Source organism: Actibacterium sp. D185-2, assembly GCF_054954595.1.
In genome coordinates this window covers 164,324-219,045 of sequence record NZ_JBPWNX010000005.1, presented here as the reverse complement: position 1 = coordinate 219,045, position 54,722 = coordinate 164,324, and the positions used below count along the sequence as shown (strand labels likewise).

The window sequence follows — 54,722 nt, the reverse complement described above, 5'->3', positions numbered from 1 at the left end:
AATGTAATGAGCGGGGTCTTCGTCGTCGGCATCATCCTGTCGCTGGCCGGGCTTCTGGTACCGATCCCGCTGATGGCGCTCGATCTGCTGACCGGCGCCGTTCAGGCCTATATCTTCGCGATCCTCGCCCTTGTGTTCATCGCCTCTGCGGTCGAGGACGACACCCCATCCCCCGAAAAGGAGCCCCGCCCATGAACTATGTCGACATTGTCAGTATCATCTCCGCCGCGCTGGCGGTCTCGTTCGGGGCCATCGGCCCGGCCCTGGCCGAAGGGCGCGCCGTCGCCGCCGCCATGGACGCGATCGCCCGCCAGCCCGAGGCCGCCGGAACCGTGTCGCGCACGTTGTTCGTCGGGCTCGCGATGATCGAAACGATGGCGATCTACTGCCTGGTGATCGCGCTGCTGCTGCTGTTCGCCAACCCGTTCGTTCAATAGGCCGATGACGTTCGATTGGGTCACCTTCGGGCTACAGCTCGTCAACGTTCTGGTGCTGCTGGCGATCTTGCGGCATTTCCTGTTCCGCCCGGTGGCCGGGATCATCGCCAAACGCCAGGCGGCGACCCGCGCGGCACTGGCGGACGCCGAAGCCGCGAAGGCACAGGCCAAGACCGCCACCGCCGCCGCACAAACCGCGATCGCCGCGACCGAGGCCGCGCGCCACAAGGTCCTGACCGACGCACAGGCCGAGGCCGAGGCGCAGCGCAAGGATCTGCTGGATGCCGCCCGCGCCGAGGCAGCCCGGATCGTGGCCGATGCCCGCGCCGAGGCCGCCCAGGCCACGCAGGCGGCCGAGGCCGCAACACTGGCGCGGGCCCGCGATCTGGCCGGGGCAATCGCACAGCGCGCGCTGTCGGCCCTGCCCGCACCGCCCACCGTGGCGGGCTTTGCCGACCGGCTGGCCGCAGCCCTTGCCGCCCTACCCGAGGACGGCCGCCACGCGCTGATCACCGGCGGGGGCCTGCGGCTGGTCGCGCCGCACCCGCTGTCGCCCGATGATCTGGACACTGCCCGCCGCGCGCTGGCCCCGTTCGGCATCGACGCCGCCCCGGCCGAAACCGACCCCGCGCTGATTGCGGGGCTGGAGCTGCGCTCGGAATCGGGCGTCGTGCACAATTCGCTCGCTCATGACCTCAACCGCATCGCGAAGGCGCTTAACGATGACGACGGATCCCGGCCTTGACGCCCTGAAAGCCCGCGTCGCGGCGGCGGCCCTTGGCCCCGAGGCCGAGGAAACCGGCCTCGTGACCGAAATCGCCGACGGGCTGGCCCATGTTTCGGGGCTGCCCGGCGCGCGGCTGGGCGAGATCCTCAAATTCGCCACCGGCGCGCGCGGTTTTGTGCTGAACCTGGATGAAACCCTGCTTCAGGCCGCCTTTCTGGATCCCATGACCGGGATCGACGCGGGCAGCGGGGTGACCCGGACCGGGCAGCTTTTGTCGGTGCCGGTCGGCGCGGCGCTGTTCGGCCGCGTGGTCGATCCACTGGGCCGGCCGCTGGACGATCTGGGGCCGATCGACACCCCCGACACCGCCGAAACCGAGCGCCCCGCCCCCGAGATCATCGAGCGTGACTTCGTGCAGCAGCCGGTCGAAACTGGTCTGCTGGTCGTCGATGCGCTGTTCGCGATCGGACGCGGCCAGCGCGAGTTGATCATCGGCGAACGCGGCACCGGCAAGACCTCGATCGCGGTCGACGCGATCCTGAATCAGGCCGCCAGCGATATCGTGTGTGTCTATGTCGCGATCGGTCAGCGCACCACCGCCGTGCGCCGGGTGATCGAGGCGGTGCGCGCCAAGGGCGCGTTCGAGCGCTGCATCTTCGTCGTCGCCCCCGCCACCGCCGAGCCGGGGTTGCGCTGGCTTGCGCCCTTTGCCGCAACCTCGATGGCCGAATGGGTCCGCGACCGGGGCGGCCACGCGCTGATCGTCTATGACGACCTGACCAAACACGCGGCGGTGCACCGCGAACTGGCGCTGCTGTCGCGCCAGCCGCCGGGGCGCGAGGCCTATCCGGGCGATATCTTCTATCTGCACGCGCGGCTTCTGGAACGCTCGGCCAAGCTGTCAGTGGCGAAAGGTGGCGGATCCCTGACCGCGCTGCCGATCGCCGAGATCGAGGCCGGGAACCTGTCGGCCTATATCCCGACCAACCTGATCTCGATCGCCGATGGGCAGATCGTCACCTCGGCCGCGCTGTTTGCCGGCAATCAGCGCCCGGCGGTGGATATCGGCCTGTCGGTCAGCCGGGTCGGCGGCAAGGCGCAGTCGGGCGCGCTGAAGGCGGTCGCGGGGCGGGTCCGGCTCGATTACACCCAATATCTGGAAATGAAGGTCTTCTCGCGCTTCGGCGGGTTCAGCGATGCGGCGATGACGGCCCGTCTGGCGCATGGCGAACGGATCGGCGCGCTGCTGGCGCAGGGCCGCTATGCCCCGCTGACCCTGCCGGTGCAGGTGGCCCTGCTTGCGGCACTGGCCGAGGGGGCGCTTGATGCGGTGCCGGCCGCGGCCTTTCCCGATCTCAAGGCCGCCCTTGGCCCGCTGATCGCCGCCGAACCGAAGCTGACCGCGTTCCGTGCCGCCCCCGACAGTCTGGACGACGCCACACGCGCCGCCCTGATCGGTTGCGTCCGCTCCGCCGCCGCGCGCATCGCCCCGTCCCCGGCGGATCCCGCGCCATGAACCGCCCCGAAGAGATCAAAGGCCGGATCGACAATATCCGCCAGATCGAAAGCATCGTCTCGACGTTGCGGGCGCTGGCCGCTGCACATCAAATCGAGGCGCGCGCGCATCTCGATGCGATCCGCAGCCATGAGGCCACCGTGGCCGGGGCGCTGTCGGTCGCGCTGTCGCTGCTTGTCACCCCGCCTGCCCGTCCGGCAGACAGGGCGGGCGACCTGGTCCTTGTCGTCGGCGCGGCACAGGGATTTTCCGGCAGCTACGCCGACCGGCTGGCCGAAGCGGCGCTGCGCGAAACCGATGCGGGCGCCGCACTGATGGTGGTTGGCGCCCGAACCCTAGGCGCACTGGATCAGCGTCCGCAGTCGCCGGTCTGGTCCGCCGACATGGTCGCCCATGCGCCCGAGGTGCCGGCCCTTGCGGGCCGCATGGCCGACGCCCTGTTCGCCCGGCTGGCCGACACCCCCGAACGCGCGGTGCGGCTGATCTTTGCGGATCCGGCAACGCCCGGCCAATCGCTGATCAGGCGCACCTTGTTTCCCTTCGATTTCAGCCGCTTCCCGCCCTCATCCGGGGCAAGCCCGCTGGTGACGCTGCCCGCGGGCGATCTGGTCGCGGCATTGGTCGAGGAATATGTCTTTACCGAACTGTGCGAGGCGCTGATGCTGGGCTTTGCCGCCGAGAATGCCGCGCGGGCCGATGCCATGGCCCGCGCGCAATCGAACGTCCGGCGCATCGCGGGCGATCTGAAGGGCGAATTTCAGCGCGCGCGGCAGGATCAGATGACCACCGAAATCATCGAGTTGTCGTCAGGATCGGAACGGCCCGCGCCATCGCGGCATTAGCGTCAAGGCTCAATTCATTCCATGAACCTGCTGTTCAGGGAAGACCAGGCAGCGTGAACCGCGCCCGAAAAGAATTGGAGCCGACCTTGCAGGGCATCTAATGGCCTGCATCAATATGGCGGCACTCCCCCCGTCAGGGGTATTTACCATGCAAACTTGCGGAAACTGCCATATATTCGCGATGCCATGCGCAAATTTATCATGCGTTTTCAATGCGATAGAATGGTGGGTGATGAGAGGCTCGAACTCCCGACATCTTCGGTGTAAACGAAGCGCTCTACCAACTGAGCTAATCACCCGTTCCGGCGCGCCTTTTAACGCAGCCTGCCTGTCCGCTGCAAGCCCCGATTTTCCAAAAACCCCGATTGCCCGCCTCAACCCGCGCCCGTCCCGCGCGGCTGGCTGATCCGTCCGCCCCCCACCGCCGCCGCCACGCCCGTCGTGCCGGGGCATGAGGTCGGCAAGCCGCGTGCCACCCGCACCGCCAGATAGGCAAAAGCCTGCGCTTCCAGCATGTCACCGTCCAGCCCGACCTCTTCGACCTGCACGGCGGGCACACCGCAGCGTTCGATCAGCATTTCCATCATCAGCGGGTTCTTGCGCCCGCCCCCGGTGACCAGCAGCCGCGCCGGCGGTTCGGGGCAATGTTCCAGCCCGCGCGCCACGCAGGCCGCCGCAATCGCCGTCAACGTGGCCGCCGCGTCGGCATCGGACAGATCCGCCACCCGGCCCGGCAGATCGGGAAAAGCGTCGCGATCCAGCGATTTCGGCGGCATCTTCAAAAACCACGGATGCGCCAGAAAGGACTGCACCACATCCTCGGCCACCATGCCCTGGGCGGCCAGCGCGGCGTCCTCGTCGAACTCCAGCCCCCGGCGCGCGCGCATCAGATCGTTCAGCGGCGCGTTTGCGGGGCCGGTGTCAAACGCCAGAAGCGCGCCCATGGCCTCTGGCGCGGGCAGCGACGGGTCCACCCATGTCAGGTTGCCGACCCCGCCCAGATTGACGAAAACCAGCGGCGCGCGCGCGCCGATCCACCGTGCGCAGGCGAAATGGAAAAATGGCGCCAGCGGCGCGCCCTCGCCGCCCATTTCCACATCGGTGCTGCGGAAATCCCAGACCACGGGCCAGCCCAGCACCTCGGCCAGAACGCCGCCATCGCCCACCTGATGGGTCCCGCGCCCGCGCGGCTCATGCGCCAGGGTCTGGCCGTGAAACCCCACCAGGTCGATCCCGTCGAACCCGGCCAGCAGCGCCGCATGGGCGGTTTCCACCACCTCGGCCGCCGCCGCGACCCCGGCGTCGTCAGGCCAGCGGCCCAGCGCAGCGGCAATCGCCGCGCGCTCGGGCGCCGTGTACGGGCGATAGGCCCTTTCGCCAAAGCCGGAAATCGTCTTTCCGTCGGTTTCCACCACCGCCGCGTCGACCCCGTCAAGCGACGTGCCCGACATTGCGCCCAGCGCCCGCATCGTCCCCGGTTTCAACATGGCCTTCCCCTTCATACCCCACACCGATATATGAGTGACCGAAACCGCCCTGATGGACAAGTGAGCCGATGACCTACACCCCCAAATCAGACTTCCTGCGCGTGATGATCGAGCGTGGCTTTTTGGCCGACTGCACCGATTATCAGGGGCTGGACGAGGCCCTGATCGCCGGTGTGGTTCCCGCCTATATCGGCTTCGACGCAACCGCGAAATCGCTGCATGTGGGCAGCCTGATCCAGATCATGATGCTGCGCTGGCTGCAAAAGACCGGGCACAAGCCCATCGCGCTGATGGGCGGCGGCACCACCAAGGTGGGCGATCCGTCGTTCCGGGCCGATGAACGCCCGCTGCTGACGCCCGAACAGATCGACGCCAATATCGCTGGCATCAAGCAGGTCTTCACCAAATACATCACCTTTGGCGATGCGCCCACGGATGCGATCATGCCCAACAACGCCGAATGGCTGGACGGGCTGAACTATCTCGACTTCCTGCGCGACATCGGGCGGCATTTCAGCGTCAACCGGATGCTGTCGTTCGAATCCGTCAAATCGCGGCTGGACCGCGAGCAATCGCTATCCTTCCTCGAATTCAACTACATGATCCTTCAGGCCTATGATTTTCTGGAACTGAACCGCCGCTACGGCTGTCTTCTGCAAATGGGCGGCTCGGACCAGTGGGGCAATATCGTCAACGGCATCGACCTGACACGCCGGGTGCTGGATCACGCGGTCTATGGCCTGACCTCGCCGTTGCTGACCACCTCGGATGGCAAGAAGATGGGCAAGTCGCAGTCGGGCGCGATCTGGCTGAACGAGGATATGCTGTCGAGCTATGAGTTCTGGCAGTTCTGGCGCAACACCACCGACGCCGATGTGGGCCGGTTCCTGAAGCTTTACACCGAGCTTCCGGTTTCCGAATGCGACCGTCTGGGCGCGCTGGAGGGATCGCAGATCAACGAGGCCAAGATCGTTCTGGCCAATGCGGTCACGACCCTGTGCCACGGCGCAGACGCCGCCGAAGCCGCCGAAGCCACCGCGCGCGCCGTGTTCGAGCAGGGCGGAACCGGCGACGACCTGCCGACGCTGGAACTGACGGCGCAGGAAATCGGCGCCGGCATCTCGATCGTACAGTTGATCACCCGTGCGGGACTGGCCAAATCGGGCAAAGAGGCCAAGCGCCTGATCGCCGAACACGGGGCCCGGCTGAATGACGCGGAGCTGACCGATACCGGGCTGATGATCGGCGCCGCCGATCTGGCCAACCCGATCAAGCTGAGCGCGGGCAAGAAGCGCCACGCGCTGGTGGTGCTGGCGGGCTGATCCGACCGCACCGGCAAATCAAAGGCCCTTTGCCACCCCCGGCAAAGGGCCTTTTCAGTCAAAGCGCCTGATCAGCGGCGACGACGGCCCAAAGCGCCCAGTCCGGCAAGCCCGCCCAGCAGCAGCAGCCCGGCGGCGGGCAGCGGCACGGCGGCCAGCGCCGCAACCTCGGCAAAGCTGTAGGTTCCGTCGGCGAAGGTGAAAGCCTCCCAGTTGGTCAGCCACAGATCGGCGGTTCCGTCGCCAGAGGCAAGCGACAGCGACAGCGTGCTGTCGGCCGGATCCAGCACGACCGAGGCAATGTCGCCGAACAGATAGTCGGTCAGCGACAGCGTGTCATAATCGTCGCCCCCATCCAGCAGCGCGCCGCCCGCAACCAGACCGAAATCGGCGCCATTCAGAACCAGCGCATCATCACCGCTGCCCAGGTCGATCCCTCCGGTCAGGCTGGAACCCAGATACAGCGCGACCAGATCGTCGCCCGCCCCCAAATCCAGCGCCATGCCCGAGGTGCCGGCAATGCTGCCGCCGGCATAGTTGACCACCGTCTGACCCGACTGGTTTGACGGGTCGACCAGCACGCCGATCGTGCCAGAGATCGTCCCCCAGTTCTGTACCGTGCCGGTGCCGGTCTCGCCTGCGTCGAAATCGATCGCCGCATCCAGGGTCGAAATGACCTCGCCACCGGCATGGTTGAAGATCTCGCCGGAATCGATGTCGATCGCGTCTTGCGGATCGGAAAGGTCGGTGCCGACATTCTCGATCAGACCGTAATTGTGGATGGTGGCGTCGTTGGCGATCTGGATCGCATCGTCTGCGGCCTCGATCACGCCACCCGCATTATTGGTGATCGTCACACCGTCATCGCCGGTAATCCCCTCATCGCGGGCCGAGATGGTGCCGCTGTTCAACACGGTCAGGTTGGCGCCGCCCTGCACGCCGTCATCATCAGCGATGATGCTGCCGAAGTTGGTGATCGTCGCATCGTCATCGGCGTTGATCCCGTCCTTGGCGGTGCTTTCGATGGTGCCGTTATTGGTAACGGTCAGGCGCTTGTCGGCCTGAATCGCGTCGTCACCGGTGCTGAGGATCGTGCCGTTGTTGATGACGGTCAGATCATCGTCGGCCTTCACCGCTTCGCCGCTGTTCTGAACGCTGGCGGCACCGTCGACACTGATGGTGATGTCGTCCAGCGCGTCAAAATCGAACCCGTCGGTATCGGTGCCGACGCAAATGACCGTGGCGCCGTCGCCAGGATTGTCCGGCGCGCAGTCGGCATAGGCCGGAATGGCAACCAGCGGCAGAATGCCGGCGACGCTGAGCAGCAAAAATCGTTTCATGAAAACCCCCGATAAAACATGACAGCCGTCTTATCGGGGGTAATTGACAGTTTCTTGACAGTCCGAAAGGGCGGATCAGTCGGTGACGGTGACCTTGGTCATCACGTCGGGCTGGCCGACGACCTCGCCATTGCGACCCGCGCCTTTCTTGATCGCGTCCAGCACATCCAGACCGCCGGTCACGGTGCCGACCACGGTATATTGGCCGTTCAGATGCGGCGCCGGGGCGAACATGATGAAGAACTGGCTGTTGGCCGAATCCGGGCTGGCCGAACGCGCCATGCCGACCACACCGCGCTCGAACGGCAGATCGGAAAACTCGGCCGGCAGGTCGGGCAGCGCCGAACCGCCCCGCCCCGCCATGCGCATGTCGCCGCCCAGCTTGCCGAATTCGACATCGCCGGTCTGCGCCATGAAGCCGGGGATGACCCGGTGAAACACCACGTTGTCATAGGCGCCATCATTGGCCAGCGCCACGATGCGTTCCACATGGCCCGGCGCCGCATCTTCGAACAGGTCGATGGTGATGACCCCGTTCGCCGCGCCCGCGACCTCGACTTCCAGGCCGGTGGCGGCGGCGGGGCCGGCCGCCAGCAGCCCCAGTGCCAGCGCGAGATTACGCATCCGCGGCCACCTTGACGCTGATCATGCGGTCGGGCTCCGCGGGCGGTTCGCCCCGGGCGATCGCGTCCACGTGCTCCATCCCCGAAATCACCCGGCCGTAGACGGTGTATTGGCCGTTCAGGAAATTGTTGTCGGAAAAGTTGATGAAGAACTGCGAATTGGCCGAGTTCGGGTTGGCCGAGCGCGCAGCCCCCAGCGTGCCCCGATCATGCGGCAGCTTGGAAAATTCGGCCGGCAGATCGGGCAGATCGGACCCGCCGGTGCCTGCACGGCGCGGGTTATAGTCCTTTTCGGCATTGCCGTTGGCCACATCGCCGGTCTGGGCCATGAAACCCTCGATCACCCGGTGGAAGACCACATTGTCATAGGCGCCGGCGCGGGCCAGCTCTTTCATCCGCTCAACGTGCTTGGGGGCCACGTCGGCCAGCAGCTCGATCGTCACGGTGCCGTCTTTCAGCTCCATCAGAATGGTGTTTTCGGGGTCCTTGATCGCGGCCATCTGCCGGTCCTCCTGTCATGTTTGCGCAAAACCTAGTGTGGTGGCGCGGCAAAGGGAAGACCCCGGTGGCAACCATGTTGACGCCCGCACGCGGATCGGCGTCTATGGGGCAACCGATTGCTAGCTGAGGATGCAGCCATGGCCTGGAAAACCCTTGATGATCTGGATATGGCCGGAAAGGTCGTGCTGGTGCGCGTGGATATCAACGTGCCGGTGGAAAACGGCCACGTCACCGACGCCACCCGGATCGAGCGGATCGTGCCCACCATTTCCGATATTCTGGCCAAGGGCGGCAAGCCGGTCCTGATGGCGCATTTCGGTCGCCCCAAGGGCCAGGTCGTCCCCGAGATGAGCCTGAAGGTCACCCTGCCCGCGCTGGAAGAGGCACTGGGCCGCGACGTGCTGTTCGCCGAGAACTGCATCGGCCTGCCCGCCAAGCAGGCGGTCTCCGCGCTGACCGAAGGCGACGTTCTGCTGCTGGAAAACACCCGCTTTCACGCGGGCGAGGAAAAGAACGACCCGCTGATGGCGGCCTCGCTGGCGGCGCTTGGCGACATCTATGTGAACGACGCATTTTCGGCGGCGCACCGGGCCCATGCCTCGACCGAAGGCATCGCGCGGCTGCTGCCCTGTGCTGCAGGCCGGCTGATGGAGGCCGAACTGAAGGCGCTGGAAGGCGCGCTGTCCAAGCCCGAGCGCCCGGTGGTGGCCGTGGTCGGCGGCGCCAAGGTTTCCTCCAAGCTGGAACTGTTGGGCAATCTGGTGACCAAGGTCGATTATCTGGTGATCGGCGGCGGCATGGCCAACACCTTCCTGGCCGCGCAGGGCATCAACGTGGGCAAATCCCTGGCCGAGCATGACATGACCGGCACCGCCACCGAAATCATGGAAAAGGCCAAGGCCGCGGGCTGCGAGATCGTGTTGCCAACCGACGTGGTCGTGGCTTGGGAATTCGCAGCCAATGCCGAGCACGAGGTCATGCTGGCCACCACCTGCCCCGAGGATGCGATGATCCTGGATGCCGGCCCCGATACCGTGGCCCGCATCGAAGAGGTGTTCGAGAAATGCCGCACCCTGATCTGGAACGGCCCGCTCGGCGCATTCGAAATCCCGCCATTCGATACGGCCACCAACGCGGCGGCGCAAAAGGCAGCCGAACTGACCGAGGCCGACCGGCTGGTCACCGTGGCCGGCGGCGGCGACACCGTGGCCGCGCTGAACATCTCGGGGGCTGCCGACAAGTTCAGCTATATCTCCACCGCCGGGGGCGCGTTCCTGGAATGGATGGAGGGCAAGACCCTGCCCGGCGTCGCGGCGCTGCAACAGGGCTGATCCCGGCCCATCTGCACAGCCAACAGCGCGGCGTCTTTTTGCGGAAAGGCGCCGCTTTTGCTGTCTGCGACCGCCAAAGTGCCTTTCAGGGCGCAAAAACCGATTACCGCGGATCTGTTAGCGCGAACCCCATTGCACCAATGCCGGGGGCCTTCTAAGCCCTATGGAAATGACTTTTTTTGCCGAAAGGAACAGCGCAATGAAGGCGACCCGGACCGTTCAGAAAATCCTGTCGAACTACGAAGGCGAAACCCCCGGCGTCAAGGCCAACCTGTGCCGGATGCTGATGCAGGGCAAGCTGGGCGGTACCGGCAAGATGATCATCCTGCCGGTCGATCAGGGGTTCGAACACGGCCCCGCCCGCAGCTTTGCCCCGAACCCCGCGGGCTATGATCCGCATTACCACTATCAGATGGCGATCGACGCGGGGCTGAATGCCTATGCCGCGCCGCTGGGTCCGCTTGAGGCCGGCGCCGACACCTTCGCCGGTCAGATCCCCACCATCCTGAAGGTGAACTCGGCCAATTCGCTGATGTCCGACACCGCCGGCAAGAATCAGGCCGTCACCGCCTCGGTCGATGACGCGCTGCGGCTGGGCTGCGCCGCGATCGGCTTTACCATCTATCCGGGTTCCGACTGCGCGCTGGACATGTTCGAAGAGATCGTCGAGATGCGCAAAGAGGCCGCCGCCAAGGGCGTGGCCACCGTGATCTGGTCCTATCCGCGCGGCGAGGCCGTGACCAAGGACGGCGAAACCGCCATCGATGTCGCCGCCTATGCCGGTCATATCGCGGCCCTTCTGGGCGCCCATATCATCAAGATCAAACTCAGCACCGACCACCTGATGCTGCCCGAGGCCAAGAAGGTCTACGAAGAACAGGGCATCGACGTGTCGACCCAGGCCGCCCGCGTCGCCCATTGTGTGCAGTCGGCCTTCGACGGCCGCCGCATCATCGTGTTCTCGGGCGGGGCCAAGAAGGGCGCCGACAGCGTCTATGACGACGCCCGCGCGATCCGCGACGGCGGCGGCAACGGCTCGATCATCGGGCGCAACAGCTTTCAGCGCTCGCGCGAGGATGCGCTGGATATGCTGGGCAAGCTGGTCGACATCTACAAGGGCAAGGCCTGATCCGCGCCGCGCCGATCCATCCCCTGCGGGCGGGTTTCGCCGGCCCGCAGGGGACCTTCGCCCAAATTCCGAAGGGGCGGCCGTTTCGCCCTTTCCCCGGCCCGCGCGCGGGTCTAAGCCTGTCACGTATTTTCCCACGAGGCAGGCCCATGGACAATCTTCGCGGCATTTTCCTGATGACCGCCGCGATGGCGGGTTTCGCGCTTGAGGACATGTTCATCAAGAAACTGTCCGACAGCCTGCCCGTGGGTCAGATCCTGATCCTGCTGGGCGGCGGCGGCACGATCGCCTTTTCGCTGATGGCGATGCGGCGCGGCCAGCGCATCCTGTCGCGCGACCTGCTGCGTCCGCCGGTGATGCTGCGCAATCTGGCCGAGTTGGGCACCGCGATCTGCTTCATCTCGGCGCTGTCGCTGATCCCGATCTCGACCGCGTCGGCGGTGATCCAGGCCACGCCGCTGGCGGTCACGCTGGGCGCTGCAGTGTTCTTTCGCGCCGAGGTCGGCTGGCGCCGCTGGAGCGCGATCGCCGTGGGCCTGATCGGCGTGCTGATGATCATCCGGCCGGGGCTGGACGGGTTCCAGCCCGCCTCGCTTCTGGCGGTGGGGGCGGTGATCGGCCTGGCCACGCGCGACCTGGCGGTGCGGGCGATCCCGCGCAGCGTCAGCTCGCTGCAACTGTCGGCCTACGGGTTCGCCGCCCTGGTGCCTGCCGGCATCGTGCTGCTGGGCTTCGGCCCGTCGCCGCAGCCGATCGACCTGTCCGGCGCCACGCTACTGGCGGGCGCGCTGATGATGGGGGTTGCGGGCTATTACGCGGTGGTCGAGGCGACCCGCGTCGGCGATGTGGCGGCCGTGACCCCGTTTCGCTATGCCCGGCTGCTGTTCGCGCTGATCATCGGCGTCGCGATCTTCGGCGAACGCCCCGATCACTGGACCCTGCTGGGGGCCGCGATCATCATCGGGTCGGGGCTTTACACCTTCGCGCGTGAACGCGCCCTTTCCTCCCGCCTGCGGGGGGGATAGAAGTTTTCCAAGTTTTTTTTGCAGCAAATCAGGACCTGTCCCATGAGCACCATCATCGACATCATTGGCCGTGAAATCCTTGACAGCCGGGGCAATCCCACCGTCGAGGTGGACGTTATCCTCGAAGACGGCACCATGGGCCGGGCCGCTGTGCCCTCGGGCGCCTCGACCGGCGCGCATGAGGCCGTGGAAAAGCGCGACGGCGACATGTCGCGCTACATGGGCAAGGGCGTGCTCGAGGCCGTGGCCGCCGTCAACGGTGAGATCGCCGAGGCACTGGTCGGCATGGACGCGACCGAGCAGGTGGCCATCGACGGCTCCATGATCGAACTGGACGGCACGACCAACAAGGGCCGCCTGGGCGCCAACGCCATTCTGGGCGTCAGCCTCGCCGCCGCCAAGGCCGCCGCCGATTTCACCGCCCAACCGCTATACCGCTATGTCGGCGGCACCTCGGCGCGGATGCTTCCGGTGCCGATGATGAACATCATCAATGGCGGCGAACATGCCGACAACCCGATCGACATCCAGGAATTCATGATCATGCCGGTCAGCGCGGGCAATATCCGCGACGCCGTACGCATGGGGTCCGAAGTGTTCCACACCCTGAAAAAAGAACTCTCCGCCGCTGGCCACAACACCGGCATCGGCGACGAGGGCGGCTTTGCCCCCAACCTCAGCTCGACCCGCGAGGCGCTGGATTTCATCCTCAAATCCATCGAAAAGGCCGGCTACACACCGGGCGAGGACATCTACCTCGCGCTCGACTGCGCCTCGAGCGAATATTACTCGGGCGGCAAATATGAGATGAAGGGCGAAGGCAAATCCCTGAGCGCCGCCGAGAACGTCGCCTATCTGCAGGCACTCTGCGCCGACTACCCGATCATCTCGATCGAAGATGGCTGCGACGAAGACGACTGGGCCGGCTGGAAACTGCTGACCGACACCCTGGGCGACAAGATTCAACTGGTCGGCGACGACCTTTTTGTCACCAACCCCGCCCGCCTGGCCGAAGGTATCAAACAGGGCGTCGCCAACTCGATGCTGGTCAAGGTCAACCAGATCGGCAGCCTGACCGAAACCCTGGCCGCCGTCGATATGGCCCACCGTGCGCGCTATACCAACGTGATGTCGCACCGCTCGGGCGAAACCGAGGATGCGACCATCGCCGATCTGGCCGTGGCCACCAATTGCGGGCAGATCAAGACCGGCTCGCTCTCGCGTTCCGACCGGCTGGCGAAATACAATCAGCTGATCCGGATCGAGGAAATGCTGGGCGAAACCGCGCAATATGCCGGACGCTCGATCCTGAAATAAGCGCACCGCGCCTTCAAGACCCCCGCCTGACCCCGGCGGGGGTTTTTCGTTTCAAACGCCTTGTTTCTTTTTCGCACAAATATCCCCGCCGGAGGCAAACCTGAGCCCCCGCAGGGGGCCAGGCAAAAGAAATGGCCCGGCACGGGCCCCATTCTGAAAACCGGCGAAAACGCAAAACGGACCGGCGCCTGATGGCCGCCGGTCCGTTTCGTGTCGCAATCCCGACAGGAATTCATGGTGGGTGATAAGAGATTCGAACTCCTGACATCTTCGATGTGAACGAAGCGCTCTACCACTGAGCTAATCACCCGGTGGAGGGCGTAATAACGCTACTCACCCGGCTCTGCAAGAGCCTCTTTCACCGGTTCTTCCGACACCGCCACCCGGCGGATGCGGGCGGTCAGAACCTCACCGTTGCTCAGCTCTTTCCTGCGGTTCACCGAAATTTTCCCCAGTGGATTGACGTTCAGAACCTCGCCATCCGACAGGGCGTTGCCAAGAACCGCCAGCATCGCCTCGACGACCGGCTTTACGTCCTTTTTCTTCATCCCCGATTCCGTCACCACGCGGTCGATCAGTTCCCGCTTGCGCAGAAAGACCTTACCCTCTGCCGCCTCTTCGGAGGCCGGGGCGGTGACGGTCGCATCGTCCGTTTCCGTGGTCGTGGCAGCAGCCGCGATCCGCGTCGCCGCGTCGCCGCGGGCCTTCATGCTTTTTCGAATCATGTGCGTAACCATTGTTAAGCTCCCTCAAACGGGATTCAGCGCTGTTTATGCTCGCGTGTTTCCCTTGTCCCGACCATAGCCTCTTTGCCGCCCCCGCGCCACTGATCCGAAAGGTTTGACGCAGTTTGACCCCAAAAACAAAGGCGCGCCTCGCGGGCGCGCCTTGCAGTGATGCTTTTCGCAGCAGTCTTAATGGGCCGTGGCCCCGTGACCCACGCCGCGCGCCGCCAGCGCGGCCTGCGCTGCGGCCTCTTCGGCGGCCTCGTCCCATTCGATCGGTTCGGGCTGCCGTACCAGCGCATGTTTCAGCACGTCGTCGACATGGGCCACCGGGATGATCGTCAGCCCTTCTTTCACGTTGTCCGGAATTTCGGGCAGATCCTTGGCATTCTCTTCCGGGATCAGAACGGTCTTGATGCCACCGCGCAGCGCCGCCAGAAGCTTTTCCTTCAGCCCGCCGATCGCCAGCACATTGCCGCGCAGCGTGACCTCGCCGGTCATGGCGATGTCCTTGCGCACCGGAATGCCGGTCAGAACCGACACGATCGAGGTGACCATGCCGACACCTGCCGACGGCCCGTCCTTGGGTGTGGCGCCCTCGGGGACGTGAACGTGGATGTCGACCTTTTCGAACACCGGCGGCTTTACCCCGATCTCGGGCGCGATGGAGCGCACGAAAGACGACGCGGCGTCGATCGATTCCTTCATCACGTCACCCAGCTTGCCGGTGGTCTTCATCCGCCCCTTGCCGGGCAGTTTCAGCGCCTCGATCGACAGCAACTCGCCGCCGACGCTGGTCCAGGCCAGACCGGTAACAACGCCCACCTGATCCTCTTTCTCGGCCAGACCATAACGGTAGCGCTTGACGCCAAGGAACTCTTCCAGGTTCTCGGGCGTCACCACCACCTTGTCCACATCCTTGCGCACGATCCGGGTCACCGCCTTGCGCGCCAGTTTCGCGATCTCGCGCTCAAGATTCCGCACGCCCGCCTCGCGGGTATAGGTGCGGATCATTTCCATCAGCGCGGCGTCGGACACTTCGAACTCGCCCTTGCGCAACCCGTGGTTCTTGATCTGCTTGTCGATCAGGTGCTGACGCGCGATTTCGCGCTTTTCATCCTCGGTGTAGCCGGCCAGCGGAATGATCTCCATCCGGTCCAGAAGCGGCCCCGGCATGTTGTAAGAGTTCGCCGTGGTCAGGAACATCACGTCCGAAAGGTCATATTCGACCTCCAGATAGTGATCGACGAATGTCGAGTTCTGCTCCGGATCCAGCACTTCCAGCATGGCAGAGGCCGGGTCGCCGCGGAAATCCTGGCCCATCTTGTCGATCTCGTCGAGCAGGATCAGCGGATTGGTCGTCTTCGCCTTCTTCAGCGCCTGGATGATCTTGCCCGGCATCGAGCCGATATAAGTCCGGCGGTGGCCCCGGATCTCGGATTCGTCGCGCACGCCGCCAAGGCTGATGCGGATGAATTCGCGCCCCGTGGCCTTGGCCACCGACTTGCCCAAACTGGTTTTGCCGACGCCCGGCGGGCCGACAAGGCACAGAATCGGGCCTTTCAGCTTCTTGCTGCGCTGCTGCACCGCCAGATATTCGACGATGCGTTCCTTGACCTTCTCCAGGCCATAGTGATCGTCGTCCAGCACGCTTTGCGCGCGGGACAGATCCTTCTTGACGCGGCTGCGCACGCCCCATGGGATCGACAGCATCCAGTCCAGATAGTTGCGCACCACCGTGGCCTCGGCCGACATCGGCGACATCGACTTCAGCTTCTTGATCTCGGCATCGGCCTTTTCGCGGGCCTCTTTGCTCAGCTTGGTGGCGGCGACCCGCTCTTCCAGCTCGGCAATCTCGTTCTGGCCTTCGTCGCCGTCGCCCAACTCCTTCTGAATGGCCTTCATCTGCTCATTCAGATAATATTCGCGCTGGGTGCGCTCCATCTGCGATTTGACACGGGTCTTGATCTTCTTCTCGACCTGCAGCACCGACATTTCGCCCTGCATCAGGCCATAGATCTTCTCCAGCCGCTCCGCGACAGAGAGGGTCTCCAGCAACTCCTGCTTCTGGTCCACCTCGATGCCCAGATGACCGGCCACCAGATCGGCCAGCTTGGCCGCCTCGCGGGTCTCGGACACGGCTGACAGCGCCTCTTCGGGGATGTTCTTTTTCACCTTGGCGTAACGCTCGAATTCCTTCGACACCGTGCGCGCCAAAGCCTCCAGCGTGGCCTCGTCGCCGGGCACCTCGTCCAGCGCGATGGCCTCGGCCTCGAAGAACTCCTCGTTGTCCAGAAAGTCGCCGATGCGCACGCGCGAGCGGCCCTCGACCAGAACCTTGACGGTGCCGTCGGGCAGTTTGAGAAGTTGCAACACATTGGCCAGCACACCGGTGCGGTAGATACCGTCGGTGGTCGGGTCGTCCACAGACGGATCGATCTGGCTGGACAGCAGGATCTGCTTGTCGTCGGCCATCACCTCTTCCAGCGCGCGGACGGATTTTTCACGGCCCACGAACAGCGGCACGATCATGTGGGGAAACACCACGATGTCGCGCAGCGGCAGGACGGGATAGGATTGGCTGATTTGCTCGTGCATGTTTTTTTCCTTGGCTCTTGGCAAGAAGGCACCGGCCCCGAATTGGCGGCAGCGCTTGGCCCTCCCCGGTCATCGTCTCAATATCTGGGGGATCGCGCCCGGATTTCAACCATGACCTGTTATCGGCTTGCCAAACAGCATGCCCGGCACACTGGCGGTGAGCAAGGGCTGTTCTGCGCCCGCCGCCGCCGGAAAACTAAAATTTTTGCATTTCACGCGGCGCAAAACCGTTCCGGGCGCCTTTTGCGGGCCCGGAACACCGTTATTCATCCGTCACGTGCATGGGCGACGGCAGACCGGTCAGGCGACTTCGCTGTCTTCCAGGAACGGATAATCGATCAGCCCGGTTTCGCCGCCGCCATAAAGCGTGTCAGGGTCGAGCGGGTTGAGAGCGGAATCGCGGCGCAGCCGTTCGACAAGATCGGGGTTGGCGATGAACAGCTTGCCAAAGGCGATCAGGTCCGCCGCGCCGGTTTCGACCGCATCGATGGCCATTTTCCGATCATAGCCGTTATTGGCCATATAGGCCCCGTCGAACAACTGCCGCAGGTCGCTGATGCTGGCGTCCTCGGGCAACTCGCGCGCACCGCCGGTCTGGCCTTCGATCATATGCAGATAGGCCAGACCGTAGCTGTTGAGCTTTTCGATCACATGACGAAACAGCGGCACCGGGTCGCTGTCGCTGATCCCGTTGGCGTTCGAAAACGGGCTGAGCCGGATCCCCACGCGGCCCGCCCCCCAGACATCGGTCACCGCATCCATCACCTCAAGCAACAGGCGTGTGCGGTTTTCGATCGATCCGCCATAGGCGTCCGTGCGCGTGTTGGCACCGTCGCGCAGGAACTGATCCAGCAGATAGCCATTGGCGGCGTGCACCTCGACCCCGTCAAACCCGGCGGCCTTGGCGTTTTCGGCGGCGCGGCGGAAATCCTCGATCAGCCGCGGGATTTCCTTCAGATCCAGCGCGCGCGGCTCCGAGGTCGCAAGGAACTGCGTGCCGTCGAAGGTCTGGGCTTCGGCAGCGATGGCCGAGGGCGCGACCGGCTTGGCCCCGCCGGGTTGCAGCACGGTATGCGACACGCGCCCCACATGCCACAGCTGGATCACGATCTTGCCGCCCTTCGCGTGTACCGCGTCGGTGACCTGCTTCCAGCCCGCGATCTGCGCGTCGCTGTAAACTCCCGGCGTCCAGGCATAGCCCTTACCCTCGGGCGAGATTTGCGAGGCCTCGGTGATGATCAGCCCGGCACTGGCCCGCTGGCCGTAATAGGTCGCGTGCAGATCATAGGGGGCGTCATCCTCGGGCCGGGCGCGGTTGCGCGTCAGCGGAGCCATGACAATACGGTTTTTCAGTTCAATCTCACCCGCCACGAAGGGCGAGAACAGTTTCGCGTCGGCCATTGGGTCCTCACAAGATCTGTTTGAAGTCCCAAAGGCACCTAGCCCACCGCATCGCGGCAGACAGCGGCCACGCCTTCACGACTTCGTGATCGCCCCGGCGCCGGGTTAGAGCGGCGCGATATCGCCCTCCGCCCGCTGCGCGTGGAAATCCGCCTCGAACGCGCCGAACGTGCCCGCCGCGACCGCATCGCGCAGCCCCTGCATCAGTTCCTGATAATAATGCAGGTTGTGCCAGGTCAGCAGCATCGAGCTGATGATCTCCTGCGCGCGGAACACATGATGCAGATAGGCGCGCGAATAATTGCGGCAGGCCGGACAGGTGCATGCCGCGTCCAGGGGGCGGGGATCATCCTGATGGCGGGCGTTCTTGATGTTGACCACGCCGTGGCGGGTGAACACCTGCCCGGTGCGGCCGGACCGCGACGGCAGCACGCAATCCATCATGTCGATGCCGCGCTTGACCGCGCCCACGATATCGTCGGGTTTGCCCACACCCATCAGATAGCGCGGCTTGTCCTCGGGCAGCATGTCGGTGGCATAGTCGAGGACGCCGAACATCGCCTCCTGCCCCTCGCCGACCGCAAGGCCGCCCACCGCATAGCCGTCAAAGCCGATCTCGCGCAGCTTTTCGGCGCTTTCGGCGCGCAGATCCCGGGTGACACCGCCCTGCTGAATGCCGAACAGCGCGTGGCCGGGCCGGTCGCCAAACGCCTGTTTCGAGCGCGCGGCCCAACGCATCGACATGCGCATGCTCTCGGCCACCCGCTCTTCGGAGGCGGGCAAGGCGGGACATTCGTCGAAACACATCACGATGTCGCTGCCCAGCAGGCGCTGAATTTCCATGCTGCGCTCGGGCGTCAGCATATGTTCGGACCCGTCGATATGGGATTTGAACTTCACCCCCTGCTCGGTCAGCTTGCGCAGGCCCGACAGGCTCATGACCTGAAAGCCGCCGCTGTCGGTCAGGATCGGCTTTTGCCAGTTCATGAACCGGTGCAATCCGCCCAGCCGGTCGATCCGTTCGGCGGTGGGGCGCAGCATCAGGTGATAGGTATTGCCCAGCAGGATATCGGCGCCGGAGGCGGCCACGCTTTCGGGCATCATCGCCTTGACGGTCGCGGCGGTGCCCACGGGCATGAAGGCGGGCGTGCGGATCTGCCCCCTGGGGGTCGAAATCACGCCTTCCCTCGCTTTTCCGTCGCGGGAATTCACATGGAAGTTGAAACGCTCGGCCATATCTGTTCCTGCAAGCCGTCAGTGGGAGGGCCGGTATAGGCGATTCCACGGAAATTCCAAGAAGGGCACGACATGATGATGGATGGCATCGGCACCGATACCAGCGAATTTCGTCTGGGGTGGGAAGAATGGGTCGCCTTTCCGGGGCTCGGACTGCCCGCGCTGAAGGCCAAGGTCGATACCGGGGCCAAGACCTCGGCGCTGCATGCGTTCGATATCGAACCGTTCGGACCGGCCAGCCATCCCCGGGTGCGCTTTGCCGTGCATCCGATTCCGGGGCGCGAGGATCTGTCGATCCCCTGCTCGGCCGATATGGTGGACCGGCGCGAGGTGACATCCTCGAACGGCGAGACCGAACTGCGCTATGTCATCGCCACCGAGATCGCCATCGGCGACCGAAACTGGCCGATCGAACTGACCCTGACCCATCGCGGCGGCATGGCTTACCGGATGCTGCTGGGCCGTCAGGCCCTGGGCGACGATGTGGTGATCAGCCCCGGCGACAGCTTTTGCCAGCCGCAACTGTCCTATGACGTCTATCATTCCACCGCCGTGCGCGAGGTGGCCCCGGCCCGCACCCTGCGCATCGCCGTGCTCAGCCGCGAAGAGCACAATTATTCCACCCGCCGGATTGTGGCCGAAGGCGAAAAGCGCGGCCATGTGGTCGAGGTGATCGACACCTCGCGCTGCTATATGGCGATCAACGCGCTGGCGCCCGAAGTGCATTACGACGGCCAGCGCCTGCCCCGCTATGACGCGGTGATCCCGCGCATCGGTGCATCGTTCACCGCCTATGGCACCGCGGTGATCCGCCAGTTCGAAACCATCGGCACCTATTGCGTCAACGGCTCTGACGGGATCACCGCCAGCCGCGACAAGCTTTATGCCCATCAGATCCTTGCGCGCCACCGCATCGGGATGCCGACCACCGCCTTCGCCGCCTCGCCCAAGGACAATGACAGCCTGATCGCGCTGGTGGGCGGCGCGCCGCTGATCGTGAAGCTGCTGGAATCGACGCAAGGCAAGGGCGTGGTGCTGGCCGAAACCAAGAAGGCCGCGCAATCGGTGATTTCGGCGTTTCGCGGGCTCAAGGCCAGCTTTCTGGTGCAGCATTTCGTCAAGGAAGCGGCGGGCGAGGATATCCGCTGTCTGGTGATCGGCGGCAAGGTGGTGGCGGCGATGCGCCGGGTGGCCGAGCCGGGCGAGTTCCGCTCGAACCTGCATCAGGGCGGCCGGGCCGAACCGGTACGCATCACCAAGGCCGAGCGTGACACCGCGGTGCGGGCGGCGCGGGCGTTCCGGCTGAACATGGCCGGGGTCGATCTGCTGCGCTCGGAGGATGGACCGAAAGTGCTGGAGGTGAATTCCTCGCCCGGGTTCGAGGGGATCGAGAAGGCCAGCGGCAAGAACCTGCCGGGGCTGCTGTTCGATGAGATCGAAAAGCGCGTGCGCCCGACCCCGGCACGTAAACGCACCCCCCGTAGCGGGGCCTGAGCGTTTCCGGATCGCGGCCCGTTCCGGGCCATTTCTTTTCGGGCGCCCTGGCGGGCGCGGCCTCCGGCGGGGATATTTGCACGAAGATGAAGAGGCGGGCAGGTCGGGGAAACCGGGCGAGGCGGCCCGGCCACTGGACGGCGGGCCGGGAAAACCTTATATCTTCGCTCAAGTTTAGGAAAAACCCGCATGACCCAGCCGAACGAACAACTAGAGGGTGCCCCCCTCATCAAGCCCTCAAGCACCGATCACCCGCTTTACGACATGATCGTGGAGGCGTGTCGGAGCGTTTATGATCCGGAAATTCCGGTGAATATCTACGATCTGGGCCTGATCTACACGATCGAGATCGACGCCGAGAATGCGGTGCGCGTGCAGATGACCCTGACCGCGCCGGGCTGCCCGGTGGCCGGCGAGATGCCCGGCTGGCTGGCCGAAGCGATCGAGCCGCTGCCCGGCGTCAAGCAGGTGGATGTGGAAATGACCTTCGATCCGCCCTGGGGCATGGACATGATGTCCGACGAGGCGCGGCTGGAACTGGGCTTTATGTGACCCGGTCCGCATTCGACCGCATGATGGCCGGCGCGCCCTATGATGCGGGCGATGCGAAGCTTGCGGCCCTGCGACGGGCCGCACAGGCGCTGATGCGCGACTATAACACCACGATTCTGGGCGAGGACGCGACCCGCGCACGCCTTCTGGACCAGTTGCTGGGCCAGTGGAATGGCGCGGTGATCCGGCCGCCCTTTTATGTCGATTACGGGATCAACATCCGCCTGGGCACCGGGGTCTTTGTGAATTACGGCTGCGTGATGCTGGATGTCTGCGCCGTCACCATCGGCGAGCGCAGCCAGATCGGGCCGATGGTACAGATCCTGACCGCCGATCACCCGCGTGATGTGGCGGCGCGTGCGCAGGGGCTGGAAAGCGGCAAGCCGGTCAGCATCGGCGCGGATGTCTGGATCGGCGGCGGCGCGATCGTGCTGCCCGGCGTCCGTGTCGGCGACGGCGCGATCATCGGCGCAGGCGCCGTGGTGACCCGCGATGTGGCCCCCGGCGCCACCGTGGCGGGCAACCCCGCCCGGCCCCTGCCCCACCGGCCCTGACCGCCCCGCATTCACCGGTTGCGCGGCCCGACGCCAAGCCCCTATCATGGCACCACGCAGGCCGGAGAGAGAATGGGCAGGGTAGCAGCGGTTTTGACGGGCGATCTGGTGGGGTCCACCAAGGCGGGTGCGGTGGCCGTCGATGCCGCCATGGCCACCCTGTCCCAAGGCGCGGATACCCTGTCGCACTGGGCCGGGTGCGAGACGCGCTTTACCCGGTTTCGCGGCGATGGCTGGCAGATTTACCTTGATGTTCCGGGGCTTGCGCTGCGCGCCTGTCTGTATCTGACCGCCTGCCTGCGGGCCGACAAGGCCGCGCCGTTCACCCGGATCGCCGCCGGGATCGGCGCGGTGCCGTCGGTGCCCATAGACCGCCTGGACAGCGCCGGCGGCGCCGCGTTCGAGCTGTCGGGCCGCGCGCTGGATGCGATGACGCGCGGGCGGCTGGGACTGGCCGCCCCCGGCCTTCCGGCAGAGGCCGCCGCGCTGTTCGATCTGGCCGATGCCCTGACCCGTCACTGGACGGCCAAACAGGCCGCGGCGCTGATGCTGGCGCTGGCCCCCCACGCGCCCTCGCAAAGCGAAATGGCCGCGCGACTGGGCATCACCCAGCAGGCCTTTGCCCTGCGGGTGAACGGCGCGGGCCTGTGGGCCCTGGACGCGGCGATGGCCCTGCTTGAGGCGCGGGACTATGACTGAGCACGGTAAATCACAAGGCCACAGGCTTGTATTACTCATTACAAGCCTTAAGGGTTGTTCCAGCGCTGCAATCGCGCCGTGCCCGGCACAGCCAAACCCTTGTAACCCCGAATTACAACATCCAGGGCTTGTAATCCGCGAGGCCCGCCGATGATCGAAACCCTAGTTGCCTTGCTCTTGGCCCATGTGCTGGCTGATTTCGTGTTTCAGACGCGCTGGATCGTCGAAAACAAGCGCAAGCCGCAGGCGCTGGTGCTGCATGGGGTGATCGTGCTGCTGACCGCGCAGGCGGCCACCGGGCGCTGGGACGCGCCCGCGCTGATCGGTCTGGCGCTGGCCCATATGGCCATCGACGCGGTCAAGGCCCGGCTGCCGGACCGGATGCGCGACACGCTGGCCGCCTTTCTGGCCGATCAGGCCGCGCATCTGGCCACGCTTGGCATCGTTGCTGCTGCGGTTCCGGGGCTTTATGCCGCCGGGTTCTGGGCGCCTTGGCCCCTGCTGCTGCCGCTGATGGTGCTGGCCACCGGGCTGGTGATCGCGACCCGGGCCGGCGGGTTCGGCGTAGGGCTGTTGATGCGCCCCTATCAGCAGGACGCCCCGCCCGGCGGGCTGCCCAATGGCGGGCGGCTGATCGGCGTGCTGGAACGGCTGATGATCTTCGTGATGGTCCTGGCGGGCGAGCCGGCCGGGATCGGCTTTCTGATCGCGGCGAAATCCATCCTGCGGTTCGATACCGCGTCGAAGGATCAGCGCGCCTCGGAATATGTAATTATCGGCACGCTGGCGTCTTTTGCATGGGCGCTTCTGGTCAGCTATGGCACCCTGGCGCTGCTTGCGCCCCTGCCCGCGCTTGAGATCGGGGCGCTGCGGCCCTAGATTAGCAGCAGACCCAACGGAGACAGTCCCATGTTCGGCATTCCCGGCAAACAGGCCGTGACAATGACCCCGGCCGCCGCAAGGCAGATCGCCAAGCTGATGGCCCGCGACGGCAACCACGGCTTGCGCATCGGCGTCAAGAAAGGCGGCTGCGCAGGCATGGAATACACCATGGATTACGTGGCCGAGGTCGATCCGCTGGACGAGATCGTGGAACAGGACGGCGCGCGGGTGATGATCGCGCCGATGGCACAGATGTTCCTGTTCGGCACCGAGATCGACTATGAAGTCTCGTTGCTGGAAAGCGGATTCAAGTTCCGCAACCCCAATGTGGTCGACGCCTGCGGCTGCGGTGAATCGATCAAATTCGCCGAAACCTGATGGCGACCGATCCGGGCCTGCTGGATTTCGCGCGCGATCTGTTCGCGCCGCTGGGCCCGATCACCACCAAACGCCTGTTCGGCGGCACCGGGCTTTATATCGGCGATGCGATGTTCGCGGCCCTGCTGGGCGATACCATCTACATGAAGGCCGAGGGCGCGCTGGTCGATGCCTATGTCGCCGCCGGGTCCGAACCGTTTTCCTATGGCGCCAAGACTGGCCGGCGCGTGATTCCCGGCCTGACCTCACTGCCTGACAGCGCCCTGGATGACCCGGACGAGGCGCTGGACTGGGCCCGCAAATCGCTGATTGACGCCGAAGCGGCCGCCGCGCGCAAACGCCAGAAGCAGCGGTAGCGCTAAACGCGCGCCCGAACGTCGCGATCCGCCCCGGCGCGCTTGCGCGCAGTCGGGGTTTGGGGAATGCTCGACCGGATAACAACGGGAGAGTGGGTAATGGGACAGAAACTGGCCGCCGGAAACTGGAAGATGAACGGAACCGCCGCCGAGCTGGCCGAGGTGGCGGCGCTGAAAGCCGCGCATCCCAGCCCCTCGGTCGGGATCCTGCTGTGCCCGCCTGCCACGCTGTTGTCGCGCATGTCGGAAATCACCAAGGGCAGCGCCATCGCCACCGGCGGGCAGGACTGCCATGCCAAGGCGTCGGGCGCGCATACCGGCGATATCGCGGCGGCGATGCTGGTGGATGCCGGCGGCAGCCATGTGATCCTGGGCCATTCAGAGCGCCGCACCGATCACGGCGAAACCGACGCCGATGTGCGCGCCAAGACCGAGGCCGCACTGGCCGCCGGGCTGATCGCCGTGGTCTGCGTGGGCGAGACCGAGGCCCAGCGCGACGCAGGCGCAACCCTGGACGTGATCGGCACGCAACTGGCCGGGTCCCTGCCCGACGGCTGCACAAGCGACACGCTTGTGGTGGCGTATGAGCCGGTCTGGGCCATCGGCACCGGCAAGGTGCCGACGCTGGCGCAGATCGCCGAGGTGCATGATTTCATGCGCGCGCAGCTGGTCGCCCGGTTCGGTGGCGCGGCGGACGGTATCAGCCTGCTTTACGGCGGCTCGGTCAAGCCCGGCAACGCGGCCGATATTTTCGCCACCTCAAACGTGGACGGCGCGCTGGTCGGCGGGGCCTCGCTGAAAGCTGCGGATTTCTCGGGCATCATCGCGGCGCTGGAAGCGGCCTGAGGAAAAATCTTCCCGAAGATTTTTCGGCGCCGAAGAAAATTCGTGAATTTTCTTCCCCATTCCACGTTGCAAAGAAACGCCGGACGCGGCAGGCGCCCGGCGTTCAGTCAAACTGCGCCACCTCTGCGTGCGGCGCAGATTGGCGCGGTCAGTTGGTGATGATCTCCGGCCCCATCAGGCTGATCGGCAGCCAGGTGGACAACCAGGGAATATAGGTCACCAGGATCAGGAACACGAACAGCACCGCCAGGAACGGCAGCGCCGCGCGCACCACCCGCATCATCGACATCCCCGCCACACCCGAGGTGACGAACAGGTTCAGGCCGACGGGCGGCGTGATCATGCCGATTTCCATGTTCACCACCATGATGATGCCCAGATGGATCGGATCCACCCCCAACTCCAGCGCGATCGGAAAGACCAGCGGCGCCACGATCACGATCAGCCCCGAAGGCTCCATGAACTGGCCGCCAATCAGCAAGATCACGTTGACCACGATCAGGAACACGATCTTGCCAAAGCCCGCCTCCAGCATCGCGCCGGCGATCTGCTGCGGGATTTGCTCGTCGGTCAGAACGTGCTTCAGGATCAGCGCGTTGGCGATGATGAACATCAGCATGATGGTCAGCTTGCCCGCCTCCAGCAACGTGTGCCGGGTGTCGCGGTGGATAAAGGCGGTCAACAGGGCCTGCGGTTTGCGCAACAGGCTGATCGGCTTTCCGCCCGGGTGCGCGGGGGCCAGCGGCCCCATGTCGCGATAGACGAAAGCCGCGATCAGGAACGCATAGACAGAGGCCACGGCGGCCGCTTCGGTCGGGGTGAAGATCGCGCCGGTCACGCCGGGAATGCCGTAGATCCCGACCATAATGATAACGATCAGCATCAGCCCCCAGAACGCATCGGAAAACGCGCGGCCGATCTCGCCCCAACCCAGCCACGTGCCCTTGGGCATGTTGCGGATCCGCGCCATCACATAGATGGTGATCATCAGCATCAGACCGGCCATCAGCCCCGGAATGACCCCCGCCAGGAACATCCGCCCCACCGACACATCCGTGGCCGAGGCATAGACCACCATCACGATTGACGGCGGAATCAGGATGCCCAGCGTGCCCGCGTTGCAGATCACCCCGGCGGCGAAATCCTTGGAATAGCCCGCCTGTTGCATCGCCGCGATCACGATCGACCCGATGGCGACCACCGTCGCGGGCGACGACCCCGACAGCGCCGCGAACAGCATGCAGGCAAAGACACCGGCAATCGCCAGCCCGCCGCGCATGTGACCGACACAGGCGATGGAAAACCGGATGATCCGTTTCGCCACGCCCCCGGTGGACATGAAGCTGGACGCCAGAATGAAGAACGGGATCGCCAGCAGCGTGTAATGCCCGGCCATCGCCTGATACAGCGACTGCGCGATCGACGCGAGCGAGGTGTCGGAAAACACCAGCAGAAAGATCATCGACGACAGGCCCAGCGACACCGCGATCGGCACCCCGATCAGCAGCAGGCCGATCACCATCGCAAACAGAATGACGACATCCATGCGGATTATCCTTCGCGGTTCAGGGCTGCGACGTCTTCGACGGCGTCTTCGGCTTCGTGGCTGACGATCAGGCTGTCTTGGGTGCCGCGCAGGATGCGGATCGTGGCCTGCACCACCCGCAGCACGATCAGCGCCGTCCCGAAGGGCAGGATGGCATAAGGGAGGAAGCGCGGCAGCTTGTCATAGGCCTCGCCCTGATTGAACAACGGCTCAAGCCAGCGCAGCCAGGCCAGCATCGGGATCTGCTCGGTCTCGTACCAAGCCTGATCGCGGCTGTTGGCAAATCCGGTGGGAAACCAGCGCCCGGTGGTGGCGTCGAACCCGGCGAAGGGCGCCCAGTAATCCCACGCGCCCTTGAGCAGCAGCAGCGCATAAATCACGCAGACCAGGGCCGAGATCAGGATCATCGCCCGCCGCACCGGCGAAGATACCATGTTCAGCACCGCATCCACCCCCAGATGCGAAGTATGCTTGAACCCATAGCTGATCCCGAACAGCACCAGCCAGGCGAACAGCACCAGCGTCAGTTCCAGCCCCCAGATCAGCGAGGTGTTGAACCCGTAGCGCAGCACCACATTGACGAAGGTCACCAGCACCATCAGCCCCAGCAGCAGGGCGATGGCGGTTTCCTCCAGCCCGTCGATGAAACGGGCAAGGCCGGTCTTGTGTCTTGGATCGGTCGGGCCACTCATAACTGCTGTTCCCCTGCGGCAGGCGTGTTGGCGGATCTTACAGATCGGCCCGATGCGAAGGATGCACCGGGCCGGTCCCGTGAGTGTTGGTCTGTCGTCAGTACTGGGCGTTGATCGCTTGCGCGGCGGCGATGTTGTCGGCGCCCACATCGGCCTCGAACTCGTCCCAGACCGGCTTCATCGCCGCGACCCAGGCGGCCCGCTGCTCGGGCGTCAGCTGACGCACAACGCCGCCGGCGTCGATGATCGCCTGCTTGGCCTCTTCGTTGACCTTGAAGGATTCGGAGTTCCGGGTCTGGGTCACCTCATCCATGATGGTGGCCAGTTGGTCGCGCACCGGCGCGTCCAGGCTGTCCCACCAATCGACCGAGGTCACGACCAGATAATCCAGCACGCCATGGTTGGTTTCGGTGGTGCCGTCCTGCACCTCGAAGAATTTCTGGCCATAGATGTTGGACCAGGTGTTTTCCTGCCCGTCGACAACGCCGGTCTGCAACGCGCCGTACACTTCGGAAAACGCCATCGGCTGCGGCGAGGCGCCCAGCGCCTTCATCTGCGCCACCAGCACGTCCGAGGTCTGCACCCGGAATTTCAGACCCTTGGCATCGGTCGGTTCCAGCAGCGGCTTGTTGGCCGAAAACTGCTTCATGCCGTTATGCCAGAAATCCAGCCCCAGCAGCCCGCGACGCGCCATCGATTCCTTCATCGCCTGCCCCGTGTCCGAGGCCTGGAATGCATCAACGGCGTCGATATTCTTGAACATGAAGGGTAGATCGAAAATCCGGAACTGCTTGGTGAACGCCTCGAATTTCGACAAGGACGGCGCGGCCATCTGCACGTCGCCCTGCAGCATCGCCTCGAGCACCTGATCGTCGTTATAGAGCGTGGAGTTCGGGTAGACCTCCATGCAGGCGGTGCCGTTCATTTCCGTGTTCACGCGCTCTTGCAGCAGCGACGCTGCGATCCCCTTGGGGTGCCGGTCGGTGTTGGTGACATGGCTGAACTTGATGACGATTTCGCCCTCGTCGCATTGCGCCAGCGACGCCCCGGCAGAAAACGACAGCGCGACGGCGGCAGCCGCAGCAGCGGTTACGAATTTCATAAGGTATCCTCCCAGATATCCTGTTTGTGTCAGGCCGCGCCCATTCGGGGGGCGCCTGCCCATAGCAAAGCGAAGCGGCGGTTTTCGCTCAAGCAAAACGTCTGGAATTCGGGATTGCACATTTTTTTAGATATATATCAAAATGTTAGGCGAAAACCCTTTATGACAAATCCGCCCCCCGCCACCAGGCCTGGCGAAAATCCGCACAGCGCCAATCGACACATGTGCGGAAATCCGCACATATCAGCCGCGATAGGCTTCGGGGCGAATCTCGTGCCGGGTCAGCTTGTCATAGAAGGTCTTGCGCGGCAGTTTCAGCGCGCGCGCGGCCTCGGTCGCATTGCCGCCGGCGCGGCGCAGCGCCTCGATCAGCAACGAGCGTTCGACCCGTGCCAGTTGCTCGGCCAGGCCGGCGGCCTCGGTCTGTTCGACCTCGTGCAGCCCCATCGCGAACCGCATCGCCGCGTTCATCAGCGACCGCGCATTGCCGGGCCAGTCCTGCGCCATCAGCCGGGCAATCACGTCCTGGGTGATCTCGGGTTGCGGCAGGGCGGCCTGTTCGCAGGCGATCGCCACGTAATGGCGAAACAGCACGGGGATATCCTCGGGCCGTTCGCGCAGCGCCGGGATCCGCACCCGCATCACATCAAGCTTGTAGAACAGATCGGGGTTGAACCGGCCCTCGGCCACCTCGGCATCGATATCACGGTAGGTGCCCGCGATGACGCGCAGGCCCGCGCTGGCGTCCAGCAATTCCAGCAATGCGAATTGCGCGGCCGGGGGCAGCGCGGCCAGCTCGTCCAGAAAGATGGTGCCGCCCTCGGCCTGTGCGAAGGCATCGCTCAGCGCCTCGGGCGTGGCCGCCGCCGCGGCAAGCTTTTGAAACGGCCGCATCGCCGCTGCCGACAGCAGGTGGATGATCTCGGCCACCTTGGCGGTGCCGGTGCCGGGCGCGCCGGTGATCAGCACCTCGGCCGAGGCCCGCGCCACGGTGCGCACCCGCGCGCGCAATTCATCGGCCTGGGCGGAATGGCCGAACAGCATCCGCGCCGCCGCATCGCCGGTTTCAAGCTGGCGCTTCAGGCGGCGGTTCTCCAGCACCAGCGCGCGGGTCTTCAGCGCCTTTTCCACTACGGTCAGCAGATCGCCGGGCGCGCAGGGCTTTTCCAGAAAGTCGAACGCCCCCGCCGACATGCCGCGCACCGCCATCGGGATATCGCCCTCGCCGGTCAGCAGGATCACCGGCAGATCGGGGTCGGCGGACTGGGCATAGTCCAGCAGCGCGAAGCCATCCTTGCCCGGCATACGAATGTCCGACACCACCACCCCGTCGAAGCCGGGGCCGATATGATCCTTGGCCGCGACATAGCTGCCCGCCAGAACCGGGACCAGCCCGGCCAGCTCCAGCGTCTGGCCCAATGCCTCGCGCACGGCCATGTCATCGTCGATCAACAGCACCTTGCGGGTCATGCGGCCTGCTCCAGCCCGGCGGCGGTCAGTTCCACGGTGAAGAGCGCGCCGCCATCCGGATGGTTGCGGCCCCGGATCGCACCGCCGAAACTTTGCACCAGACCGTAGGAAATCGACAGGCCCAGCCCCATGCCTTCGGACTGGCCGACCTCTTTGGTGGAATAGAACGGATCGAAAATCTTTTCCGGCTCGGCGATGCCCGGCCCGGTATCGCGCAGCGACAGGCGCACCAGCCCGCCGTCGCGCGCCAGCCCGATGTCCAGCCGTTTGTCGGGCGCCCCCGCCATCGCGTCCAGCGCGTTCGAAACAAGGTTCAGAACCACCTGCTGCAACCGCACCTCGCCGCCGCGCACCAGCACCGGCGCGGCTGGCTGAACCCAGTTCAGCGCAACCCCCAGACCGCGGATCCGCGCCTCGCTCATTTCCAGCACAGTCTCGACCACGGCGGCCAGGTCGACATCGGTCATCGGCTCGCTTTCCTGCCGGGCAAAGGCGCGCAGGTTGCGGATGATCCGCCCCATCCGGCGCGACAGGTCCGAAATCCGGGCCAGATTCTGCGCCGCGCGGTCAGGCGCGCCGCGTTCCAGATACAGCGTGGCGTTTTCCGCGAACGACCGGATCGCCATCAGCGGCTGGTTCAACTCATGGCTCAGCCCCGCCGACATCTTGCCCAGCGCCGACAGCTTGCCGGCCTGCACCAGTTCCTGCTGCGCGCGTTTCAGCGCGGCCTCGGCCTCCTGCCGCTCGGCCACTTCGCGCCGCAGTGCGCGATTGGCCTGCGACAGCTCGGCGGTGCGGGCGGCGACGCGGCTTTCCAGATCGGCCTTGGCCCGTTCTTCCAGCGTCAGGCGCAGCGCCAGCGCCCGGCGCCGCAGCATCAGCAACAGCAACGTCCCGCCGAAGATCAGCGCCAGCGCCGCCGCGACCGCAGCCTGAAGCGCGGCGATCCGTTCGGCCGGGGCCACATCCAGCAACAGCTCGCCGGTCATCGCGATCACCGGCAGCGGTCGGGTCAGGTGCAGCGCCCGTGCCGGCAGATAGGGGCCGCCGTCGATGCGCCAGATCTGGTGCCCGCCCTGGATGCGCTCTGTCACCTCGGGCAAGGGCGCGATCATGCCAGGCCCATAGCCGAACCGCCGCATCGCCACCGGATCGAACCCGCCCGGCGCGCGCGCCCGGAACAGCAGCTCGGATCGGTTGGCGATAAAGATTACCCCCAGCGCATCGGTGAAATAGATCGCCTCGGGGTCGCCCGCCCAGGCCCCTTCGAGCGCGGGCAGGTTCACATCCACCGACACCACGCCCAGCGGCTGGGCCGCATCGGTAAAAACCGGCGCGGCGAATGTGTAAACCCGCCCGGCCCCGTCCCCGACCCGTTCATGATGCGCCCCCAGCGCGCCCTGCATCGCACGGGTAAATCCCGGTTGCGCCGCCAGGCTGGCCGGCGCGTCACCCTGCACCGAACTGGCCACCACCTGCCCGTCCCCGCTGGCCAGATGGATGCGCAGGGTCCCGGTCTTGTCGGCGGTTTTCAGCAACAGCGCCTGCGCCGTACCGGCCGGGACCTCGCCCTGCAGCACCGCTGCCAGCGTCGGGTGATCGGCCAGCAGCACGGCCAGTTCGCGATATTGCTGCAACTGACTGACCAGCCGGTCCGAGGCCAGCGACAGATCGGCCCTGCCCCGGTCAGCCAGCTGATCCAGTGCCGAGGAATAGGCAAACCACCAGACCCCGCCGGTAAATCCGGCGGCCAGGATCAGGAAAAGCGCCGCGGCAAGGGCCAGCCGGGTCATTGCAACCTCCGTTGGGCGGGGGCCACTCTAGAAAGCGTGACTTGCATTGGCCAGCCCCTTCGGCACCATGGTCGGCATGGACCGACTCTCGCAATCGCCGACCGATCCGGGTTTTGTGCAAGATCCCTACCCGTTCTACGACCGCGCACGCGCGCACGGGCCGCTGATCTGGTGGAACGACTACGACATGCCCGCGGCGATGTCCCATGTCGCCGTGAACGCGCTGTTGCGCGACCGCCGGTTCGGACGCGAGGTGCCCGCCGAGTTGGCCCCCGCGACCCCGGCCCATCTGGCGCCGTTCTATGCGGTAGAGGCGCATTCGATGCTGGAGCTGGAACCGCCACGCCACACCCGCCTGCGCAATCTGGTGCTGCGCGCCTTCACCCCGCGCCGGATCGCAGCCCTGGCGCCCGAGATCGAGGCGTTAAGCCACGCGCTGATCGACGACTTCCCGAACGGCGATTTCGACCTGCTGATCGCCTATGCGCAGAAGCTGCCGGTCGTCGTGATCGCCCGCCTGCTGGGCGTCCCCGAAGAAATGGCCCCTGACCTGCTGCGCTGGTCCAACGCGATGGTGGCGATGTATCAGGCCGGGCGCACCCGCATGGCCGAGGACCGCGCCGTTACCGCAACCCAGGACTTCGTGGCGTTCATGCGCACCTACGTCGCGGCGCGGCGCACCCGGCCCGCAGATGACCTGATCACCCACCTGATCGCCGCCGAGGACGCAGGTGAGCGGTTGACCGCCGACGAGTTGATAACCACCTGCATCCTGCTGCTGAACGCCGGGCACGAGGCCACGGTTCACACCATCGGCAACGGGGTAAAGGCGTTGCTGGATCATGGCATGGCCGCCGATGCGCTGACCCCGGACCGCGCCGAAGCCACGGTCGAGGAAATCCTGCGCTTCGATCCGCCGCTGCATATGTTCACCCGCTATGCTTACGAAGAGATTGATATTTTCGGCCACCGCTTCAGGCGTGGCGACCGGGTGGCCCTGATGCTGGCCGCGGCGAACCGCGATCCGGCGGTGTTCGCCGATCCGGGTCGGTTCGACCCGGCGCGCCCGGCCCGGCCCAATGCCAGCTTCGGCGCGGGGCTGCATTTCTGCGTCGGCGCGCCGCTGGCCCGGCTTGAGCTGCAAATCGCCCTGCCCGCCCTGTTTGCGCGGTGCCCGGCCTTGCGATTTGCGGACAGGGCTTTATATCGGCCCACTTACCATTTTCGCGCGCTGGAAGAACTGACCATGACCCGGGTAACCCAAGATAAATGACCAGTCCCTCACTTTCCCCCTGGCCGATCATCATACTAACGCTTCCCGGCGACGATGCCCGCCGTCAGCCCCTGCTGGACCGGCTGGATGCCGAAGGTCTGCCCTATGAGCTGTTCTTCGGCGTCGACGGGCGGCGCGGCCTTCCCGAACAATACCGCGATCAGGTCAGCGACGAGCCGCACTGGGTCATCGATCGCAGCCTGACCGATGGCGAATACGCCTGTGCCCTGTCGCATCAGGCGGTCTATCGCCATATCGTCGAGAACGACCTGCCCGGCGCGGTCATTCTGGAAGATGACGCGCTGCTGACCGATCATTTCAGACACTTCATGGCCAATCAGATCTATCGCAAGGCCGAGTTCATCATGCTCGATCACGGCAAGGCCCGGGTCATGAACCGGCCGCCCAAAAAGCTGATGCCGGGCGTAGTTGGGATGCAGTTGGCGCTGCCGGCGCTTTATGCGACCGGCTATAGTCTCAGCAGCCGGGCGGCACGGTTCATGCGCAAAAACGCCTTCCCGATCCGGCTGCCCGCCGACTGGTGGCCCTGCGACATTACCCGCATAGGCGCGCTGGCGGCGATGCCGCGTATTGTCAACCACCTGCCCGATGGCAATCCGCTGTCACATCTGGACGAGGCCCGTCAGATAACCGAGCAGGCCAGACCGTTGACCGAGCACTCTAGACGCAAACGCAGACGCGTCCGGTATCGCTATCGCAATTACTGGCGCCGCGCCTGGCGCAAACGGTGCAGCCATATGCTGGATTACGGCCCCGAAGGCCCCTAGACCGGCAGGACCGTCGTCGCCTTGATCTCTTCCATCGACAACAGCGCGGTGACGTTGTGAATCTTCACCTCGGCGATCAGCGCCTGATAGAACATGTCGTAAGCCCGCGCATTGGCCACCCGCACCTTCAGGATATAATCGATATCACCGGCCAGGCGGTGCGCCTCCATCACTTCGGGGCGGGCGTGCAGCGCCTCCAGGAACCTTTGCTGCCAGACCGCATCGTGTTCGGCGGTGCGGATCAGCACGAAGAAACAGGCCTCCAGCCCCAGCGACTCGGGGTCGACCAGCATGGTCTGGCCGGTGATGACCCCAGCATCGCGCATCTTGCGGATCCGGTTCCAGACCGGGGTTTTCGATGAGCCCACAGTCTTTGCGATGTCGTCCAGCGATTGCCCGGCGTCGCGCTGCAACTCGGCCAGGATTTTACGGTCGATCTTGTCCAATGCTGCCGCCATACATATCCTCCGGGGACAGTTTCCCCCCAAACATCCATTTCACGCCGGATAGCAGAAAATAATTCCGCGATCCACTCCCGCGCCACCGCGCCGGGGATTACCGGGGCAAAACGGCGCATCCCAAGGCGCGATCGGGGGTTTTCGCAGCCGCCATGGGCCATTAGAAACAAACGGACGGGTCGCCGCACCCGGCCCCGCAAAGATGACGGACGGAACCAGAGTGACCGAAACCCCCGCGCCCAAACCCGCCACCCTTCCCGACGCGCAAACCGTGACCTCTGTCCATCACTGGACGGAGCGGCTGTTTTCGTTCCGCGTCACCCGGCCGCGCAGCTTGCGGTTCCGGTCGGGCGAGTTCGTCATGATCGGCCTGCCCGGCGAAAACGGCCGCCCGGTGATGCGCGCCTATTCCATCGCCTCGCCCAACTGGGACGAAGAGCTCGAATTCTACTCGATCAAGGTGCCCGACGGCCCGCTGACCAGCCGCCTGCAGCATATCCGGCCCGGCGATCAGATCATCCTGCGCCCCAAACCCGTCGGCACCCTGGTGCTGGACGCGCTGCTGCCCGGCAAGCGGCTGTGGTTCTTCGCCACCGGCACCGGCATCGCCCCCTTCGCCAGCCTGATGCGCGACCCCGAGACCTATGAGCGCTACGACGAGGTCATCATGATGCACACCTGCCGCGAACAGGCCGAGCTGGCCTATGGCCGCGCGCTGGTCGAGAGCCTGCCCGACGATCCGCTGATCGGCGAGGTCGTGGCCGGCAAGCTGCGCTATTACCCCACGACAACCCGCGAGCCCGGGCCGTTCATGGGCCGGGTCACCGACAACCTGCGCTCGGGCAAGGTGTTCGCCGATCTGGGCGTGCCGCCGATCACGCCCGAAACCGACCGCGGCATGGTCTGCGGATCGTTGCAGTTCAACCTGGACATCAAGGACATCCTGGAAGGCTTCGGCCTGCGCGAGGGCGCCAATTCAGACCCCGGCGAATATGTCGTCGAAAAAGCATTCGTGGGCTGAACGAGCGTTCAGTTTCGACGTGACGCACTGAAAAGCGTGAACAGCGCAAGCGGTGTTGGTCGGATATGCGGACTCTTCTGCCCTTGGACGCTTCTCCATCAATGTCCGGTCTCGTTTTGTGGCGGTGTCCTCAATGCTGTTTCCAGCTCGACATTCAAACTTGCGGCCAAATCAAAAAACCGTCGTCGCACGGTCTCGGCGTAGGGATTGGCCTTCTCAATCGCTTCGAATACTTCTGGCGCATCATGCTGAACCATGGAAATCGCCTCAGAAAGAAAGTCAAAGCTCTTCGTTGTCATGCGCGTTGGCAGCGGTCCCATTCTCAGTAGTACTTTGGCGATGAGGTGCGTGAGCCCTTGGACAACTGCAGCCTCTTGGTCGTGATCTTCTGGTGTCGTCATGATGACGGTCAGTCCCAAAGCCTTGCGTAAAAAAGCAGCCAGCATCACATGCCGTCTTCCCTGAATGGGACAGACCGCAATTTTTAGACGCTCAATACCTTTCGTGGCACTCTGAGGCCCGAACAAGGGGTGAGACGCTACGATGTCTACATGGCTCGGTAGCAGCCGCCGCATGATTTCCGAGGGAACTACTTTGACTGAGCCAACATCGACAATCAGCGCGCCAGGTTTACAAGCAACCGCGATCTCGCTGACAACCTGCTCAAATGAGGACACTGGTGCCGCAATGAGGATCACATCGGCCTGCGATACTGATTGCAATGATGTCAGACGCACCCCGAGTTGCTTTGCGACCTTGGCAACGTCCAGGGACGGATCGTATGCAGTAATTTCAAAGTGCTGACCAAGATGAAGGGCTGCAAGTTGTCCGAACGCACCAAACCCCACGATGCCTAGCGACGTGTTTTGACTTCTGCTGTTGTTGTTCATTTTTCGACCTTTGAATTTGCCGCCCGGCACAAGGTCGATTGAATGTTGACCGCTGTCAGGGGCAGCGGAAAACCAATGATGAATTACCCGCAGCTATGGAAGCTGAGAATAATAGTCCTGCGATACGAAGAACGATTTCACCATGACGTCAGCGATAAGGCACTCATGAGCACAGAGTCAACGATATTGCTGCCTAGCGGCCATTGGCTGCGGCGCAGCATTCAACAAAATGGGCTCGAAGCGGTCATACGCCCAAACCGCCCCCTCTCGCCCTCGATCACACCCACACGCTTTGCAGCCTGCCCGAAAAGAAACGCCGCGCAAGAGACATCCCCGCGCGGCGCCGTTGTTTCAAAACCGTGCAGGTCGGATCAGAGGCCCAGCGCCTGCTGGACCTGACCGATCACGCTTTCGACAAGCGCGGGGTTGCTCGCGGCCTGTTCGACGGCGCTGGTCAGCACTTGCTTGCGCAGCGGCGACAGATCCGACTGCTCGATCATCCCGATGACCTGTGCAGAATCGAACCCTTCGGGGGTCAGCAGGGTCTCGGCCGACGGGGTCGCCTCGGCCGGGGTGCTTTCCATCGTGGTGGTCGCCGCATCCTCGACCGTATCGGTGGCCGGGGCGGGGGTGATGTCGTCGGTCGCATCGGGGGTGGTTTCGACTGCGGTATCCGCAGCGTCGCTTGCAGCCCCGGTGGTCGTATCCGCAGCATCGGTGACCCCGTCCGCCATGTCGGCGCTCGATTCGGGCGTGCCGCTCACGGCCTCTTCCATGGTTTCCACCGCGTCTTCCACGGCCTCGCCCACAGCTTCGGCTGCATCGTTCATGGCGTCGCCGGCGGCCTCGACCGCGTCCTCGACGGCTGCGCCGGTGGCCTCTGCGGCCTCACCGACGGCGTCTGCCGCGTCGTCCAGCGGCGCGGGCGTTTCCACGGCGTCGCCTTCGGGGATGACAACCTCGGTCGCGGGTTCGGGACTGTCCTTTTGGCCTTGATACCAGATAAACCCGCCGATCCCGACCGCGGCCAGAACAGCAACTGTAATAACGGTGTTTCTCATCGCACTTTCCCTTCCGGATATTAGCCGATGCTATATGACGGCAGATCCTAGCGACAGAAAGGGGAATGGAAACGAAATTCGCACCGCTACGGCGGAACACCGCGCATCGCTCTTTGTGCCCCGACCGGCTCGCCGCGTGTAAAACGTGGTTGAAAGACGCGGCCGCGGGGACTATTTTCCGCTCCATCCTATTTCAACGACTTAAGGAACAACGCTATAGCCCGCAGACCTCACAATGCGCCCCCGCAGCGCGACACCGGCCCCCGTGTAAATGACCGCATCCGGGCCCCTGAAATCCGACTGATCGGCGCCGATGGCGAAAATGTCGGCGTTGTCACGCCGGCGCGCGGGATGGAACTGGCCGCACAGGCCGGGTTGGACCTTGTGGAAATTTCACCCAACGCGGTTCCCCCGGTCGTGAAGATCATGGATTTCGGCAAGTTCAAATATGAACAGCAAAAGCGGGAATCCGAGGCCCGGAAAAAACAGAAGATCATCGAAATCAAGGAGGTCAAGTTCCGCCCGAACACCGACACCCATGATTACGAAGTGAAGATGCGCAATGTGTTCAAGTTTTTGGAAAACGGCGACAAGGTGAAGGTCACCCTGCGCTTTCGCGGCCGCGAAATGGCGCACCAGAACCTGGGCCGCGAATTGCTGGAACGGGTCGCCGCAGACACCAAAGAGGTCGGCAAGATCGAGAACTTTCCCAAGATGGAAGGCCGCCAGATGATCATGCTGATCGGGCCGCTGCCGAAATAAGCGCCCCTCCCGGCGTCACGACCCCAAACCCCCGCATCGGCGGGGGTTTTTGTTTGCCCGCCCGCTACATCAGCAACAGCACCAGCAATTGCGGCGCCAGGATGCGCATACACATCACCAACGGATAGACCGAGGCATAGGCGATCGAGGCCGCCTGCGCCGGGTTCATCGCCACCGCAAAGGCCAGCGCGGGCGGATCGGTCATCGAGCCGGCCAGCACGCCCGACAGGCTGAGATAGTTGAACTTGCCCAGCAGCCGGGCCGCAAAGCCGACAATGAGCAGCGGGATCAGCGTGATCGCGATGCCGTAAGCGATCCAGGTCAGCCCGTCACCAAAGATCAGCGTCTCCAGGAACCGGTCGCCGGCACGAATGCCCACCACCGCCAGAAACAGCACGATCCCCAACTCGCGCAGGGCATGGTTGGCCACCGGCGGCATGAACCAGACGAAGGGGCCGAAATGCCCCAGTCGCCCCAACAGGATCGCCACCACCAGCGGCCCGCCCGCCAGGCCCAGTTTCAGCGGTGCCGGCAGGCCGGGGATCAGGATCGGCAGGCTGCCCAGAATCACGCCCAGCGCGATACCCACGAACACCGCCGCGAATTGCAGTTGCTCCAGCCGCCCCTTCTGATCGCCCAGCACGCATTTCACCGCGTCGATTTCTTCGCTTTCGCCGACCACGGTGACGATGTCGCCGAATTGCAGCGTGCTGTCGGCCTGGGCCGGCAGCTCGACCCCGGCGCGGTAGATGCGCGAGATGGTGACGCCGTGGCTTTCTTCCAGCGCGAGCGAGCGCAGCCGGTGTCCAAGCACCTTGGTATCGGTCACCACCAGCCGCGCCCAGGTCAGGCGGGTGCCCTTGGTGGTCAGCGCGGCGTCGGTCTCTTCGCCCAGAATGATCCGCATGGCGCGCAGCTTGTCGCTGCTGCCGACAAGATGCAGCACATCACCGGTATGGACCACGGTGGCGCGGGTCGGCACGATCAGTTCGGTGCCCTTTTTCATGCGCGATGCAACGACGCCCGCGTCGAACAGATCGGGCACCTCGGACAGGGTCAGCCCGTTCAGGTTCGGGTTCTTGACCACCACATTCAGCGAGGGCAGCGCACTGTCGCCGGCGCGGCGCTCTTTTTCATAGGCGGCGGCTTCGTCCTCGATGCTGATCCCCAGCACGAACCGGACCAGCAACATGGTAAGCAGGATCCCCAGAATGCCGAACGGATAGGCCACCGCATAGCCCAGACTGGGCAGTGCCATCGTTTCCGGCCCGGCGCCAAGATCGGCCAGAACCTGCGTGGCCGCCCCCAACCCGGGCGTGTTGGTCACAGCGCCCGACATCAGGCCCACCAGCACCGGCACCGGCACATCGAACAGAAAGAAGATCCCGACCGTCACCGCCACACCCAGCAGCACGATCGAGGCGGCAGCGATATTCAGCCGCAGCCCGGTTTTCTGAAGACTGGCGAAAAAGCCGGGCCCGACCTGCACCCCGATCGTGTAGACGAACAGGATCAGGCCGAATTCCCGCACAAACTCAAGCACATGCGCGTCATATTCCAGCCCCATCGCGGACGAGACATGGCCAACCGCAATGCCCGAGAACAGGACCCCGCCGATGCCCAGGCCGACGCCCTTGACCTCTACCTTGCCCAGCAGCAGCCCCAGCGCGCCGGCGACCGCCAGGGCGACCACACTAAGCGCGATATCCGACAAGTTCAGGAACGAAGTCATAAAGGGTGCCCCACCATAAAAAAAGGGTATCGGGTGCGGCGCAAAATGCCGCTTACGCCCAGCGTGAAAACCGCGCCGCACCCCGTCAAGCGGCGGGATGCGCTTTGCCCCGATCCGCGCCGTATGTTGCAGATGCAGCATGATTTATGTCAGGCATCCCGGAAAATCATGCCCCGGTTGCGTATTTACTGTGCACTCCCGTGCTGCAAAAGGTGCTCAGGCGGCGGTCACGGCCCAGCCCGCCGCGCGGAAACTGCACCAACGGGGTCCGGCCCTCGACCTCGCCCAAAACCGGGCGCCGTTCACCGTCATGCTCACCTTGGCCATTGTCGTCCCCTCTTGGAATCGCGCACCCGAATACATCACGGCCGCGCAGGGGGGGTAAGAACCGTTGGCCTTGCACCCTGCCGCGCTAACCCTGCCGCAGCCGCTGGGTAAGGTCCGCCATGATCGAAATCGCGATCTCGGCCGGGGATTTCGCGCCAATGGCCAGCCCCACCGGCGCATGGATGCGGGCGATCTGATTGTCGGAAAAGCCCTGCTGCGTCAACCGCGCCGCCCGCTTGGCATGGGTCCGGGTCGAGCCCAGACAGCCCAGATAGAACACGTCCGAGCGCAGCGCCGCGATAATCGCCGGATCGTCGATCTTGGGGTCATGGCTCAGCGTCACAACGGCGGTGCGGGGGTCAAGCCCAAGGCCCGGCAAGACGTCGTCGGGAAAGTCCTCGATAATGCATTCGCCGGGAAAACGGGCCTCGGTCGCGAAGGCCGGGCGCGGGTCGATCAGCGTGGCATCATAGCCCGCCAGCCGCGCCATCTGCAGCAGCGGCTGGGCGATATGCACCGCGCCGATCACCACCAGGCGCAGCGGCGGGTTGTGGATCGCGACGAAGGTCGCGCCGTCGAACCCCGACTTGTCCGACCGGAACCGCGCGGCGATGGCATCACCCAGCGCCGGGTCACCCGCATCGGTCAGCCGCCGGTCCCAGGTTTCAGTATCCACCAGGCAGGCCACCGGCGCGCGGGTGGCACGCCGCGCGACCAGATCGGCCAGCAGCGCCTCGGACAGATCGGCGCCGCCAATCGGTTCGACCAGCACCCGGATCGTGCCGCCGCAGGCCAGCCCGACCGCGAAGGCCGACTCGTCACTGACGCCGTAGGTCAGGATGCGGGCGCCGCCCTGCGCCAATGCCTCCTGCGCCTCGATCACCACCGCGCCCTCGACACAGCCGCCCGAAACCGAGCCCGCAATCCGCCCTGTGCCGGATATTGCAAGCTGGCTGCCCACCGGGCGCGGCGCGCTGCCCCAGGTTCCGATCACCGTGGCCAGCGCGGCCCCCTCGCCCGCGCGGTGCCAGGCCAGGGCGGTTTCAGGGATCTGATCGAATGCGGCGCAGGTCATGAGGCTCCTTTCTGCCGCCGCAATATGTCGCCCGCCCGCGCAGCTTTCCAGCGAAATAAAAGCGCCACAGGCGCGGGGGGCCTGCGGCGCTTCCGGCAGCCGGGCGCATGGAAGAAGACAACGCCCGGTCACAACAACAAGGGTTTATTCGGCGGGCGCGCCTTCAGCACCCTGCCCCGCCAGACGGTCGGGCAGGCCGAAGGCAATGGCGATAAGGCCAAGCCCCAGCACGATCCCCACCACGTCACCGGGCAGCACCGGGAACAGCGCGTCATATTTCGACCCCGGCACCTGGCCCAGCGTCAGCGCCGACCCCGACAACAGGCCCGCCGCCTTCCACATCGGATAGCTTGCCATATAGGCCGCGGCCCCCAGCAACCCGCCCGCGACAAAGAACAGCGCATCGCGGCGGCCCGCGGCGGCGGCGCAAACCCCGGTACCGGGGCAGAACCCCGACGCGGCCCAGCCCAGCCCCAGCAGCAGCCCGCCGATGAACACGCCCACATAGGCGGTCTTGACCGACATGTGGCCGACATCGACCAGCCCCAGCATCTGCCCGCCGAACATCAGCACCGACCCGGTGCCGATCGCCAGCAGAATGGTTTTCATCAGGTGCAGGTTGGTCAGGTTCAGCATCCGGCCAATGACGCCCGGATTGGTGGCGCCGACCCGGTCCAGCACCGCGCCGAAGGCGGCCCCGATGACGATTGCAAGAATGAGTTCCATCAGATCAGCCCTCCGTGCGGAACATGAGCATGGCAGTGGGGATCGCGGCGGCAAAGGCGCCCGCGGCAAAGATATAGCCCGACAGGGCGGTCTGCATCATCCCTGACATCATGTGGCCCGAGGTGCAGCCGCCCGCCAGCCGCGCGCCGTAGAGCACGATAAACCCGCCCAGAAACGCCACCGCGTAGCGCTTGATCGGGCTGTCGCCGAAATTGGCGCGCCACAGCGCGGGTGCGGTCCGCTCGGAGACTGAGACGCCCTTGCGCAGATAGGACGACACCCCCGCGCCCAGCATCATCGCCAGCACGAAGACGAAGGAATAGTTCAGCGGGTTGGCCACCGATTTCGCGTATTTGCCGCCCGATTTCGCCAGATAGGCATTGGTCGAGGTATAGCCGTCGTCGGTCTGGGTCACGACATCCGGGCTGACCGCGTCCCACACGATGCCGTCCAGAATGACGAATTGCGTGGACACGCCGATCGGCTTGACCAGCAGCACCGCCAGAAAGAACACCAGGCCCAGCGCGACCCCGCCGGTTTTCCATGAAAATGTCATTGGTTCTCCTCCCGCATACATTCCTATTCGTGAATGTAGATGCCATCCCGGGCGCGGCACCTTGATTCAGATCAAGGCCCGGACATGTTAAAGGCGCTGCGGGAGGGAGGGCCCGCAGCGCCTTGGTTTTCGCCGGATCATAGGGAGGGAGGCCCCGGATACCGACATCTGCGTTGGGAAACGACGCAGCAGAAACCGGATCGCAACCACCTGGGAAACATAGGCTCTACGGACTGCGATCCATGTTATGATATTGCGCGTCGAACCGACCCCGATCCTTGATCCAGATCAAACTTATTCAATTCCCTGAATTAAATTGCGCGGCATCGGCGAAATCCCGCTAACCAGTTGAAAAGGCGGGTTACTGATAGCGCAGCGCCTCGATTGGATCCATCCGCGCGGCGCGGCGGGCGGGGAAATAGCCGAAGACGACCCCGACCCCGGCGGAAAACAGAAACGCCATCAGCACGACCGACAGTTCCGGCGCGAAAGGAATCGACATCATCCGCGCGCCCACCGCCGCCAGCGCCAGCCCCAACAGGATTCCCAGCGCGCCGCCCAGCAGCGACAGCACGATCGCCTCGACCAGGAACTGCATCATCACCTGCCCCGACTGCGCCCCCACGGCCAGACGGATGCCGATCTCGCGGGTGCGCTCGGTCACGGACACCAACATGATGTTCATGATCCCGATCCCGCCCACCAGCAGGCTGACCGCCGCCACGGATGACAAAAGCCCGGCCAGCACCGTGTTGATCCCGGTCAGCATCGTGGCAAGCTGCGCCATGTCCATGACGCTGAAGTCATCCTCTTCGCCCGGCGAGATGCGCCGTATGTCGCGCAACAGGGTCTCGATATCGGAAATCGCCCGATCCGTCGAAACCCCGTCGCGCACCGCCATATAGATCAACGAGACGTCGTTATTGCCCGATACCCGCCGCTGAAAGGTGCGGATCGGCATCATGATGATATCGTCCTGATCGGTCCCGAACGACGACGCGCCCTTGGCCTCCAGCACGCCGATGACGGTGCAGGAGATGTTCTTGAGCCGGATCGTTTCATCGACCGCGCTGAAATTGCCGAACAATTCGCGCCGAACGGTTTCGCCGATCAGGCAGACCGCCTTGCCGGTGCGCAGCTCGACCGGCTCGAAGCGGCGGCCGGACCTCACCACCCAGTCCTGAATGTCCAGCAGCTCGGACGTGGTGCCGGTGATTGTGGTGTTGTAGACCTCGCCGCCATACACCGCCGTCATCTGCGACGAGGCCGACGGCGCGGCGGTTTCGATCGTGGTCAGCTGATTGCGGATCGTGTCCACGTCCTTCAACTCGAACCGCTTGGCGACGGTGGTGCCGCCGCCGCCCATCCGGGCCTGACCGGGGCGCAGCATCAGCACGTTGGTGCCCAGCTTTTCGACATCCGCCGTCACCTGCCTGGACGAGCCCTGCCCGACCGTCACCATCGCGATCACCGCCGCAACGCCGATCACCACCCCCAGCACGGTCAGGAACGACCGCATCGTGTTGCGAAAGATCGCCTGCACCGCCAGCCTTATGGTTGCCCAAAGCATGTCAGTCCCCTTTCCGCGCGGCGCCCGGCCCGTCGGTTTCGATCTGGCCATCGACGAACCAGATCAGACGCTTGGCATATTCGGCCATGTCCTCTTCGTGGGTGACCATGACAATGGTAATCCCCTCGCTGCGGTTCAGCTCGGACAACAGCTCCATGATTTCCTGCGAGCGTTTGGTGTCGAGGTTGCCGGTCGGTTCATCCGCCAGCAGAACGTCAGGCCGGCCCGCCAGCGCCCGCGCGATCGCCACCCGCTGCTGCTGCCCCCCCGACAGTTCCGACGGGTCGTGATGCCAGCGGTCTTCCAGCCCGACCTTGGCCAGCGCCTCGCGCGCCATCGCCTCGCGCTCGTCGCGTGGCAGGCCCTTGTAGATCAGCGGCAGTTCGACATTTTCCAGCGCCGTGGTGCGCGCCAGCAGGTTGTAGCCCTGAAACACGAAGCCCAGATAATGGCGGCGCAGCAACGCGCGCTGGTCCTGATCCAGATTGCCAACCTCGACCCCCTCGAACAGGTACTGGCCCGCGGTGGGCGTATCCAGACAGCCGATCACGTTCATCGCGGTGGATTTGCCCGATCCGCTGGGCCCCATGATCGCGACGAATTCGCCGGAATGAATGGTCAGATCAACCCCGCGCAGGGCGCGCACCTCGGCCTCGCCCGTGCCGTAGACCTTGGTGATGCCGCGCAGCTCAATCTGGGGCGTGGCCTGTTGTGGTGCGGCCATGTTACTTCGCCTCGGTCTGGTCGGTGATCACCAGATCGCCCTCGGCCAGATCGCCGCCCACAATCGCGGTGTAGCTGCCATCGCTCAGGCCGACCTGAACCTCAACCTTCTGTGCCTGCCCATCCTTCAGCACCCAGACCGTCTTGCCCGCATTCACGCCGTTGCCACCGGACCGGCTGCCCGGACGGCTGGGCATGATCAACCCGACAAGCCCGCTGCTCGAGGCGCTGTCGTCCTTCTCGACCACCTGCGGCGGGGCGAAGCGCAGCGCCGTATTGGGCACCAACAGCGCGTCCGCCACGTCGGTCACGGTGATGTCGGCAGTGGCGGTCATGCCGGGGCGCAGCCGCAGATCGGTATTGTCGATCATCAGGATCGCCTTGTAGGTCACAACCCCGTCCACCGTTTCCGAGGCATAGCGCACCTCGGTGATCTGGGCCGGGAACACCTCGTTGTCATAGGCCTCGACGGTGAATTCGGCCATGTTGCCCACGGCGACCATGCCGATATCGGCCTCGTCCACATCGACCTGCAATTCCATGCTGGCCAGATCCTCGGCGATGGTGAACAGGATCGGCGCCGACAGCGACGAGGCCACGATCTGACCCGGATCGGCATCCAGATCCAGGATCGTGCCCTTGATCGGCGACTGGATTACCGCCTTGGCCAGATCGGCGTGGATCAGATCCAGGTTGGCCTGGGCCAGCGCCCGGTCGGCATCGGCGATCTGCAACGCCGCGACCGAACGCTCATAGGCCGCCCGCGTCGCCACGAAGGTCAGATGCGGGGTGATGCCGCGCGCCTCCAGTTGTTCGGACGAGATGAAGTTGTCATAGGCTTCCTGAAACGAGACCTGCGCCTGTTCGACCCGCGCTTCGGCGGCGACCAGATTGGCCCTTTGCACCTCGGCCTGGGCCTCCAGCTTGGTGGTGTCGAGCTGGGCCAGAACCTGCCCGACCTCGACCGTGTCGTTGAAATCCACATCGACCTCGGCCAGCGTGCCCGATAACTCGGACGAGATTTCGACCAGATTGGTGGGCTCCACCGTGCCGGTGGCCGATACCGTGACCGACAGATCGCTGCGCTGCACCGCCTCGGTCTGATAGCTGACGCCGCCCGCCTGATCGCCCCGCAGCACAAAGAACCACACCGCCAGCGCCGCGACGGCCAGCACGGCCACCGCCTTGGCCCAGCCCGGAACCTTGCGCCGATGCTTGCCAACCTGCAGTGTCTTCTGAATGCTGTCCTGACGTTCGCTCATGCCTTGCCTGCCTTCATCTTTGCGGTCCCATCGGTATGATACGGACCGGCCCAGGTTTTCCGTTGTACAGGGCGCGATTTTTACCACCTTGATCACGATTAAGCGCGAAACGCAAAGCCCCGCGCGCAGCAGTGACCGGCGCGATTGCCCCGCCCGGCGCATTCGCTTAAGCCTTGCACGGACACCAGACAGGAGAACAGCCATGCCCGCCCTCAAGCCCAAAGACGCCCCCGGACTTTCGCGTTTCACCTGGGAGGATGCGCTGCGGCTGGAGGATCAGCTGAGTGTCGAGGAGCGGATGCTGCGCGACAGCGCCCACGCCTTTGCCCAGGACCGGCTGCAGCCGCGCGTCATCGCCGCCTACCGCGAGGAACGCGCCGAGCCGGAGATTTTCGCCGAAATGGGCGATGCCGGCCTGCTGGGCGCGACATTGCCCGAGGAATACGGCGGGCTGGGCGCGTCTTACGTCACCTACGGCCTGATCGCGCGCGAGGTGGAGCGGGTGGATTCGGGCTATCGGTCGATGATGTCGGTGCAGTCGTCGCTGGTGATCTATCCGATCTATGCCTATGGCAGCGAAGAGCAGCGTCGCAAATACCTGCCCGGCCTCGCCTCGGGCGCGCTGATCGGATGTTTCGGCCTGACCGAACCCGACGCGGGCAGTGATCCCGGCAGCCTGACGACCCGGGCCGAAAAGACCGCGACCGGCTATCGCCTGACCGGCGCCAAGATGTGGATTTCCAACGCCCCCTTCGCCGATGTCTTCGTGGTCTGGGCCAAGTCCGACGCGCATGGTGGCAAGATAAAGGGTTTCGTGCTGGAAAAGGGCATGAAGGGTCTGTCGGCACCGAAGATCAAGGGCAAGCTCAGCCTGCGCGCCTCGGTCACCGGCGAGATCGTGATGGACGGGGTCGAGGTCGGCGAGGACGCGCTTTTGCCCAATGTCGAGGGGCTGAAGGGCCCGTTCGGCTGTCTGAACCGGGCGCGCTACGGTATCGCCTGGGGGGCGTTGGGTGCGGCGGAATTCTGCTGGCACGCGGCGCGGCAATACGGGCTCGACCGCACCCAGTTCGGCCGGCCGCTGGCGCAGACCCAGCTGTTCCAGAAGAAGCTGGCCGATATGCAGACCGAGATCAGCCTTGGCCTTCAGGCCGCGCTGCAGGTCGGACGGATGATGGATCTGGCCCGCGCCGCCCCCGAGATGGTCAGCCTGATCAAGCGCAACAATTGCGGCAAGGCGCTGGAAATCGCCCGCATGGCGCGCGATATGCATGGCGGCAACGGCATTTCCGAAGAATTTCAGGTCATGCGCCATATGGCAAACCTGGAAACCGTGAATACATACGAGGGCACCCATGATGTGCATGCCCTGATTCTGGGCCGCGCGCAGACCGGGTTGCAGGCGTTTTTCTAATCCGCGCTCATCCGCAAAAAGGGCCGCCCGCCCGGTGAGCGCCAGACAGGAGCAAACCGATGCCTTTCGACCTTTGGCTGGCCTTTGTCGCCGCGTCCTGCGTGTTGCTGATCATCCCCGGCCCCACGATCCTGTTGGTGATGTCCTATGCCCTGACCCAGGGGCGCCGGGTGGCGGTCAGCATGGCGCTTGGCGTCGCACTTGGGGATTTCATCGCCATGTCGGCCTCGCTGGCCGGGCTGGGGGCGCTGGTGCTGACCTCTGCCACCGTGTTCACGGTGCTGAAATGGGTGGGTGCGGCCTATCTGGTCTATCTCGGGGTCAAGCTGCTGCGCAGCCGCCCGACGCTGTCGCTGGAGGATCTGACGCCCGAGGAAAAACCGGCCCGCACGATCTTTGGCCATGCGGCGGCGGTGACGGCGCTGAACCCGAAATCCATCGCCTTCTTTATCGCCTTCGTGCCGCAATTCATCCGCCCGGATGCCGCAATCATGCCGCAATTCGCCACGCTGATCGCCACATTTGTCACTTTGGCCGCACTGAATGCGCTGATTTATGCGTTTCTGGCAGATCGGTTGCGCACCCGAATCCGGCGGCCTTCGGTGCTGAAATGGATGAATCGCGCAGGCGGCGGGGCGCTTGTCGGCATGGGCGCACTAACGGCCACGATGAGCCGATCCTGAGCCGTTCTACGCCAGGTTGAGGGTCCGCAAAAATGCCCCGCCCCCCGCCAATTTCCGCCCCAATGTTCGGTCAGAAAAGCCACATCACACAACGAACACGTCCCGCCCGCCTTGGTATGGCCGGGCAAGGACGGGACCGCATGAGGCACCCAATGCAGCTCGACCCGCGCCCAGACGACATGAGCGAACGCGCCTGGTTTCCGCATCTAAGCACCGTGGGCAACGACCGCGGCGAATTCGAGCGCCTGGGCCGCTCGCACGCGGCGCTGTTCGTCAATGAAACGCCCACCCTGCTGGTCAGCTTCGAAACCGCCGACAGCCTGGGCGACGCACCCGACAGTATGCCGAAGGCCTTTGATCTGGCCGAGGATGCAGGCTGGTCGATGCTGACCCTGCTGACCGACAGCGAAAACTGGTTCCGCGATCCCGCCGTTTATGGCTATTTCGATCAGCTGGTCGACAATGGGTTCTTCGAGGAATTCGACCGTGTGGTGTTCTATGGCGCGGGCATGTGCGGCTATGCGGCGGCGGCGTTTTCGGTGGCCGCGCCCGGCGCCACGGTGATCGCGCTGTGCCCGCAGGCCACGCTGGATCCGCGCGTGACCGAATGGGATCCGCGCTTTCGCGCGCATCGGCGGCTGTCGTTCACCGACCGCTATGGCTATGCCCCCGACATGCTCGAAGCCGCCAATCACGCCTTCATCCTGTACGATCCCGATGTGTCGCTGGATTCGATCCATGCCGCGCTGTTCACCCGTCCCAACGTCTCCAAGCTGCGCTGCCGCTGGCTGAACGGCACGGTCGAGGCCGATCTGATGAACATGGGCGTACTGCCCGAAATGATCGACGCCGCCTGCGAGGGCAAACTGACCGAGTCGGTGTTTCACCGGCTGTTTCGCGCACGCCGTGCGCACAAACCCTATCTGCGGCGGCTGCTGGAAACGCTCGACAGTGAACAGCGCCCCTATCTGACCGCGCTTCTGTGCCACAGCGTCAGCAGCCGGATGCGCGCACCGCTGTTTCGCAAGCGCCTGAAACAGGCCGCCGAAACCCTGGCCGCGACCGATGCCACCGCCCCCCCCTGGCTGGACGAGGTTCTGGCCGGCGAATAAGCGTCAAAGCCCGCCTTGCTCTTCGATGAAGGCGACGATGCGGTCCACGCCCTGGCCCGTTTTCAACGCCGCCATCACGAAAGGCCGCGCGCCCCGCGCCGCGCGCGCATCGCTTTCCAGCAGCGCCGTGTCGACGCCAACATAGGGCGCCAGATCGGTCTTGTTGACGATCAGCAGATCCGAGCGGGTGATCCCCGGCCCCTTCTTGCGCGGAATGTCCTGCCCGGCCGCCGTATCGATCACATAAAGCGTCAGATCGGCCAGTTCCGGGCTGAACGTCGCGGCCAGATTGTCGCCGCCGCTTTCGATCAGGATCAGATCCAGATCGGGGATGCGGTCGCGGAAATCGGCCACCGCCGCCAGGTTGATGCTGGCATCCTCGCGGATCGCGGTATGCGGGCAGCCGCCGGTTTCGACCCCCCTGATCCGGTCCAGCGGCAACACCTGCGCGCGCATCAGATATTCGGCATCCTCGGCAGTGTAGATGTCGTTGGTGATAACGGCGACGGAATATTTCTGCGCCAGCACCCGGCACAGCTGTTCGGTCAGCGTGGTCTTGCCCGCGCCGACCGGGCCGCCGATCCCGATGCGCAAAGGGCCGTTGGGGCTGGTCATGTCTTAAAAATCCTCACATCCAGGGTCTCGTGCCGCATCGCCGCCAGATCGGCGCCAAGGGCGGCACTGCCCAAATCCTCTAATCCGGCCCTGGCGGCGCGAACCGCAATGGCGGCGACCGTGCCGTGCAGGTTTGATAGGATGCGCTGGCCGTCTGTCTGGCCCAAGGGGATGAACCGCACCCCGGCCGAGATCAGGTTGGACGCAAACCCGTGCAGGTAAAGCGCCGCCACCTGATCGGCGCCCAGCGACAGCCGCCGCGCCGCCACCCCGACCGCCACCGGCAGCGGCATCGGCGGCAGGTCGCCGCCATAAAGCCCGTTCACCGTGGCGACGAAGGCGCGGCCCTGGGCCTCGGCCTCTTCCAGCCGCTCGCGCGAGGGGGCCAGCGCGCGGGCGATATCGGCCAGATCGCCGCCCGCCAGCGCCAGACACAAAAGCGTGGCATCGACCGCGCCCGCCCCCTCCTCCAGCACCACGCGCAGCCAGGCCTCCAGCCCGGCGGAATCCGTCACCTCGCCCGCCGCGATCGCCTGTTCCAGCCCGTGCGAATAGGCGAAGCCCCCCACCGGAAAGGCGGGCGACAGCCATTGGGTCAGGGTCAGCAGATCGGCGGTCGCCGGTTCCCTATATGTGTCAGCCGTGGTGATGATGGGACCCGTGCGCATGGTCATGATCGTGGGATTGCTCGTGTTCCGCCGGGCCGTGGGCATGGCCCATCGTGCGCCCGTGGCCATAGGCGCCACCCTCGGGGGTAAAGGGGGCCGTCACCGCTGTGACCATGGCCCCCAGCCGCGCCAGCATGTCGGCCAGCACATGGTCGCGCTGGATCAGCAGGCGGTTTTCCTCGATCTGACAGGGGGTGTGGCGGTTGCCGATATGCCAGGCCAGCCGGGTCAGGCCGGGGCCCGTGATCTGCAACAGCGCCTCTTCGGCGGCGGCGACCGCGATCAGGCGGCCATCTTTCAGCCGGAACGCATCGCCCGCATCCAGACTGGCGGTTTCGGGCAGATCGACCCGGAACACCATGCCGGTTTCGCCGGTCAGCCGCTTGCGGCGCAAAAACCGATCCTCATAGCTGAGCGTCACCGTATCTGCCGCGCCGGACCAGTGCCCGCACCGGGCGATTTCATACGCACAAGGGAGATCCGCCGCCATTCTGCCGCTCCGTCAAACCGGGATTTGCGGATCAGCATAGGCGGCGGCGCAGCCCGGGAAAAGCCGAAACCGTTCAGATATACAGACGGTCGCGGAAGATGTGGCGCACGACATCTTCGCGGCTTACACCACGGGCGGCGAGATCTTCGTCACTGGTGTTGTTCAGCTCTTCGATCTGACGCATGCGCGGATTGTTTTCCATCATGCGGACGATCGCACGTCCGAAACCGGAAAAGACCGAAGTGAAAGAAAAGGCGGGAACGCCGTGGTTGAGTGCGGTTTGTGCCATCCGGAAACTCCTGGGGTACAGTTGTTTCCTCCCTTACCTTCAGAATAGGTCAGTAGTGCAGACAGTTCAAATGCCGTTCCTGCATAGCCGGATTGCAGAGGCCGCGTTGGGGAAACGTTCACCCCGGTGGCGCCCCCCCCCCAAACGCCGCCGCCTCAGTACATGAAATAGCGCTGCGCCATTGGCAGTTCAGAGGCCGGTTCGCAGGTCAGAAGCTCGCCATTGGCGCGCACCTCATAGGTTTCGGGGTTCACCTCGATCTGCGGGGTTTCGGCGTTCATCACCATGTCGGCCTTGCCGATATTGCGGGTGTTTTCCACCGCTACGGTCTGCTTGCGCAGCCCCAGCGCCGCGCCGATCCCGTCGGCCTGTGCCGCCGCCGACACGAAGGTGACCGACGAATTTTCCAAGGACCGGCCCAGCGCCCCGAACATCGGGCGGGTATAGACCGGCTGCGGCGTCGGGATAGAGGCATTGGGGTCGCCCATCTGCGCCACGGCAATCGTGCCGCCGATCAGCACCATCTCGGGCTTCACACCGAAAAACGCCGGCGACCACAGCACAAGATCGGCGCGCTTGCCCACCTCGACGCTGCCGATATGGGCCGACATGCCATGCGCGATGGCCGGGTTGATCGTGTATTTCGCCACATAACGTTTGACGCGGACATTGTCGTTCTCGCCGGCCTCCTCGGCCAGCCGCCCGCGCTGCACCTTCATCTTGTGGGCGGTCTGCCAGGTGCGGATGATCACCTCGCCAATCCGGCCCATGGCCTGGCTGTCGGACGCGATGATCGAAAACGCGCCCATGTCGTGCAGGATATCCTCGGCCGCAATGGTTTCCTTGCGGATGCGGGATTCGGCAAAGGCCACATCCTCGGGGATCGCCTTGTCGAGGTGGTGGCAGACCATGAGCATATCCAGATGCTCTTCCAGCGTGTTGACCGTATAGGGCCGCGTCGGGTTGGTCGAGGACGGGATCACATGCGCCTCGCCCACCACCTTGATGATATCGGGGGCATGGCCGCCGCCCGCGCCTTCGGTGTGGAAGGCGTGGATAGTGCGGCCCTTCATCGCCGCCACGGTGTTTTCGACGAAGCCGCTTTCATTCAGGGTATCGGTGTGGATCATCACCTGCACATCCATGTCGTCGGCCACCGACAGGCAGCAGTCGATGGCGGCGGGCGTGGTGCCCCAATCCTCGTGCAGCTTCAGCGCGCAGGCCCCGGCCTTGACCATCTCGACCAAAGCGGCGGGCTGACTGGCATTGCCCTTGCCCGACAGGCCGAAATTCATCGGCAGCCCGTCCAGCGCCTGCATCATCCGGCCCAGATGCCACGGCCCCGGCGTGCAGGTGGTGGCCAGCGTACCATGCGCGGGTCCCGTGCCGCCGCCCAGCATCGTGGTCATGCCTGAATGCAGCGCATCGTCCACCTGCTGCGGGCAGATGAAATGGATATGGCTGTCGAAGCCGCCGGCGGTCAGGATCTTGCCCTCGCCGGCGATCGCCTCGGTCCCGGGGCCGATGATGATATCGACACCAGGCTGGGTATCGGGGTTGCCGGCCTTGCCGATCTTGACGATCTGCCCGCCCCGCAGCCCCACATCGGCCTTGTAGATGCCGGTATGATCCAGGATCAGCGCGTTGGTGATCACCGTATCCACCGCCCCGCCCGCGCGCGTGACCTGGGACTGGCCCATGCCGTCGCGGATCACCTTGCCGCCGCCGAATTTCACCTCTTCGCCGTAGGTGGTCAGGTCGCGCTCGACCTCGATGATCAGATCGGTATCGGCCAGGCGCACCCGGTCCCCGGTGGTCGGACCATACATATCGGCATAAGCCGCGCGGGAGATTTTGGCGGGCATGTTTCGGGATCTCCTAAAGTGTCATCTGCCACTTGGGCATGGGGCGGACCCCGCGGCGCGCCAGGCGGCGGGAGTTGGCATAGGTTTCGCCACGGATCGGGCGGATCGCCGCCACCAGAATCTGGTCGGGCCGCTCGCCCCGCGAGGCAGAGTTGTGGGCGGCAAGGGCCGCATCGATGAAGGCCGGCAGTTTCTCGCCGAACATCCGCTGCGTTTCGTTGGGCGTGACCGACCAGATCCCGGCCATGCCCATCACGCGCATGGTGACGACCATCTGCGCCTCAAGCGACAGGTGCCATAACTCAAGCCCCGTGCGCCACAGGTCGATCGGGGCGGGATGATGCCGCGCGAACTGACCCACCTTCATTCCTGAAACGGCTGGTCAGGCTTGGCCGGCTGCTTGCGGCGGCGCTGCGCGGCTTTTGCCGCTTCGCTGAGCGGCTTGGCCTCTTGCGGCGCCGGGGCCGGTGTCGAAGCGGCGGGTTTGGCGGCTGTGGGCTTGGCTGCGGGTTTGCGGCGCGTTGCGGGTTTGGCTGCGGGCTTGCTCTCTGCCACCTCGACCTTCGGCGCGGGCGCCGCTTTTTCGGTCACCGTCTTGGGCGGCACCCGTGGCCGGGTCGCCTTGCGTGCAACCGGCTTCGGCGCGGGCGCGGGTTTCGGCGCGGGCGCAGGGTGGTGCTTTGCCAGTTCTTCGATATCGACCGCAGGCAGCAACGGGTTCATCCGCTGCAGCATGTCGAACCAGGCCTTGGCCATCGACATCTGCATTTCCATGCTTTTCACCCAGAACTGCATTGCAGTGGCATAGGGGGCGGCAGTGTATCCCACAGGTGTGACACAAACCATGATTGGCGTCCTTTCCGGTCAGGCGTCCAGATCGCCCATGACCTTTTGGTTGAAGCCGAAAACCCGGCGCGCACCCGACAGCGGCACAAGCGCCACATCGCGGGTCTGGCCGGGTTCGAACCGCACGGCGGTGCCGGCGGCAATATCCAGCCGCGTGCCGAAAGCGGCCGCACGGTCGAACTCAAGCGCAGTATTGGTTTCGGCGAAATGATAGTGGCTGCCGACCTGCACCGGCCGGTCGCCGGTATTGGCCACGGTCAGCGTGATCGCCGTTGCCCCGGCATTGAGGGTGATTTCCCCCTCGGCCGTGAACAGCTCGCCGGGGATCATTTGCGCACACGGACCGCCACGGCGGCGGCGGCGGCGATGACAACCAGGGCGCCGCCCATCAACAGGGCGGTGGCCACATCGACCCCGTGCGGGTGCAGATGCATCCCGTCATGGGCCAGCGCGGGGGTGGCGGCGGTCAGGCCGGCGGCAAGGGTGATCAGACGTTTCATAAACTCTCCTTGTTAGCGGATCGGGTGGTGAACGGTGACAAGTTTGGTGCCGTCGGGAAAGGTCGCCTCGACCTGCACCTCGTGGATCATTTCGG

Annotated in this window: 58 protein-coding genes and 2 tRNA genes (2 of these 60 running past the window's edge); 25 read left to right on the top strand and 35 right to left on the bottom strand. The window is 64.9% G+C overall.

Features of this window, described 5'->3' with window-relative positions:
• The 5 genes in view from ACSR1C_RS11490 to ACSR1C_RS11470 are tightly spaced (at most 4 nt apart) and all read left to right on the top strand, a layout consistent with a single transcriptional unit that may run on beyond the window.
• A protein-coding gene (locus tag ACSR1C_RS11490; RefSeq protein ID WP_460259336.1) for a F0F1 ATP synthase subunit A crosses the window boundary here: on the top strand, positions 1–195 show its final stretch. The gene continues 498 nt to the left of window position 1, outside the view; 195 of the gene's 693 nt are visible here — the last part of the coding sequence; its start codon lies off the left edge, out of view; it ends in the stop codon at positions 193–195.
• Positions 192–437 carry a F0F1 ATP synthase subunit C gene (locus ACSR1C_RS11485; RefSeq protein WP_460259337.1) on the top strand — a complete coding sequence of 82 codons (246 nt, stop codon included), beginning with the start codon at positions 192–194 and terminating at the stop codon, positions 435–437. Before ACSR1C_RS11490 ends, ACSR1C_RS11485 begins: the two co-directional genes overlap by 4 nt.
• A gap of 4 nt (positions 438–441) precedes the next feature.
• Positions 442–1,182 carry a F0F1 ATP synthase subunit B family protein gene (locus ACSR1C_RS11480; RefSeq protein ID WP_460259338.1) on the top strand — a complete coding sequence of 247 codons (741 nt, stop codon included), beginning with the start codon at positions 442–444 and terminating at the stop codon, positions 1,180–1,182.
• Entirely contained in the window at positions 1,160–2,680 is a 1,521-nt protein-coding gene (locus tag ACSR1C_RS11475; protein WP_460259339.1) for a F0F1 ATP synthase subunit alpha, read from the top strand. The genes ACSR1C_RS11480 and ACSR1C_RS11475 overlap by 23 nt, the downstream gene beginning before the upstream one ends.
• Entirely contained in the window at positions 2,677–3,522 is an 846-nt protein-coding gene (locus ACSR1C_RS11470) for a F0F1 ATP synthase subunit gamma (RefSeq protein WP_460259340.1), read from the top strand. Before ACSR1C_RS11475 ends, ACSR1C_RS11470 begins: the two co-directional genes overlap by 4 nt.
• A gap of 223 nt (positions 3,523–3,745) precedes the next feature.
• On the opposite strand, the gene ACSR1C_RS11465 is transcribed toward ACSR1C_RS11470, so the two are convergent.
• Together ACSR1C_RS11465 and ACSR1C_RS11460 are read right to left on the bottom strand one after the other, a co-directional pair.
• A tRNA-Val gene (locus ACSR1C_RS11465) sits at positions 3,746–3,821 on the bottom strand.
• Between the two features lie 75 nt (positions 3,822–3,896).
• The gene (locus tag ACSR1C_RS11460) at positions 3,897–5,009 is read right to left on the bottom strand and encodes an anhydro-N-acetylmuramic acid kinase (RefSeq protein WP_460259341.1); all 1,113 of its coding nucleotides are present in this window, start codon (positions 5,007–5,009) and stop codon (positions 3,897–3,899) included.
• Between the two features lie 68 nt (positions 5,010–5,077).
• Between ACSR1C_RS11460 and tyrS the strand changes: the two genes are divergently transcribed.
• A complete protein-coding gene (gene tyrS, locus ACSR1C_RS11455) occupies positions 5,078–6,331 on the top strand; it encodes a tyrosine--tRNA ligase (protein WP_460259342.1) in 1,254 nt (417 codons plus the stop codon).
• Positions 6,332–6,402: 71 nt separating this feature from the next.
• Here the strand turns inward: tyrS and ACSR1C_RS11450 are convergent, their stop codons facing one another.
• The 3 genes from ACSR1C_RS11450 to ACSR1C_RS11440 all read right to left on the bottom strand — a co-directional run bounded on the left by ACSR1C_RS11450 (position 6,403) and on the right by ACSR1C_RS11440 (position 8,794).
• Complete coding sequence (locus ACSR1C_RS11450) at positions 6,403–7,671, bottom strand: VPLPA-CTERM sorting domain-containing protein (RefSeq protein ID WP_460259343.1); 1,269 nt, start codon at positions 7,669–7,671, stop codon at positions 6,403–6,405.
• Between the two features lie 75 nt (positions 7,672–7,746).
• The gene (locus tag ACSR1C_RS11445; protein ID WP_460259344.1) at positions 7,747–8,295 is read right to left on the bottom strand and encodes a peptidylprolyl isomerase; all 549 of its coding nucleotides are present in this window, start codon (positions 8,293–8,295) and stop codon (positions 7,747–7,749) included.
• Positions 8,288–8,794, bottom strand: a complete 507-nt coding sequence (locus ACSR1C_RS11440; RefSeq protein WP_460259345.1) for a peptidylprolyl isomerase — start codon at positions 8,792–8,794, stop codon at positions 8,288–8,290. The genes ACSR1C_RS11445 and ACSR1C_RS11440 overlap by 8 nt, the downstream gene beginning before the upstream one ends.
• Positions 8,795–8,932: 138 nt before the next feature.
• On the opposite strand from ACSR1C_RS11440, the gene ACSR1C_RS11435 reads away from it, so the two are divergent.
• From ACSR1C_RS11435 to eno, 4 genes are all read left to right on the top strand, one after another.
• Positions 8,933–10,126: a phosphoglycerate kinase gene (locus tag ACSR1C_RS11435; RefSeq protein ID WP_460259346.1), complete on the top strand. Its 1,194-nt coding sequence runs from the start codon at positions 8,933–8,935 to the stop codon at positions 10,124–10,126.
• Positions 10,127–10,325: 199 nt separating this feature from the next.
• Positions 10,326–11,255, top strand: a complete 930-nt coding sequence (locus ACSR1C_RS11430; protein WP_460259347.1) for a class I fructose-bisphosphate aldolase — start codon at positions 10,326–10,328, stop codon at positions 11,253–11,255.
• A gap of 149 nt (positions 11,256–11,404) precedes the next feature.
• On the top strand, positions 11,405–12,280 hold the full coding sequence (locus ACSR1C_RS11425; protein ID WP_460259348.1) for a DMT family transporter: 876 nt from the start codon (positions 11,405–11,407) through the stop codon (positions 12,278–12,280).
• Positions 12,281–12,322: 42 nt separating this feature from the next.
• Complete coding sequence (gene eno, locus ACSR1C_RS11420; protein ID WP_460259349.1) at positions 12,323–13,597, top strand: phosphopyruvate hydratase; 1,275 nt, start codon at positions 12,323–12,325, stop codon at positions 13,595–13,597.
• 235 nt (positions 13,598–13,832) lie between these two features.
• On the opposite strand, the gene ACSR1C_RS11415 is transcribed toward eno, so the two are convergent.
• The 5 genes from ACSR1C_RS11415 to tgt all read right to left on the bottom strand — a co-directional run bounded on the left by ACSR1C_RS11415 (position 13,833) and on the right by tgt (position 19,557).
• Positions 13,833–13,907, bottom strand: a tRNA-Val gene (locus tag ACSR1C_RS11415).
• A 19-nt stretch (positions 13,908–13,926) separates the two neighbouring features.
• A complete protein-coding gene (locus ACSR1C_RS11410) occupies positions 13,927–14,334 on the bottom strand; it encodes an HU family DNA-binding protein (protein WP_460259350.1) in 408 nt (135 codons plus the stop codon).
• A 177-nt stretch (positions 14,335–14,511) separates the two neighbouring features.
• Positions 14,512–16,920: an endopeptidase La gene (lon, locus tag ACSR1C_RS11405; RefSeq protein WP_460259351.1), complete on the bottom strand. Its 2,409-nt coding sequence runs from the start codon at positions 16,918–16,920 to the stop codon at positions 14,512–14,514.
• A 300-nt stretch (positions 16,921–17,220) separates the two neighbouring features.
• A complete protein-coding gene (locus ACSR1C_RS11400) occupies positions 17,221–18,321 on the bottom strand; it encodes an alkene reductase (protein ID WP_460259352.1) in 1,101 nt (366 codons plus the stop codon).
• 105 nt (positions 18,322–18,426) lie between these two features.
• Entirely contained in the window at positions 18,427–19,557 is a 1,131-nt protein-coding gene (tgt, locus tag ACSR1C_RS11395) for a tRNA guanosine(34) transglycosylase Tgt (protein ID WP_460259353.1), read from the bottom strand.
• A gap of 75 nt (positions 19,558–19,632) precedes the next feature.
• On the opposite strand from tgt, the gene rimK reads away from it, so the two are divergent.
• From rimK to tpiA, 8 genes are all read left to right on the top strand, one after another.
• A complete protein-coding gene (gene rimK, locus ACSR1C_RS11390; RefSeq protein ID WP_460259547.1) occupies positions 19,633–21,051 on the top strand; it encodes a 30S ribosomal protein S6--L-glutamate ligase in 1,419 nt (472 codons plus the stop codon).
• 189 nt (positions 21,052–21,240) lie between these two features.
• A complete protein-coding gene (locus tag ACSR1C_RS11385) occupies positions 21,241–21,603 on the top strand; it encodes an SUF system Fe-S cluster assembly protein (RefSeq protein ID WP_460259354.1) in 363 nt (120 codons plus the stop codon).
• 20 nt (positions 21,604–21,623) lie between these two features.
• A complete protein-coding gene (locus ACSR1C_RS11380) occupies positions 21,624–22,157 on the top strand; it encodes a sugar O-acetyltransferase (protein ID WP_460259548.1) in 534 nt (177 codons plus the stop codon).
• A gap of 72 nt (positions 22,158–22,229) precedes the next feature.
• Positions 22,230–22,856: a hypothetical protein gene (locus ACSR1C_RS11375; protein ID WP_460259355.1), complete on the top strand. Its 627-nt coding sequence runs from the start codon at positions 22,230–22,232 to the stop codon at positions 22,854–22,856.
• A gap of 150 nt (positions 22,857–23,006) precedes the next feature.
• Positions 23,007–23,735, top strand: coding sequence for a DUF3307 domain-containing protein (locus ACSR1C_RS11370; RefSeq protein WP_460259356.1), 729 nt, complete (start codon positions 23,007–23,009; stop codon positions 23,733–23,735).
• Between the two features lie 30 nt (positions 23,736–23,765).
• Positions 23,766–24,116 (top strand): HesB/IscA family protein, encoded by a 351-nt coding sequence (locus tag ACSR1C_RS11365; RefSeq protein WP_460259357.1) that lies wholly within the window; start codon positions 23,766–23,768, stop codon positions 24,114–24,116.
• The gene (locus tag ACSR1C_RS11360) at positions 24,116–24,472 is read left to right on the top strand and encodes a TfoX/Sxy family protein (protein ID WP_460259358.1); all 357 of its coding nucleotides are present in this window, start codon (positions 24,116–24,118) and stop codon (positions 24,470–24,472) included. The genes ACSR1C_RS11365 and ACSR1C_RS11360 overlap by 1 nt, the downstream gene beginning before the upstream one ends.
• Positions 24,473–24,571: 99 nt before the next feature.
• Positions 24,572–25,318, top strand: coding sequence for a triose-phosphate isomerase (gene tpiA / locus ACSR1C_RS11355; protein WP_460259359.1), 747 nt, complete (start codon positions 24,572–24,574; stop codon positions 25,316–25,318).
• Positions 25,319–25,466: 148 nt separating this feature from the next.
• On the opposite strand, the gene ACSR1C_RS11350 is transcribed toward tpiA, so the two are convergent.
• The 5 genes from ACSR1C_RS11350 to ACSR1C_RS11330 all read right to left on the bottom strand — a co-directional run bounded on the left by ACSR1C_RS11350 (position 25,467) and on the right by ACSR1C_RS11330 (position 31,921).
• Positions 25,467–26,864, bottom strand: a complete 1,398-nt coding sequence (locus ACSR1C_RS11350) for a TRAP transporter large permease (protein WP_460259360.1) — start codon at positions 26,862–26,864, stop codon at positions 25,467–25,469.
• A gap of 5 nt (positions 26,865–26,869) precedes the next feature.
• Positions 26,870–27,556, bottom strand: a complete 687-nt coding sequence (locus tag ACSR1C_RS11345; protein WP_460259361.1) for a TRAP transporter small permease — start codon at positions 27,554–27,556, stop codon at positions 26,870–26,872.
• A gap of 97 nt (positions 27,557–27,653) precedes the next feature.
• Complete coding sequence (locus tag ACSR1C_RS11340) at positions 27,654–28,658, bottom strand: DctP family TRAP transporter solute-binding subunit (RefSeq protein WP_460259362.1); 1,005 nt, start codon at positions 28,656–28,658, stop codon at positions 27,654–27,656.
• 243 nt (positions 28,659–28,901) lie between these two features.
• A complete protein-coding gene (locus ACSR1C_RS11335; RefSeq protein WP_460259363.1) occupies positions 28,902–30,128 on the bottom strand; it encodes a sigma-54-dependent transcriptional regulator in 1,227 nt (408 codons plus the stop codon).
• A complete protein-coding gene (locus ACSR1C_RS11330) occupies positions 30,125–31,921 on the bottom strand; it encodes a sensor histidine kinase (protein ID WP_460259364.1) in 1,797 nt (598 codons plus the stop codon). Before ACSR1C_RS11330 ends, ACSR1C_RS11335 begins: the two co-directional genes overlap by 4 nt.
• Before the next feature lie 76 nt (positions 31,922–31,997).
• Here ACSR1C_RS11330 and ACSR1C_RS11325 point away from each other — a divergent pair, with 76 nt between their 5' ends.
• Both ACSR1C_RS11325 and ACSR1C_RS11320 read left to right on the top strand, forming a co-directional pair.
• A complete protein-coding gene (locus tag ACSR1C_RS11325; protein WP_460259549.1) occupies positions 31,998–33,194 on the top strand; it encodes a cytochrome P450 in 1,197 nt (398 codons plus the stop codon).
• Positions 33,191–33,982 carry a glycosyltransferase family 25 protein gene (locus tag ACSR1C_RS11320; protein ID WP_460259365.1) on the top strand — a complete coding sequence of 264 codons (792 nt, stop codon included), beginning with the start codon at positions 33,191–33,193 and terminating at the stop codon, positions 33,980–33,982. The genes ACSR1C_RS11325 and ACSR1C_RS11320 overlap by 4 nt, the downstream gene beginning before the upstream one ends.
• Here ACSR1C_RS11320 and ACSR1C_RS11315 read toward each other — a convergent pair.
• A complete protein-coding gene (locus ACSR1C_RS11315; RefSeq protein WP_460259366.1) occupies positions 33,979–34,440 on the bottom strand; it encodes an Lrp/AsnC family transcriptional regulator in 462 nt (153 codons plus the stop codon). The genes ACSR1C_RS11320 and ACSR1C_RS11315 overlap by 4 nt on opposite strands.
• Positions 34,441–34,642: 202 nt before the next feature.
• Here ACSR1C_RS11315 and ACSR1C_RS11310 point away from each other — a divergent pair, with 202 nt between their 5' ends.
• The gene (locus ACSR1C_RS11310) at positions 34,643–35,461 is read left to right on the top strand and encodes a ferredoxin--NADP reductase (RefSeq protein WP_460259367.1); all 819 of its coding nucleotides are present in this window, start codon (positions 34,643–34,645) and stop codon (positions 35,459–35,461) included.
• 98 nt (positions 35,462–35,559) lie between these two features.
• Here the strand turns inward: ACSR1C_RS11310 and ACSR1C_RS11305 are convergent, their stop codons facing one another.
• Both ACSR1C_RS11305 and ACSR1C_RS11300 read right to left on the bottom strand, forming a co-directional pair.
• Positions 35,560–36,381, bottom strand: a complete 822-nt coding sequence (locus tag ACSR1C_RS11305) for a prephenate dehydrogenase/arogenate dehydrogenase family protein (RefSeq protein ID WP_460259368.1) — start codon at positions 36,379–36,381, stop codon at positions 35,560–35,562.
• Positions 36,382–36,722: 341 nt separating this feature from the next.
• The gene (locus ACSR1C_RS11300; RefSeq protein ID WP_460259369.1) at positions 36,723–37,412 is read right to left on the bottom strand and encodes a hypothetical protein; all 690 of its coding nucleotides are present in this window, start codon (positions 37,410–37,412) and stop codon (positions 36,723–36,725) included.
• A gap of 216 nt (positions 37,413–37,628) precedes the next feature.
• On the opposite strand from ACSR1C_RS11300, the gene infC reads away from it, so the two are divergent.
• Positions 37,629–38,174 (top strand): translation initiation factor IF-3, encoded by a 546-nt coding sequence (gene infC, locus ACSR1C_RS11295; protein ID WP_462563552.1) that lies wholly within the window; start codon positions 37,629–37,631, stop codon positions 38,172–38,174.
• Positions 38,175–38,238: 64 nt separating this feature from the next.
• On the opposite strand, the gene ACSR1C_RS11290 is transcribed toward infC, so the two are convergent.
• The 7 genes from ACSR1C_RS11290 to ACSR1C_RS11260 all read right to left on the bottom strand — a co-directional run bounded on the left by ACSR1C_RS11290 (position 38,239) and on the right by ACSR1C_RS11260 (position 46,145).
• A complete protein-coding gene (locus tag ACSR1C_RS11290) occupies positions 38,239–39,906 on the bottom strand; it encodes a putative transporter (protein WP_460259370.1) in 1,668 nt (555 codons plus the stop codon).
• Between the two features lie 412 nt (positions 39,907–40,318).
• The gene (locus ACSR1C_RS11285) at positions 40,319–41,308 is read right to left on the bottom strand and encodes an XdhC family protein (protein WP_460259371.1); all 990 of its coding nucleotides are present in this window, start codon (positions 41,306–41,308) and stop codon (positions 40,319–40,321) included.
• A gap of 144 nt (positions 41,309–41,452) precedes the next feature.
• Entirely contained in the window at positions 41,453–42,034 is a 582-nt protein-coding gene (locus tag ACSR1C_RS11280) for a YeeE/YedE thiosulfate transporter family protein (RefSeq protein WP_460259372.1), read from the bottom strand.
• Between the two features lie 4 nt (positions 42,035–42,038).
• The gene (locus tag ACSR1C_RS11275; RefSeq protein ID WP_460259373.1) at positions 42,039–42,590 is read right to left on the bottom strand and encodes a YeeE/YedE thiosulfate transporter family protein; all 552 of its coding nucleotides are present in this window, start codon (positions 42,588–42,590) and stop codon (positions 42,039–42,041) included.
• 361 nt (positions 42,591–42,951) lie between these two features.
• The gene (locus tag ACSR1C_RS11270) at positions 42,952–44,160 is read right to left on the bottom strand and encodes an ABC transporter permease (protein WP_460259374.1); all 1,209 of its coding nucleotides are present in this window, start codon (positions 44,158–44,160) and stop codon (positions 42,952–42,954) included.
• 1 nt (position 44,161) lies between these two features.
• Complete coding sequence (locus ACSR1C_RS11265; RefSeq protein ID WP_460259375.1) at positions 44,162–44,884, bottom strand: ABC transporter ATP-binding protein; 723 nt, start codon at positions 44,882–44,884, stop codon at positions 44,162–44,164.
• A 1-nt stretch (position 44,885) separates the two neighbouring features.
• Positions 44,886–46,145 (bottom strand): efflux RND transporter periplasmic adaptor subunit, encoded by a 1,260-nt coding sequence (locus ACSR1C_RS11260; RefSeq protein ID WP_460259376.1) that lies wholly within the window; start codon positions 46,143–46,145, stop codon positions 44,886–44,888.
• 202 nt (positions 46,146–46,347) lie between these two features.
• On the opposite strand from ACSR1C_RS11260, the gene ACSR1C_RS11255 reads away from it, so the two are divergent.
• From ACSR1C_RS11255 to ACSR1C_RS11245, 3 genes are all read left to right on the top strand, one after another.
• On the top strand, positions 46,348–47,559 hold the full coding sequence (locus ACSR1C_RS11255) for an acyl-CoA dehydrogenase (RefSeq protein ID WP_460259377.1): 1,212 nt from the start codon (positions 46,348–46,350) through the stop codon (positions 47,557–47,559).
• A gap of 59 nt (positions 47,560–47,618) precedes the next feature.
• Positions 47,619–48,242 (top strand): LysE family translocator, encoded by a 624-nt coding sequence (locus tag ACSR1C_RS11250; RefSeq protein ID WP_460259378.1) that lies wholly within the window; start codon positions 47,619–47,621, stop codon positions 48,240–48,242.
• 140 nt (positions 48,243–48,382) lie between these two features.
• Positions 48,383–49,354, top strand: a complete 972-nt coding sequence (locus ACSR1C_RS11245; RefSeq protein ID WP_460259379.1) for a phosphoadenosine phosphosulfate reductase — start codon at positions 48,383–48,385, stop codon at positions 49,352–49,354.
• Between the two features lie 3 nt (positions 49,355–49,357).
• Here the strand turns inward: ACSR1C_RS11245 and ureG are convergent, their stop codons facing one another.
• From ureG to ACSR1C_RS11195, 10 genes are all read right to left on the bottom strand, one after another.
• Positions 49,358–49,969: an urease accessory protein UreG gene (gene ureG / locus ACSR1C_RS11240; protein ID WP_460259380.1), complete on the bottom strand. Its 612-nt coding sequence runs from the start codon at positions 49,967–49,969 to the stop codon at positions 49,358–49,360.
• On the bottom strand, positions 49,966–50,637 hold the full coding sequence (locus ACSR1C_RS11235) for an urease accessory protein UreF (protein WP_460259381.1): 672 nt from the start codon (positions 50,635–50,637) through the stop codon (positions 49,966–49,968). The genes ureG and ACSR1C_RS11235 overlap by 4 nt, the downstream gene beginning before the upstream one ends.
• On the bottom strand, positions 50,606–51,127 hold the full coding sequence (gene ureE / locus ACSR1C_RS11230) for an urease accessory protein UreE (protein WP_460259382.1): 522 nt from the start codon (positions 51,125–51,127) through the stop codon (positions 50,606–50,608). Before ureE ends, ACSR1C_RS11235 begins: the two co-directional genes overlap by 32 nt.
• 73 nt (positions 51,128–51,200) lie before the next feature.
• Positions 51,201–51,416, bottom strand: a complete 216-nt coding sequence (locus ACSR1C_RS11225; RefSeq protein WP_460259383.1) for a DUF1127 domain-containing protein — start codon at positions 51,414–51,416, stop codon at positions 51,201–51,203.
• A gap of 155 nt (positions 51,417–51,571) precedes the next feature.
• Complete coding sequence (gene ureC / locus ACSR1C_RS11220; protein ID WP_460259384.1) at positions 51,572–53,281, bottom strand: urease subunit alpha; 1,710 nt, start codon at positions 53,279–53,281, stop codon at positions 51,572–51,574.
• A gap of 13 nt (positions 53,282–53,294) precedes the next feature.
• On the bottom strand, positions 53,295–53,642 hold the full coding sequence (locus tag ACSR1C_RS11215; RefSeq protein ID WP_460259385.1) for an antifreeze protein: 348 nt from the start codon (positions 53,640–53,642) through the stop codon (positions 53,295–53,297).
• A gap of 2 nt (positions 53,643–53,644) precedes the next feature.
• Entirely contained in the window at positions 53,645–54,127 is a 483-nt protein-coding gene (locus tag ACSR1C_RS11210; protein ID WP_460259386.1) for a hypothetical protein, read from the bottom strand.
• A gap of 18 nt (positions 54,128–54,145) precedes the next feature.
• On the bottom strand, positions 54,146–54,457 hold the full coding sequence (locus ACSR1C_RS11205) for an urease subunit beta (RefSeq protein ID WP_460259387.1): 312 nt from the start codon (positions 54,455–54,457) through the stop codon (positions 54,146–54,148).
• Positions 54,454–54,627 carry a hypothetical protein gene (locus ACSR1C_RS11200; RefSeq protein ID WP_460259388.1) on the bottom strand — a complete coding sequence of 58 codons (174 nt, stop codon included), beginning with the start codon at positions 54,625–54,627 and terminating at the stop codon, positions 54,454–54,456. Before ACSR1C_RS11200 ends, ACSR1C_RS11205 begins: the two co-directional genes overlap by 4 nt.
• A gap of 12 nt (positions 54,628–54,639) precedes the next feature.
• Positions 54,640–54,722 carry the final stretch of an urease subunit gamma gene (locus ACSR1C_RS11195; protein WP_460259389.1) on the bottom strand. It continues 220 nt past the right edge of the window, so 83 of the gene's 303 nt are visible here — the last part of the coding sequence; its start codon lies off the right edge, out of view; it ends in the stop codon at positions 54,640–54,642.

Coding starts and splice junctions, on each gene's coding strand:
- ACSR1C_RS11485 (WP_460259337.1), top strand. CDS start 192: ATGAACTATGTCGACATTGTCAGTATCATCTCCGCCGCGCTGGCGGTC.
- ACSR1C_RS11480 (WP_460259338.1), top strand. CDS start 442: ATGACGTTCGATTGGGTCACCTTCGGGCTACAGCTCGTCAACGTTCTG.
- ACSR1C_RS11475 (WP_460259339.1), top strand. CDS start 1,160: ATGACGACGGATCCCGGCCTTGACGCCCTGAAAGCCCGCGTCGCGGCG.
- ACSR1C_RS11470 (WP_460259340.1), top strand. CDS start 2,677: ATGAACCGCCCCGAAGAGATCAAAGGCCGGATCGACAATATCCGCCAG.
- ACSR1C_RS11460 (WP_460259341.1), bottom strand. CDS start 5,009: ATGTTGAAACCGGGGACGATGCGGGCGCTGGGCGCAATGTCGGGCACG.
- tyrS (WP_460259342.1), top strand. CDS start 5,078: ATGACCTACACCCCCAAATCAGACTTCCTGCGCGTGATGATCGAGCGT.
- ACSR1C_RS11450 (WP_460259343.1), bottom strand. CDS start 7,671: ATGAAACGATTTTTGCTGCTCAGCGTCGCCGGCATTCTGCCGCTGGTT.
- ACSR1C_RS11445 (WP_460259344.1), bottom strand. CDS start 8,295: ATGCGTAATCTCGCGCTGGCACTGGGGCTGCTGGCGGCCGGCCCCGCC.
- ACSR1C_RS11440 (WP_460259345.1), bottom strand. CDS start 8,794: ATGGCCGCGATCAAGGACCCCGAAAACACCATTCTGATGGAGCTGAAA.
- ACSR1C_RS11435 (WP_460259346.1), top strand. CDS start 8,933: ATGGCCTGGAAAACCCTTGATGATCTGGATATGGCCGGAAAGGTCGTG.
- ACSR1C_RS11430 (WP_460259347.1), top strand. CDS start 10,326: ATGAAGGCGACCCGGACCGTTCAGAAAATCCTGTCGAACTACGAAGGC.
- ACSR1C_RS11425 (WP_460259348.1), top strand. CDS start 11,405: ATGGACAATCTTCGCGGCATTTTCCTGATGACCGCCGCGATGGCGGGT.
- eno (WP_460259349.1), top strand. CDS start 12,323: ATGAGCACCATCATCGACATCATTGGCCGTGAAATCCTTGACAGCCGG.
- ACSR1C_RS11410 (WP_460259350.1), bottom strand. CDS start 14,334: ATGGTTACGCACATGATTCGAAAAAGCATGAAGGCCCGCGGCGACGCG.
- lon (WP_460259351.1), bottom strand. CDS start 16,920: ATGCACGAGCAAATCAGCCAATCCTATCCCGTCCTGCCGCTGCGCGAC.
- ACSR1C_RS11400 (WP_460259352.1), bottom strand. CDS start 18,321: ATGGCCGACGCGAAACTGTTCTCGCCCTTCGTGGCGGGTGAGATTGAA.
- tgt (WP_460259353.1), bottom strand. CDS start 19,557: ATGGCCGAGCGTTTCAACTTCCATGTGAATTCCCGCGACGGAAAAGCG.
- rimK (WP_460259547.1), top strand. CDS start 19,633: ATGATGGATGGCATCGGCACCGATACCAGCGAATTTCGTCTGGGGTGG.
- ACSR1C_RS11385 (WP_460259354.1), top strand. CDS start 21,241: ATGACCCAGCCGAACGAACAACTAGAGGGTGCCCCCCTCATCAAGCCC.
- ACSR1C_RS11380 (WP_460259548.1), top strand. CDS start 21,624: ATGATGGCCGGCGCGCCCTATGATGCGGGCGATGCGAAGCTTGCGGCC.
- ACSR1C_RS11375 (WP_460259355.1), top strand. CDS start 22,230: ATGGGCAGGGTAGCAGCGGTTTTGACGGGCGATCTGGTGGGGTCCACC.
- ACSR1C_RS11370 (WP_460259356.1), top strand. CDS start 23,007: ATGATCGAAACCCTAGTTGCCTTGCTCTTGGCCCATGTGCTGGCTGAT.
- ACSR1C_RS11365 (WP_460259357.1), top strand. CDS start 23,766: ATGTTCGGCATTCCCGGCAAACAGGCCGTGACAATGACCCCGGCCGCC.
- ACSR1C_RS11360 (WP_460259358.1), top strand. CDS start 24,116: ATGGCGACCGATCCGGGCCTGCTGGATTTCGCGCGCGATCTGTTCGCG.
- tpiA (WP_460259359.1), top strand. CDS start 24,572: ATGGGACAGAAACTGGCCGCCGGAAACTGGAAGATGAACGGAACCGCC.
- ACSR1C_RS11350 (WP_460259360.1), bottom strand. CDS start 26,864: ATGGATGTCGTCATTCTGTTTGCGATGGTGATCGGCCTGCTGCTGATC.
- ACSR1C_RS11345 (WP_460259361.1), bottom strand. CDS start 27,556: ATGAGTGGCCCGACCGATCCAAGACACAAGACCGGCCTTGCCCGTTTC.
- ACSR1C_RS11340 (WP_460259362.1), bottom strand. CDS start 28,658: ATGAAATTCGTAACCGCTGCTGCGGCTGCCGCCGTCGCGCTGTCGTTT.
- ACSR1C_RS11335 (WP_460259363.1), bottom strand. CDS start 30,128: ATGACCCGCAAGGTGCTGTTGATCGACGATGACATGGCCGTGCGCGAG.
- ACSR1C_RS11330 (WP_460259364.1), bottom strand. CDS start 31,921: ATGACCCGGCTGGCCCTTGCCGCGGCGCTTTTCCTGATCCTGGCCGCC.
- ACSR1C_RS11325 (WP_460259549.1), top strand. CDS start 31,998: ATGGACCGACTCTCGCAATCGCCGACCGATCCGGGTTTTGTGCAAGAT.
- ACSR1C_RS11320 (WP_460259365.1), top strand. CDS start 33,191: ATGACCAGTCCCTCACTTTCCCCCTGGCCGATCATCATACTAACGCTT.
- ACSR1C_RS11315 (WP_460259366.1), bottom strand. CDS start 34,440: ATGGCGGCAGCATTGGACAAGATCGACCGTAAAATCCTGGCCGAGTTG.
- ACSR1C_RS11310 (WP_460259367.1), top strand. CDS start 34,643: ATGACGGACGGAACCAGAGTGACCGAAACCCCCGCGCCCAAACCCGCC.
- ACSR1C_RS11300 (WP_460259369.1), bottom strand. CDS start 37,412: ATGAGAAACACCGTTATTACAGTTGCTGTTCTGGCCGCGGTCGGGATC.
- ACSR1C_RS11290 (WP_460259370.1), bottom strand. CDS start 39,906: ATGACTTCGTTCCTGAACTTGTCGGATATCGCGCTTAGTGTGGTCGCC.
- ACSR1C_RS11285 (WP_460259371.1), bottom strand. CDS start 41,308: ATGACCTGCGCCGCATTCGATCAGATCCCTGAAACCGCCCTGGCCTGG.
- ACSR1C_RS11280 (WP_460259372.1), bottom strand. CDS start 42,034: ATGGAACTCATTCTTGCAATCGTCATCGGGGCCGCCTTCGGCGCGGTG.
- ACSR1C_RS11275 (WP_460259373.1), bottom strand. CDS start 42,590: ATGACATTTTCATGGAAAACCGGCGGGGTCGCGCTGGGCCTGGTGTTC.
- ACSR1C_RS11270 (WP_460259374.1), bottom strand. CDS start 44,160: ATGCTTTGGGCAACCATAAGGCTGGCGGTGCAGGCGATCTTTCGCAAC.
- ACSR1C_RS11265 (WP_460259375.1), bottom strand. CDS start 44,884: ATGGCCGCACCACAACAGGCCACGCCCCAGATTGAGCTGCGCGGCATC.
- ACSR1C_RS11260 (WP_460259376.1), bottom strand. CDS start 46,145: ATGAGCGAACGTCAGGACAGCATTCAGAAGACACTGCAGGTTGGCAAG.
- ACSR1C_RS11255 (WP_460259377.1), top strand. CDS start 46,348: ATGCCCGCCCTCAAGCCCAAAGACGCCCCCGGACTTTCGCGTTTCACC.
- ACSR1C_RS11250 (WP_460259378.1), top strand. CDS start 47,619: ATGCCTTTCGACCTTTGGCTGGCCTTTGTCGCCGCGTCCTGCGTGTTG.
- ACSR1C_RS11245 (WP_460259379.1), top strand. CDS start 48,383: ATGAGGCACCCAATGCAGCTCGACCCGCGCCCAGACGACATGAGCGAA.
- ureG (WP_460259380.1), bottom strand. CDS start 49,969: ATGACCAGCCCCAACGGCCCTTTGCGCATCGGGATCGGCGGCCCGGTC.
- ACSR1C_RS11235 (WP_460259381.1), bottom strand. CDS start 50,637: ATGCGCACGGGTCCCATCATCACCACGGCTGACACATATAGGGAACCG.
- ureE (WP_460259382.1), bottom strand. CDS start 51,127: ATGGCGGCGGATCTCCCTTGTGCGTATGAAATCGCCCGGTGCGGGCAC.
- ACSR1C_RS11225 (WP_460259383.1), bottom strand. CDS start 51,416: ATGGCACAAACCGCACTCAACCACGGCGTTCCCGCCTTTTCTTTCACT.
- ureC (WP_460259384.1), bottom strand. CDS start 53,281: ATGCCCGCCAAAATCTCCCGCGCGGCTTATGCCGATATGTATGGTCCG.
- ACSR1C_RS11210 (WP_460259386.1), bottom strand. CDS start 54,127: ATGGTTTGTGTCACACCTGTGGGATACACTGCCGCCCCCTATGCCACT.
- ACSR1C_RS11205 (WP_460259387.1), bottom strand. CDS start 54,457: ATGATCCCCGGCGAGCTGTTCACGGCCGAGGGGGAAATCACCCTCAAT.
- ACSR1C_RS11200 (WP_460259388.1), bottom strand. CDS start 54,627: ATGAAACGTCTGATCACCCTTGCCGCCGGCCTGACCGCCGCCACCCCC.